Source organism: Thermosynechococcus sp. M98_K2018_005 (assembly GCF_015295825.1).
Classification (GTDB): domain Bacteria; phylum Cyanobacteriota; class Cyanobacteriia; order Thermosynechococcales; family Thermosynechococcaceae; genus Thermosynechococcus.
In genome coordinates this window covers 1-56,994 of sequence record NZ_DVEH01000010.1, presented here as the reverse complement: position 1 = coordinate 56,994, position 56,994 = coordinate 1, and the positions used below count along the sequence as shown (strand labels likewise).

General features: G+C 53.7%; 53 protein-coding genes and 3 pseudogenes (1 of these 56 only partly in view). 29 read left to right on the top strand and 27 right to left on the bottom strand.

Annotated elements, in window-relative coordinates:
* Together IGQ15_RS01360 and IGQ15_RS01355 are read left to right on the top strand one after the other, a co-directional pair.
* Positions 1-642 carry the 3' portion of an EI24 domain-containing protein gene (locus IGQ15_RS01360; protein ID WP_297047917.1) on the top strand. Its footprint begins 123 nt before the window's first position, so only the last 642 of its 765 coding nucleotides appear in the window; its start codon lies off the left edge, out of view; it ends in the stop codon at positions 640-642.
* 37 nt (positions 643-679) lie between these two features.
* Positions 680-1,378 (top strand): DUF429 domain-containing protein, encoded by a 699-nt coding sequence (locus tag IGQ15_RS01355; RefSeq protein ID WP_297047915.1) that lies wholly within the window; start codon positions 680-682, stop codon positions 1,376-1,378.
* Here the strand turns inward: IGQ15_RS01355 and IGQ15_RS01350 are convergent.
* Positions 1,375-1,668, bottom strand: a complete 294-nt coding sequence (locus IGQ15_RS01350; protein ID WP_297047913.1) for a DUF6825 family protein — start codon at positions 1,666-1,668, stop codon at positions 1,375-1,377. The genes IGQ15_RS01355 and IGQ15_RS01350 overlap by 4 nt on opposite strands.
* 238 nt (positions 1,669-1,906) lie before the next feature.
* Positions 1,907-2,211, bottom strand: a pseudogene (locus IGQ15_RS11970) (RNA-guided endonuclease TnpB family protein); the annotation flags it as partial.
* A 327-nt stretch (positions 2,212-2,538) separates the two neighbouring features.
* Between IGQ15_RS11970 and IGQ15_RS01345 the strand changes: the two are divergent.
* On the top strand, positions 2,539-4,230 hold the full coding sequence (locus tag IGQ15_RS01345; RefSeq protein WP_297047911.1) for a SulP family inorganic anion transporter: 1,692 nt from the start codon (positions 2,539-2,541) through the stop codon (positions 4,228-4,230).
* On the opposite strand, the gene IGQ15_RS01340 is transcribed toward IGQ15_RS01345, so the two are convergent.
* From IGQ15_RS01340 to dnaK, 4 genes are read right to left on the bottom strand one after another with little or no spacing between them, the layout of a single operon-like run.
* Positions 4,221-4,799: a DNA-3-methyladenine glycosylase gene (locus IGQ15_RS01340; RefSeq protein ID WP_297047909.1), complete on the bottom strand. Its 579-nt coding sequence runs from the start codon at positions 4,797-4,799 to the stop codon at positions 4,221-4,223. The genes IGQ15_RS01345 and IGQ15_RS01340 overlap by 10 nt on opposite strands.
* Positions 4,780-5,865, bottom strand: a complete 1,086-nt coding sequence (locus IGQ15_RS01335; RefSeq protein WP_297047908.1) for an acyl-CoA dehydrogenase family protein — start codon at positions 5,863-5,865, stop codon at positions 4,780-4,782. The genes IGQ15_RS01340 and IGQ15_RS01335 overlap by 20 nt, the downstream gene beginning before the upstream one ends.
* Positions 5,866-5,868: 3 nt before the next feature.
* Complete coding sequence (locus IGQ15_RS01330) at positions 5,869-6,849, bottom strand: J domain-containing protein (protein ID WP_297047906.1); 981 nt, start codon at positions 6,847-6,849, stop codon at positions 5,869-5,871.
* A gap of 45 nt (positions 6,850-6,894) precedes the next feature.
* Positions 6,895-8,919, bottom strand: coding sequence for a molecular chaperone DnaK (gene dnaK, locus IGQ15_RS01325; RefSeq protein WP_297047904.1), 2,025 nt, complete (start codon positions 8,917-8,919; stop codon positions 6,895-6,897).
* Positions 8,920-9,208: 289 nt separating this feature from the next.
* On the opposite strand from dnaK, the gene IGQ15_RS01320 reads away from it, so the two are divergent.
* Together IGQ15_RS01320 and ribD are read left to right on the top strand one after the other, a co-directional pair.
* Entirely contained in the window at positions 9,209-9,523 is a 315-nt protein-coding gene (locus tag IGQ15_RS01320; RefSeq protein WP_297047902.1) for a DUF6679 family protein, read from the top strand.
* Positions 9,524-9,533: 10 nt separating this feature from the next.
* Positions 9,534-10,673: a bifunctional diaminohydroxyphosphoribosylaminopyrimidine deaminase/5-amino-6-(5-phosphoribosylamino)uracil reductase RibD gene (gene ribD / locus IGQ15_RS01315; RefSeq protein WP_297047900.1), complete on the top strand. Its 1,140-nt coding sequence runs from the start codon at positions 9,534-9,536 to the stop codon at positions 10,671-10,673.
* On the opposite strand, the gene IGQ15_RS01310 is transcribed toward ribD, so the two are convergent.
* A complete protein-coding gene (locus IGQ15_RS01310) occupies positions 10,645-11,115 on the bottom strand; it encodes a hypothetical protein (RefSeq protein WP_297047898.1) in 471 nt (156 codons plus the stop codon). The genes ribD and IGQ15_RS01310 overlap by 29 nt on opposite strands.
* Positions 11,116-12,618: 1,503 nt before the next feature.
* On the opposite strand from IGQ15_RS01310, the pseudogene IGQ15_RS11965 reads away from it, so the two are divergent.
* The 3 genes and pseudogenes from IGQ15_RS11965 to IGQ15_RS01295 form a co-directional block, all read left to right on the top strand.
* A pseudogene (locus tag IGQ15_RS11965) lies at positions 12,619-13,047 on the top strand (M23 family metallopeptidase); the annotation flags it as partial.
* A 3-nt stretch (positions 13,048-13,050) separates the two neighbouring features.
* Entirely contained in the window at positions 13,051-14,571 is a 1,521-nt protein-coding gene (gene cobA, locus IGQ15_RS01300; protein WP_297047894.1) for a uroporphyrinogen-III C-methyltransferase, read from the top strand.
* A gap of 61 nt (positions 14,572-14,632) precedes the next feature.
* Entirely contained in the window at positions 14,633-15,223 is a 591-nt protein-coding gene (locus IGQ15_RS01295; protein ID WP_297047892.1) for a chromophore lyase CpcT/CpeT, read from the top strand.
* On the opposite strand, the gene lgt is transcribed toward IGQ15_RS01295, so the two are convergent.
* The 3 genes from lgt to rpmI are packed head-to-tail and all read right to left on the bottom strand — an operon-like array spanning position 15,220 to position 16,630.
* Complete coding sequence (lgt, locus tag IGQ15_RS01290; RefSeq protein ID WP_297047890.1) at positions 15,220-16,026, bottom strand: prolipoprotein diacylglyceryl transferase; 807 nt, start codon at positions 16,024-16,026, stop codon at positions 15,220-15,222. The genes IGQ15_RS01295 and lgt overlap by 4 nt on opposite strands.
* Positions 16,027-16,040: 14 nt before the next feature.
* Positions 16,041-16,391 (bottom strand): 50S ribosomal protein L20, encoded by a 351-nt coding sequence (gene rplT, locus IGQ15_RS01285; RefSeq protein WP_297047888.1) that lies wholly within the window; start codon positions 16,389-16,391, stop codon positions 16,041-16,043.
* A gap of 41 nt (positions 16,392-16,432) precedes the next feature.
* The gene (rpmI, locus tag IGQ15_RS01280) at positions 16,433-16,630 is read right to left on the bottom strand and encodes a 50S ribosomal protein L35 (protein WP_297047886.1); all 198 of its coding nucleotides are present in this window, start codon (positions 16,628-16,630) and stop codon (positions 16,433-16,435) included.
* A 65-nt stretch (positions 16,631-16,695) separates the two neighbouring features.
* Between rpmI and IGQ15_RS01275 the strand changes: the two genes are divergently transcribed.
* The 3 genes from IGQ15_RS01275 to IGQ15_RS01265 are packed head-to-tail and all read left to right on the top strand — an operon-like array spanning position 16,696 to position 18,622.
* The gene (locus IGQ15_RS01275; RefSeq protein ID WP_297047883.1) at positions 16,696-17,094 is read left to right on the top strand and encodes a hypothetical protein; all 399 of its coding nucleotides are present in this window, start codon (positions 16,696-16,698) and stop codon (positions 17,092-17,094) included.
* Positions 17,095-17,826, top strand: a complete 732-nt coding sequence (locus IGQ15_RS01270; RefSeq protein ID WP_297047881.1) for a photosystem II S4 domain protein — start codon at positions 17,095-17,097, stop codon at positions 17,824-17,826.
* A 4-nt stretch (positions 17,827-17,830) separates the two neighbouring features.
* The gene (locus tag IGQ15_RS01265; protein WP_297047879.1) at positions 17,831-18,622 is read left to right on the top strand and encodes a YdcF family protein; all 792 of its coding nucleotides are present in this window, start codon (positions 17,831-17,833) and stop codon (positions 18,620-18,622) included.
* Here IGQ15_RS01265 and IGQ15_RS01260 read toward each other — a convergent pair.
* On the bottom strand, positions 18,619-19,506 hold the full coding sequence (locus IGQ15_RS01260; protein ID WP_297047877.1) for an alpha/beta hydrolase: 888 nt from the start codon (positions 19,504-19,506) through the stop codon (positions 18,619-18,621). The two genes, IGQ15_RS01265 and IGQ15_RS01260, sit on opposite strands and share 4 nt — an antisense overlap.
* A 271-nt stretch (positions 19,507-19,777) precedes the next feature.
* On the opposite strand from IGQ15_RS01260, the gene IGQ15_RS01255 reads away from it, so the two are divergent.
* The 9 genes and pseudogenes from IGQ15_RS01255 (at position 19,778) to IGQ15_RS01215 (ending at position 31,767) form a co-directional block, all read left to right on the top strand.
* The gene (locus tag IGQ15_RS01255; RefSeq protein ID WP_297047875.1) at positions 19,778-20,785 is read left to right on the top strand and encodes a PstS family phosphate ABC transporter substrate-binding protein; all 1,008 of its coding nucleotides are present in this window, start codon (positions 19,778-19,780) and stop codon (positions 20,783-20,785) included.
* A gap of 129 nt (positions 20,786-20,914) precedes the next feature.
* Complete coding sequence (pstC, locus tag IGQ15_RS01250; protein ID WP_297047873.1) at positions 20,915-21,928, top strand: phosphate ABC transporter permease subunit PstC; 1,014 nt, start codon at positions 20,915-20,917, stop codon at positions 21,926-21,928.
* Between the two features lie 2 nt (positions 21,929-21,930).
* A complete protein-coding gene (gene pstA / locus IGQ15_RS01245) occupies positions 21,931-22,878 on the top strand; it encodes a phosphate ABC transporter permease PstA (RefSeq protein WP_297047871.1) in 948 nt (315 codons plus the stop codon).
* Positions 22,872-23,675, top strand: coding sequence for a phosphate ABC transporter ATP-binding protein PstB (gene pstB / locus IGQ15_RS01240; protein ID WP_297047870.1), 804 nt, complete (start codon positions 22,872-22,874; stop codon positions 23,673-23,675). Before pstA ends, pstB begins: the two co-directional genes overlap by 7 nt.
* A 277-nt stretch (positions 23,676-23,952) precedes the next feature.
* Positions 23,953-24,102, top strand: a pseudogene (locus IGQ15_RS01235) (polysaccharide deacetylase family protein); the annotation flags it as partial.
* A 60-nt stretch (positions 24,103-24,162) separates the two neighbouring features.
* On the top strand, positions 24,163-24,309 hold the full coding sequence (locus IGQ15_RS01230; RefSeq protein ID WP_297047866.1) for a hypothetical protein: 147 nt from the start codon (positions 24,163-24,165) through the stop codon (positions 24,307-24,309).
* Positions 24,310-24,331: 22 nt separating this feature from the next.
* Positions 24,332-25,300, top strand: coding sequence for a cyanophycinase (locus IGQ15_RS01225; protein ID WP_297047864.1), 969 nt, complete (start codon positions 24,332-24,334; stop codon positions 25,298-25,300).
* Between the two features lie 92 nt (positions 25,301-25,392).
* Positions 25,393-28,083: a cyanophycin synthetase gene (gene cphA / locus IGQ15_RS01220; protein WP_297047862.1), complete on the top strand. Its 2,691-nt coding sequence runs from the start codon at positions 25,393-25,395 to the stop codon at positions 28,081-28,083.
* A gap of 42 nt (positions 28,084-28,125) precedes the next feature.
* Positions 28,126-31,767 carry a hydantoinase B/oxoprolinase family protein gene (locus IGQ15_RS01215; protein WP_297047860.1) on the top strand — a complete coding sequence of 1,214 codons (3,642 nt, stop codon included), beginning with the start codon at positions 28,126-28,128 and terminating at the stop codon, positions 31,765-31,767.
* Between the two features lie 10 nt (positions 31,768-31,777).
* On the opposite strand, the gene IGQ15_RS01210 is transcribed toward IGQ15_RS01215, so the two are convergent.
* The 3 genes from IGQ15_RS01210 to IGQ15_RS01200 all read right to left on the bottom strand — a co-directional run bounded on the left by IGQ15_RS01210 (position 31,778) and on the right by IGQ15_RS01200 (position 33,012).
* A complete protein-coding gene (locus IGQ15_RS01210) occupies positions 31,778-32,179 on the bottom strand; it encodes an AbrB family transcriptional regulator (RefSeq protein ID WP_297047858.1) in 402 nt (133 codons plus the stop codon).
* A gap of 448 nt (positions 32,180-32,627) precedes the next feature.
* The gene (locus tag IGQ15_RS01205) at positions 32,628-32,789 is read right to left on the bottom strand and encodes a hypothetical protein (protein ID WP_297047855.1); all 162 of its coding nucleotides are present in this window, start codon (positions 32,787-32,789) and stop codon (positions 32,628-32,630) included.
* Positions 32,773-33,012 (bottom strand): Uma2 family endonuclease, encoded by a 240-nt coding sequence (locus IGQ15_RS01200; RefSeq protein WP_297047853.1) that lies wholly within the window; start codon positions 33,010-33,012, stop codon positions 32,773-32,775. The genes IGQ15_RS01205 and IGQ15_RS01200 overlap by 17 nt, the downstream gene beginning before the upstream one ends.
* A 270-nt stretch (positions 33,013-33,282) precedes the next feature.
* On the opposite strand from IGQ15_RS01200, the gene IGQ15_RS01195 reads away from it, so the two are divergent.
* Positions 33,283-36,291, top strand: a complete 3,009-nt coding sequence (locus tag IGQ15_RS01195; RefSeq protein ID WP_297047850.1) for an AAA family ATPase — start codon at positions 33,283-33,285, stop codon at positions 36,289-36,291.
* A 71-nt stretch (positions 36,292-36,362) separates the two neighbouring features.
* Positions 36,363-37,613, top strand: coding sequence for a VWA domain-containing protein (locus tag IGQ15_RS01190; RefSeq protein ID WP_297047848.1), 1,251 nt, complete (start codon positions 36,363-36,365; stop codon positions 37,611-37,613).
* Here IGQ15_RS01190 and IGQ15_RS01185 read toward each other — a convergent pair.
* The 5 genes from IGQ15_RS01185 to IGQ15_RS01165 are packed head-to-tail and all read right to left on the bottom strand — an operon-like array spanning position 37,605 to position 42,266.
* Positions 37,605-38,381 carry an SAM-dependent chlorinase/fluorinase gene (locus tag IGQ15_RS01185; RefSeq protein WP_297047846.1) on the bottom strand — a complete coding sequence of 259 codons (777 nt, stop codon included), beginning with the start codon at positions 38,379-38,381 and terminating at the stop codon, positions 37,605-37,607. The genes IGQ15_RS01190 and IGQ15_RS01185 overlap by 9 nt on opposite strands.
* 7 nt (positions 38,382-38,388) lie before the next feature.
* The gene (locus IGQ15_RS01180; protein WP_297047843.1) at positions 38,389-39,123 is read right to left on the bottom strand and encodes an SDR family oxidoreductase; all 735 of its coding nucleotides are present in this window, start codon (positions 39,121-39,123) and stop codon (positions 38,389-38,391) included.
* Entirely contained in the window at positions 39,120-40,478 is a 1,359-nt protein-coding gene (locus tag IGQ15_RS01175; RefSeq protein ID WP_297047842.1) for an FAD-binding oxidoreductase, read from the bottom strand. The genes IGQ15_RS01180 and IGQ15_RS01175 overlap by 4 nt, the downstream gene beginning before the upstream one ends.
* Positions 40,456-40,863: a GtrA family protein gene (locus tag IGQ15_RS01170; RefSeq protein ID WP_297047840.1), complete on the bottom strand. Its 408-nt coding sequence runs from the start codon at positions 40,861-40,863 to the stop codon at positions 40,456-40,458. Before IGQ15_RS01170 ends, IGQ15_RS01175 begins: the two co-directional genes overlap by 23 nt.
* The gene (locus tag IGQ15_RS01165) at positions 40,860-42,266 is read right to left on the bottom strand and encodes a UbiA family prenyltransferase (protein ID WP_297047838.1); all 1,407 of its coding nucleotides are present in this window, start codon (positions 42,264-42,266) and stop codon (positions 40,860-40,862) included. The genes IGQ15_RS01170 and IGQ15_RS01165 overlap by 4 nt, the downstream gene beginning before the upstream one ends.
* A 441-nt stretch (positions 42,267-42,707) precedes the next feature.
* Between IGQ15_RS01165 and IGQ15_RS01160 the strand changes: the two genes are divergently transcribed.
* The 5 genes from IGQ15_RS01160 to IGQ15_RS01140 are packed head-to-tail and all read left to right on the top strand — an operon-like array spanning position 42,708 to position 45,979.
* Entirely contained in the window at positions 42,708-43,667 is a 960-nt protein-coding gene (locus IGQ15_RS01160; protein WP_297047837.1) for an SPFH domain-containing protein, read from the top strand.
* Between the two features lie 3 nt (positions 43,668-43,670).
* Complete coding sequence (gene purS / locus IGQ15_RS01155) at positions 43,671-43,940, top strand: phosphoribosylformylglycinamidine synthase subunit PurS (RefSeq protein WP_297047835.1); 270 nt, start codon at positions 43,671-43,673, stop codon at positions 43,938-43,940.
* Positions 43,941-43,945: 5 nt separating this feature from the next.
* Positions 43,946-44,551 (top strand): hypothetical protein, encoded by a 606-nt coding sequence (locus IGQ15_RS01150; protein ID WP_297047833.1) that lies wholly within the window; start codon positions 43,946-43,948, stop codon positions 44,549-44,551.
* Positions 44,548-45,270 carry a phosphoribosylformylglycinamidine synthase subunit PurQ gene (gene purQ / locus IGQ15_RS01145; RefSeq protein WP_297047831.1) on the top strand — a complete coding sequence of 241 codons (723 nt, stop codon included), beginning with the start codon at positions 44,548-44,550 and terminating at the stop codon, positions 45,268-45,270. The genes IGQ15_RS01150 and purQ overlap by 4 nt, the downstream gene beginning before the upstream one ends.
* Before the next feature lie 28 nt (positions 45,271-45,298).
* Positions 45,299-45,979 (top strand): C40 family peptidase, encoded by a 681-nt coding sequence (locus IGQ15_RS01140; protein ID WP_297047830.1) that lies wholly within the window; start codon positions 45,299-45,301, stop codon positions 45,977-45,979.
* Here the strand turns inward: IGQ15_RS01140 and IGQ15_RS01135 are convergent.
* The 5 genes from IGQ15_RS01135 to IGQ15_RS01115 form a co-directional block, all read right to left on the bottom strand.
* Positions 45,976-47,139, bottom strand: coding sequence for a GuaB3 family IMP dehydrogenase-related protein (locus tag IGQ15_RS01135; protein WP_297047828.1), 1,164 nt, complete (start codon positions 47,137-47,139; stop codon positions 45,976-45,978). The genes IGQ15_RS01140 and IGQ15_RS01135 overlap by 4 nt on opposite strands.
* 114 nt (positions 47,140-47,253) lie before the next feature.
* Complete coding sequence (locus IGQ15_RS01130) at positions 47,254-48,162, bottom strand: hypothetical protein (RefSeq protein WP_297047826.1); 909 nt, start codon at positions 48,160-48,162, stop codon at positions 47,254-47,256.
* A gap of 144 nt (positions 48,163-48,306) precedes the next feature.
* Positions 48,307-50,490, bottom strand: coding sequence for a glycine--tRNA ligase subunit beta (gene glyS / locus IGQ15_RS01125; protein ID WP_297047825.1), 2,184 nt, complete (start codon positions 50,488-50,490; stop codon positions 48,307-48,309).
* A 12-nt stretch (positions 50,491-50,502) separates the two neighbouring features.
* A complete protein-coding gene (locus IGQ15_RS01120; RefSeq protein ID WP_297047823.1) occupies positions 50,503-52,650 on the bottom strand; it encodes a polyribonucleotide nucleotidyltransferase in 2,148 nt (715 codons plus the stop codon).
* Positions 52,651-52,719: 69 nt separating this feature from the next.
* Positions 52,720-53,745 carry a hypothetical protein gene (locus IGQ15_RS01115; RefSeq protein ID WP_297047821.1) on the bottom strand — a complete coding sequence of 342 codons (1,026 nt, stop codon included), beginning with the start codon at positions 53,743-53,745 and terminating at the stop codon, positions 52,720-52,722.
* Positions 53,746-53,945: 200 nt separating this feature from the next.
* On the opposite strand from IGQ15_RS01115, the gene IGQ15_RS01110 reads away from it, so the two are divergent.
* A complete protein-coding gene (locus tag IGQ15_RS01110; protein WP_297047819.1) occupies positions 53,946-54,368 on the top strand; it encodes a hypothetical protein in 423 nt (140 codons plus the stop codon).
* A 5-nt stretch (positions 54,369-54,373) separates the two neighbouring features.
* Positions 54,374-55,270, top strand: a complete 897-nt coding sequence (gene menA / locus IGQ15_RS01105) for a 2-carboxy-1,4-naphthoquinone phytyltransferase (protein ID WP_297047818.1) — start codon at positions 54,374-54,376, stop codon at positions 55,268-55,270.
* Here menA and IGQ15_RS01100 read toward each other — a convergent pair.
* From IGQ15_RS01100 to IGQ15_RS01090, 3 genes are all read right to left on the bottom strand, one after another.
* The gene (locus tag IGQ15_RS01100) at positions 55,258-55,524 is read right to left on the bottom strand and encodes a DUF5340 domain-containing protein (protein WP_297047816.1); all 267 of its coding nucleotides are present in this window, start codon (positions 55,522-55,524) and stop codon (positions 55,258-55,260) included. The genes menA and IGQ15_RS01100 overlap by 13 nt on opposite strands.
* A 44-nt stretch (positions 55,525-55,568) precedes the next feature.
* The gene (locus IGQ15_RS01095) at positions 55,569-56,075 is read right to left on the bottom strand and encodes a GNAT family N-acetyltransferase (protein WP_363315756.1); all 507 of its coding nucleotides are present in this window, start codon (positions 56,073-56,075) and stop codon (positions 55,569-55,571) included.
* A gap of 171 nt (positions 56,076-56,246) precedes the next feature.
* Positions 56,247-56,903, bottom strand: a complete 657-nt coding sequence (locus IGQ15_RS01090) for an NAD(P)H-dependent oxidoreductase (RefSeq protein ID WP_297047812.1) — start codon at positions 56,901-56,903, stop codon at positions 56,247-56,249.
* Between the last annotated feature and the right edge of the window lie 91 nt (positions 56,904-56,994).

Genomic DNA, 56,994 nt, shown 5'->3' with positions numbered 1-56,994 from the left:
AGTCTTGTTCTGGGGGTAACGCTTATCATTGCTGCTTTCTGGGCTGTTCAAGTCATTGGTGATGATTGGTTTGTGGGTGGGGAATGGCAGTGGCTCTACCAAGGATTCATTGATATTTTGGCAACCCTCATTGCTGTCTTTTTAGCTCTAATTGGCTATCAAACGCTGGCTCCCCTTGTGGTGATTCCTTTCCTTGGTCCGCTGCTGAACCGTGTTGAAAAAATTACCATGGGACAAACGATTGAGGTGGGGTGGCGGCGCGATCTATTGAACACCATCATCGGGGGTTGGTTTGCGCTGCGGGATGCGGTGTTGCAAGTGATCTTCCTGCTGCTTTCATTTCTAACGGGGCCGCTGCAACCTATCGTGATGGCGATCGTCAACAGTTTCTTCCTAGGGCGAGGCAGTTTTGATTACCTCCTTGAAAAACACAGCACTTCTTTGAGAGAGCGCAAACTTTTGACCCGTGCCTATACGCCACAAATCTATGGCCTTGGTCTGGCGCAGTTTTTGGGGTTGTTGATCCCCGTGGTGGGATTAGTGCTGGTACCGCCAGTGGGAGTTGTGGCTGCTGCTTTGCTGATTCAAGATCATCCACCACAACAACAGTTGATGGCAGCGAATGCGGTTTCTCGGCGTTGATCTAGCCTGGAAAGGAGGGGCATCAGGGTACTGCTGTTTGCAGTGGCAGGGGCAAGATTTGGTGGTGGTTGCTCGCGATCGCTCCGGTGATACGGATGAACTCTTGGCATGGATTGATCGCGATGCACCCTTTTCACAAGCAGCCATGGTGGCGGTGGATGCCCCCCTAATTATTCCCAATTCGCGGGGAATGCGCACCTGCGATCGCCAAGCCCATCAAGTGCTTGGACGGTATCATGCCGGCTGCTATCCTGCGAATCAGCAGTCCCCCTTTGCGCAGCACACCACGGGTTTTAGTCAAGCCCTCAGCCAACGGGGGTTTCACCATGGGCCGACGATCACCCCCCAAGAACGCGGGCGATTTCAAATTGAAGTCTTCCCCCATGCCACGGCGATCGCCCTCTTTCAACTTGACCAAATCATTAAGTACAAAAAAGGCCGCCTTGCAGAACGAGCCAAAGGGTTAGCCGAGCTTAGGGATTTAATGGCCACCCAGCTTCCCCACTGTGAGCCACCCTTAGCACTAGAACTAACTACCGAAATCCCCACCAACGGGCGAGACCTCAAGGCTCTTGAAGATCAACTCGATGCAGTTCTCTGTGCCTATACGGCAGCCTATTGGTGGTATTGGGGGCGCGATCGCCACTGGGTTTTGGGTGGTGAGTCTTTTTCCCCAGAGCTAGCATCAACCGATGCCTACTTAAAAACCGGCTATATTGTTGTTCCGCGTGCCTAGCTTTCGCGATTGCGGTAGCGTTGCAGTTCCGTGCGCAGAGCAGCAATTTCGGCCCGCAAATCATCAATCAACGCTTGCCAATCCACCCCACTCCGAGGCACCACCATTTCTGCCTCTTGACGGGCGCGAGCTTGCACCTCTTCCATGAATTGATGGAGCCGCTGCTGCTGTTCGGCATCAAATCGCCCCAGTTGACTCAGGAATTCTACAAATAGATGCTGCGCCTGATCACGCAGGAGCGTTGCTGTCGCTCGACCAAGGAAGAAGGCCTCCAGCGGTGATTGACTCATAGGAGTGTTGTTCCTCATACGTTGCGTCTCTCAATCCATGAGTTTGACATACTCCCCCGCCTAAAGTCGAGGAATTCTTGTGACTGGTTCAGCTCAATGCCCAGCAGTTGCAAACCCCGCTTCAGGATTTGTATCACGGCAACCGTGTCCCAACACGCCTCAAGCCCACAGGAGCAAGGGTGTGTTCTCGTGCTGAGTGACTTCTGAACACGCCGCCCACACTTAGGTCAAAGCAAGGTCTAACCCGAGGATAGCCCTTTTTCTTTTCTCTTTTTTTTTGCAACGGTTGTAAAAGCAAGAGGTAGCAGCCCATGCCCGTTCTGCACTCCCTTGGCGGGCGGTTGCCTTGAGCTCGTTAGCAAACTCAAACTCTTTAGCGAGGTCTTTAGAGAGGGTATAAAGAGCGGATTTACCGGCTCCCTAATGGTCCATCCAGTAGCGAATACACTTGTTGCGGATGAACTGTGCCGTGCGGATAGCTTCATCAAGGGCTTGGTATTGCTCTGAAGACCCGTGCAGGAGCTTTGCTTCTCTGACTAGCATGGGTTTATCACATAGAGGACTAGATAAAGCCGCCCTTTCGCGCTAGCGGGGCGGAGCCATCAGGAGCAGGGCTTTTAACCCAATGTTTTACAGGGAACAGATCTCGCTCTGTCCTCATTCTCCAGCTTTTTCCTATAGAACAGATAAGAAAATCTTTGACGTTCTACTAGACAGGTTGTCTCCACTAAACCATAGAATTATTTCAATCAAATCTTTTCTTAATCATAGCCATAAGTAAGTTATAAGGATACTCCCTCAGGGCTAGGAGGTCCTCTCGATAACGCTCTCGCTATGAAATCCTCTTCAAATTCGCCAAAAGGGGTAGAAATGCTAGCAAATTTAGTGAATCGAGTTCACTTTCGCTACTGGCGTGGCGATCTCTTTGGTGGGCTGACTGCCGCCATTGTCGCCTTGCCGATGGCCTTGGCCTTTGGGGTCACCTCTGGGGCTGGTGCAACGGCGGGACTCTACTGTGTCGTCTTTCTTGGCTTTTTTGCGGCTCTCTTTGGGGGCACACCAACACTCATTTCCAATCCCACAGGGCCGATGACTGTCCTGATTACAGCAGTGATCACCCGCCTTACCAGTGAATATCCCGAACAGGGGTTATACATGGCCTTTACGGTGGTGATGCTGGCGGGCTGTTTTCAAATTCTCTTTGGTCTGTTGCGGTTGGGTAAATACATCACCCTCATGCCCTACACCGTCATTTCTGGCTTTATGTCGGGGATTGGCTTGATCATGATCCTGCTGCAAATTGGCCCCCTGTTGGGGCACAGCAGTAAAGGGGGGATCTTGGGGGCAGTGCAAAACTTGCCAGAGTGGATTCAAACCCTGAACCCGGCTGCCCTTACTTTGGGCTTGTTCACCCTTGGACTCATTTATTTCACACCCCAAAAAATTCGGCGAATTGTGCCGCCACAGCTCCTCGCGTTGGTTTTGGGCACGATTCTGTCAATGGTCTTTTTTGCGGATGCCGGTTTGAGCCGCATTGGCACGATTCCCACGGGACTGCCAGAGTTTGTGCCGCCGACGTTTACACTGCCTGCGCTGAAAACGATGATTGTGGACGGGGCAATGCTGGGAATGCTCGGCTGTATTGATTCGCTCCTGACCTCGGTGATTGCCGATAGCATTACCCGCACCCAGCACGATTCCGATAAGGAACTGATTGGCCAAGGTATTGGTAACCTGCTGTCTGGCTTGTTTGGCGGTCTGCCCGGTGCCGGTGCCACGATGGGCACAGTGGTGAATATTCAAGCGGGGGGACGCACCTGCTTATCGGGCATGATCCACGCCGTCATTCTGCTGCTGGTGGTGCTGTGGGCTGCGCCTTTGACGGAACCGATTCCCAATGCGGTGTTGGCGGGAATTCTGATCAAGGTGGGGATTGACATCATTGACTGGAATTTTCTCAAACGTGCCCACGTCCTGTCCCTGCGGGCGGCTTTCATTATGTATGGTGTGATGCTGCTGACGGTCTTTGTGGATTTGATTGTGGCGGTGGGTGTTGGCGTCTTTATTGCCAATATGCTGACGATCAAGCGCTTGGCAGATCTGCAATCGGAGGATGTGAAGGCGATTACCCACGCTGATGACCAAACGCCCCTCACCCCTGAGGAAAAAGAACTCTTCCGCGCAGCCAAGGGTCAACTGTTGCTCCTCCACCTTGGCGGCCCGATGAGTTTTGGCTCAGCTTGGGCAATTGCGCAACGGCAGGCGATCATGTCAGACTATAAGGTGCTAATTCTGGATGTCAGTAGTGTGCCCCTGTTGGGGGTGACGGCAACGTTGGCCATTGAGTCACTGATCCAAGAGGCGCAAAAGCATCGTTTGGCGATTTTTCTGGTGAATGGTTCGGCGGATAAGGTGCAACAGCGGCTCCAACGCTTTCGCATTTTGGATCGCTTGCCTGCAGACCATGTGGTGAGCGATCGCCGACAAGCCCTCGAAAAGGCCATTCAGTTTCTCCACCAAGCGGAGGAATTGCAGGAGGTGACAACGGGCGGCTACGAATAACGGGAGACGGCAGGGTTGCCCTGCACATACCACCGCCACGGAATCTCCTGCCCTTGGGAAATGCCGATGCGAGTGGTTTGTACGACAGGATCTGTCAGGGGGTAGGGCGGCTTTTCTAACCAGAGGCCGCTCTCTTTCCCCAGCATCAAGCCCGAAAGCTGGCGATCGATCCCCAAAACTTGGCACAGTTTCCCCGGACCAGCGGCACTGCGGGGAGGCAAGGGTGGGCTGAGCATCTCAAGGGCACGAATGAGAACAGCACTGGCAAAATTTGGGCGATCGCTCGCGATATTCAGGCAGTGGTGAATGCCATAGATTTGATAGACATAGATGGTCCCTGGAGCCGCAAACATTGGGGCATTACGAGCCGTTTGGCGACGGTAGCCATGACACGCGGGGTCGCCGGCCATATAGGCCTCGGTTTCGACAATACGACCTCGGTAGAGTTGACCATTGGCCTGCTGTCGCACGAGAAGACACCCCAGTAATTCTTGGGCTACCACTGGGGCGGGGCGAGCCAACCACTCAGGAGGCAGACACTGATCTCGCTCAAGGGGACCCCTTTTCAAGCAGCAAATCCTCCATCAAGGCATGGCGCACGGGGGCATTCAAGCCAGAGACGGTGTAGAGCATTGCTTCGCGATAGAGACGCTGCACCGTGTGACTAAGCATTAAGGCACTGCCACCCGTTGTCATCAGGGCAGCTTGAGCCGCTTGGACGGCAAGGTGAATCGCTGCGGCGCGCAGTTGTGCATGGTAAGGGGGATTCAGGTTCTCTAGCTCTTCTTGAATGTGGTCGTAAAGGCGGTGCCAGCGATCGCGCAAGTGGTGATAGAGGTCTTTGGCGTCGGGACTCTCAGCGAGAATCTGCAAACTGGCACGGGCACAACCCATGGGGGCGGCACTGCCTCGCAGCAATTGCTGGCGATCGCGGACAACCATCCAATCTGCCTCACTGATACCCACCACATCTTCCGGCGGGACTAACCAATTTACCACTTCTGCTTGCACCGTTTGGGTGGAGGGCACAGCCGCTAGAGGTAAGGGCAAGGAGAGGTGCAAAATGCCGCCGCCGGCCTGTTGGGCATTGATAAAGGGCATGAGGGCAAAGAGAATGCGCCCATTCGGCAGGGGGGCTGCGGCGACAAACATCGTCATGTGCTGAAAACCACTGAGCCAAGGCAGCGTGCCCCGCAGGAGATAGCCCCCACTGGTGGGTTGAGCTTGTAGATCCACTGGGTTGTGGCGTAAGTGGGAAAAACTGACACCAATCAACATCTGCCCCTTCATTAAGTCCGCCAAGTAGGTTTGGCCAACGTTCCCTTCAGGATGTTCAAGAATTATCCCCAAGGCGGACTGATGTTGTGCCACCAAAAAGGCAAGGGCACCAGAGGTTTGCGCCAGTTGCAAGCTCAAATGCCACAGCGTACGGCGATCGCACCCCAATCCCCCCATTGCCTTGGGTACCGCCAAACGAAAAATGTCCAAGTTCCCTAGGGCTTGCAGACTTTCCGATAAAGGGGACTTTTGCTGATCAATGCGGTTGGCAATTGGCGCGACAACGGTACTGAGGTAGGTCTGAATGTCCTTCAAGAGAGGCTGCGCTGCGGGGTCAGCAAAGACCAAGGCATCCATACTTTAGGAGTACGCCAGATGGGCACGGGGGTTGTAGGACTCAATCGCCTGAAGTTGCCGATAGAGATCCCGTTCGGCATCACTCAGTTGGGGCGGCAGTGTAATGACAATTTCCACCAGTTGGTCACCGCGATCGCCATCAGGGCGAGGATAGCCTTTACCCGCCAGTCGCAAACGTTGGCCTGTGCGTACCCCTGCTGGGACCATCATTTTCACCCAACCATCGAGGGTCGGGGCTTCAATTTGGCCGCCAAGGGCAGCCTCACTGGGAGTCACGGGGAGTTCACAGACAATATCGTAGTCCTCAAGGCGAAAGAGGGGATGGGGAGTCACTTGAATTTTTAGATAGAGATCACCACCGCCCGTACCTTGACCCCGCAGCCGAATCCGCTGACCCGTAACCATCCCCGGTGGCAGCGTCACTTCTAAGGAGCGCCCATCCCCCAGGCGAATTCGCTCCCGTCCCCCTTCGTAGGCCTTCTCGAGGGGGATTTCTAGGGTGGCTTCAGCGTCGCGACGACTCACAGCGGTATGGGCGGTTTTGACGGTGCCGGGGCGAAAGTAGTCTGTCTCTATCGTAGGCGAGCGACGGGGGGGATCCGCGGCAACTGTAGAGGTGCGGGGCGATCGCCGACCCAACAGTTGATCCAAAAACTCTTGAAAATTATCTTCACTGAGGTCGGGTTCCTCCCTAACACTGGTGCCATTGCGCCGAGCCATAGTGGTGCGTTGGGAAGGGCGAGTGCGAAAGCCAGGTTGTGACCAATATTCACCGTAGCGATCGTATTGCTCACGGCGAACTGGATCACTTAGGACTTGGTAGGCTTCACTAATGTCTTTGAACTTCTCTTCAGCAGCGCGATCGCCCGGATTCATATCGGGATGATACCGCCGCGCCAGCCGCCGATAGGCGCGTTTAATTTCCTCAGTGCTCGCACCTCGATCCACGCCCAAAAGCTGGTAGTAATCTCGAAAATTACGCATCGACAGTCCTATCTACACTCACAGTTGCGGCAAACCCAGCAAGCTCTACCAGTCGTCGTCATCCCAATCATCCCATGCGGCTGAATCACTGCGCTGGGAATACCCCCGAGAACGCCGCGTCCGGGGGGGCTCATCCCACTCATCCGCATAATCGTCACGCCGCCGCTCTCGACCCCGCACCGCATCAAGGCCTTTATTTACTGCTTCCTTGAGGTTGGGCAGCTTAAAGACATCCTCATCCTCTTCCGCTTCCTCTTCGCTGAGGCGCCGTTGGCGGACAAAGTCGTAGAGCTGCTCTTCAAGGGCAGCATAGGTGAGGTCAATTTGGCGATCGTTCTCATTGCGAATGGCCTCCTGCAATTGCCGCACTAGGGCCTCAATACTACGGCGCTGGTCAGCGGCAAATTGATAGCCAAATTCCTGAGCCGCTTCCCGCAATTGACGTTCAGCGCGGTTAATCAAATCTTGGGCACGGTTGCGCTTCTCAATGCGTGCCCGCCGCTGGCGATCGCCGGCTGCATTGGACTCCGCATCCAAGAGCATCTGCTGAATTTCCTCTTCACTCAGGGTTGATGCCCCCTGAATCACCACACTTTGCTCACGACCGCTAAAGCGATCCAAGGCCACCACTTGGAGTAGGCCATTGGCATCCAAGTCAAAGGACACTTGAATTTGGGGCACCCCCCGCGGCGCTGGCGGAATTCCTGTCAACTTAAAGCGTCCCAGGGACTTGTTGTGTTCTGCCAGTTCTCGCTCCCCTTGAACGACGTGGATTTCCACTTGGCTTTGGTTATTTTCTGAGGTTGAGAAAATATCGGAGCGGCGCACCGGAATCGTTGTATTGCGGGGAATCAGTACCTTCGTCACGCCGCCAATGGTTTCCACACCTAAGGAAAGGGGGGTTACATCCAGCAGCAGGATATCCTTCATATCCCCAGCGAGAATGCCTGCTTGAATGGCGGCACCGACAGCTACCACCTCATCGGGGTTGACATTTTGGTTGGGTTCACGGCCAATCATCTGCCGCACCAGGTTCTGCACCATGGGCATCCGCGTCGCACCCCCCACCAGCACCACGGCATCAATTTGAGCGGGGGTTAAATGGGCATCCATCAGTGCCTGTTCGACCGGATAGCGCAGCCGTTGCAGCAGGTCTTGGCTGAGGTCTTCAAATTGGCGACGACTGAGGATGGTTTCAATGTGTTTTGGCCCATCCGCTGTGGCGGTGACAAAGGGCAGATCGATATGGGTTTCCAGTAGGCCTGAAAGTTCAATTTTCGCTTTTTCGGCGGCGTCGGTGAGCCGCTGTAGCGACTGGCGATCGCGCCGTAAATCAATGCCCTCCTTAGCGAGGAAGTCTTCGGCTAGCCAGTCTACAATCAACTTATCGAAGTCATTGCCCCCCAGTTGGGTATCGCCGCTGGTGGCCTTCACCTCAAACACGCCATCGCCGACATCGAGAATAGAGACATCAAAGGTGCCACCGCCAAGGTCAAAAACGAGAATCGTCTGCTCCTTCTGGCGATCGAGACCATAGGCAAGGGCGGCTGCCGTCGGTTCATTAATAATCCGCCGCACATTTAGACCCGCAATACGCCCAGCATCACGGGTGGCTTGCCGCTGTGAGTCATTAAAGTAGGCGGGTACAGTAATCACTGCATCAGTGACGGGTTCCCCTAGGTAGCGGCTGGCATCCTCCACCAGCTTGCGCAAGACCATGGCTGAAATTTCTTCGGGGGCAAATTCCCGTTGCAGCCGTGGGCACTTGATGCGCACTTTACCCGATTCATCCCGGCGAATGGTATAGGGTACCCGCTTGGACTCAGCCGTAAGTTCACTATATTCGCGGCCAATAAACCGCTTCACGGCATAGAAGGTGTTTTGGGGATTAAGCACCGCCTGTCGCCGCGCCAACTGACCCACAAGGCGCTCACCATCTTTGCCAAAGGCTACCACAGAGGGGGTGGTGCGGGAGCCTTCTGCATTGGCAATCACAACGGGTTTTCCCCCTTCCAACACAGCAATGACGGAATTGGTTGTCCCCAGATCAATGCCAACAATTTTGCCCATGCCGTTTGAACGACTCCGCACTGGTTAGAATAAATGAATAGCGTTATCGTAACGGATTATTTATCCTTTGTTACGCTTATTCGATTGTACGAGATCTGCCCCAGACCGTCAGAGAATCACTCTTTCCCCTGTGCTGCGCGATCGCTACAACGATAGGGACAACCTCAGTGCCCCCACCTCCCATTCACCGCTGCTCATCTGTGGAGTCTAGCGGTAAGATCACAGGCAAGAGGTTGCAGCACAGCTTATCAACTGTTGCTACGCCCAATTCCGAGAAGGAGACCGTTCTATGTTACACCGCAAGCTTTATCAACTTTATACCGACGGCCAAGAAGTCTGGATTTACTTGCGGGATCAACAACGCCTGATTGACCGGGCACGCATTGTGGACATCGAAGGGAATGTTGTTACCATCCGCTACGAAACGGAGGAAGACGACGAAGTGTGTGCTTGGGAAGAGATCGTCAATATCGAAAGCATTGGCTCGATTTCACGGCGGCTCGCAGCAGTCCCCCGAGGCCATGCGGAGTTACCCATTGCGGATGAGTGTCCAGAGGCGGAGCAGCTGCCGAAGCATTCCTCGGAAACCGAACACGAACGTTGATTCTTAACCCATGCGCTCAGCCCCCGTTGTGGCGGAGATAGCCACGATTGATGCCCAGTATATGGGGCGCTGCCTTGAGTTAGCGGCTCGGGCCAAAGGCTGTACGGCTCCGAATCCCCTCGTGGGCTGTGTGATTGTGGCAGAGGGACGGGTGATTGGGGAGGGGTTTCATCCCAAGGCAGGGGAACCCCATGCCGAGGTTTTTGCCCTGCGCAACGTCAGCGAGAGCGATCGCCCCCTCCTCAGCAAGGCCACCCTCTACGTCAATCTTGAACCCTGCAACCACTATGGCCGCACGCCCCCCTGTACCGAAGCAATTATTGCGGCGGGCATCCCCAGGGTAGTGGTGGGCATGATTGATCCCAATCCTCAAGTAGCGGGGGCGGGGGTAGAACGGCTGCGCTCAGCGGGCATAGAAGTCACCGTGGGCGTACGGGAAGCGGAATGTCAACGCCTGAACGAAGCGTTTGTGCATCGGGTGCGCTACCAGCGTCCCTTTGGCATTTTGAAATACGCCATGACCCTCGATGGCAAAATTGCCTCCAGTGCCGGCCACAGTCTCTGGGTCAGTGGCGAAGCAGCACGAGCCATGGTGCATCAACTGCGCTCTGAATGCGATGCCGTAATTGTGGGGGGCAATACCGTGCGTCTGGATAATCCCCTCTTGACCTCGCGCCATGAGCGCAACCCCCTACGGGTGGTGATGAGTCGTACCCTTGATCTACCGCCGGCTGCCTCTTTGTGGGAAACGACCACAGCTCCAACATTGGTGGTTACCTCTGCTTCACCCCAACATCCCCTCATTCCCCAATTGCAGGCACGGGGTGTGGAGGTGGTGCACCAAGAGCCATTAACACCGACCACCGTCATGGCAGAGCTTCATCAACGGGGCATTATGACGGTGCTCTGGGAGTGCGGCGGTTCCCTTGCAGCGGCAGCGATCGCCGAAGGCATGGTACAAAAAGTGTGGGCGTTTATTGCGCCAAAAATTATTGGTGGCTCTGATGCCCCCGCCCCAGTGGCTGATTTAGGCTTAACCAAAATGAATGAGGCCTTGTGCCTCGAGGACGTCAGTTGGCAAACCGTGGGCGAGGACATTCTCCTGGTGGGCTATCTACCCTCTAGGCCTCCGGTTCCGTTACTTCAATAATGGTACAGCCCGTTTCTGTGGGGGGTGTATCCGCCTGCTCATAGAGCAAATCAATCCACAGTGACTCCGGGTAGGGCTTGCGACTAGAGACATAAAAAAGCCAGTGTTGGCTGACATTGAGGGACTCCCGCCGCAGCTTAGCCATTGCAGGGGTGGTAATCAGGCGCAGAGCAGCGTTGGCATTGCGCCACTGCTCAATAATCCCAGCCGCCACCCGCAGGGTTTTCCCCTCGCTATTTTCTAATTCTAAAATGCCGTCAATGTGGATACTCTCCCACCAGTGCTGTGGATCCCGGAGATCCAATCCTTGGCCATCCATATAGTCAATGAGGTTGGGGAGATATTCGCGAATAAAGTTTTGGACAACACTAAAGGGGGGAAAAGGACGCAAGACTTTGAGGCGGCTTGCTGTTTGTTGAAACCACAGCTTGTGGTAAGTCATGGGGACAAAGCTCCGTCAAAAAGGCGATCGCCAAAAATCGTTATAAACTCGTTTATTTTACCAAGCAAGCTTGCTCTGATCGCTCCTAAGAGTGAAGATGAATATGTGCCACTTTTGGTGCAATTTGGTACAAGTGTTATAGGACAATTTTGATGTAACGACCAACAACGAGAAGAATGTTAAGTGAATTACATTATTTAAAAAAGCTATACACACTGATTAGCTAAGTTTACTTTACTTATTTATTTATTCGAAATAACAATTTTTCTTTTATGGTCAGTAATTGAGCTCCAGTCGTGATGAACTCAGGTTTTTTGATTATTAGCCAGTAGGTAGAAAATTCTTATTTTCATTTTGCAACAAGTAATTCACCCCCCTAGAGATAGCAGGACGAGGCAAGGGGGAGGCTTGTCATTTGGTTGTGGATTGGGTAAAGTCACCTAGAAGTTTCGTCGTGGTGCCAAAACACCCTTTGCATAAACAACAGATTGGGACAGTTTTAGGCATAGATGCGGCGAGTGGCCTCTGGCTACCTTGGAGGATGGCTCATGATGTGTGTTCTCAGTTCACCGCTTTGTCGAATCACTGTCAATTTTGTGTGCGAGGAGGATTACCTTGAGCAACGATAGTCGTACCCCTACCGCCTCTCAGGATGCACCTCTTGCGTCTGCTTCTATGCTTGGTCGTTCGCTGCGCTCCCTTTGTTCCTGTCTGCCCCTGCTGGGTACCTTTGCTCTGATTCAGCCTAGCCAAGCCCTTGATTTGAGGACTTCTGATCTGGGTTCAAAGGACATTCGCCCCGAATCCCTCAACCTCTCCTCCCCCTTCAGCACTGAAACCCAAGACCCGCTTGCTGAATTTGAAAATCTCTTATCTGGCGACAAAACTGAGTTACTCTTGGGCGTCACCCAAGGGGCATGGCAACGCACTATCCAGACCCAAGTCAGTTTTGCCCCCCTCACCCTCAGAAAACCAGCGCCAACCCTCTCTGCCTTTGCTTCCTTTGACCGTCTCAGCCGTCCTTCTGAACCGACCTTCAAAGTGGTGGATCGTCGGGTTCGCACCGATAGCTTGGCAGATCTGGTGACTCAAGCCACCACCTCTGTTGTTACCTCATTGGCCATTGATACCCCCTTTGCAATGGGTGGCTCTTTGGAGCAAACCACGACAGAAGTTGAACCACAATTCGCCGAGGGGGAAACCACGCAACTCTCGCAGCGGGTGGCATTTGTAAACTCGCCAGCAGCATCGACTTCAACCCCAACCCTAGGACCTGTTCCCTTTGGGCGTGCTTCTGAGCGGCAGCGTCCCCCGACCCCTGCCCTCGTTTCAGTCCAACAAACCCCTGCCCGCCCAGCTCTACCTCAACCCACCATCGCGAGTCGCCCCCAAACAACCACCGTAACGGCACCGACACCTGCCGCCATACAGCCCATTGCCCCCCCTGTGCCTGTCAAGGTGGCACGCTCAATTGTGGCTCCCCCCTTACCCAGTAATCTCGACCTGCCCCCTCTGCCCAACGCCGATCGCTTCCTACCCAGCCTAACCACCAACTTTATCTGGCCAGCGCGTGGTGTGTTGACCTCTGGCTTTGGCCCTCGCTGGGGACGGATGCACCGCGGGATTGATATTGCTGCTCCCATTGGCACGCCCATCTATGCTGCTGCCGCCGGTGTCGTTACCTACTCCCAATGGAATTCTGGTGGTTTCGGCAACTTGGTGGAAATTCGCCACGCCGATGGGACGCTGACACTCTATGCCCATAACCATCGCAACTTGGTGCACGTGGGACAATACGTTCAGCAGGGTCAGCAGATTGCCGAAATGGGCAGTACGGGGCGCAGCACAGGCCCCCACGTCCACTTTGAAGTGCATCCCCAAGGGCGGGGGGCTGTCAACCCAATCATCTTTCTGCAACGCAGTCAAGGCTAGTCGTTGACGGTCTATTTTGTGGGTGCGGGGTTAGGTACCCCTCGCTCTCTCACACTCGAAGCATGGATTTGCCTGCAGCAGGCGCAGGTGGTGCTTTACGATGCCCTGCTTTCCCCTCGCCTCCTCGAACTCACACCCTCTGATTGCTTGCGGGTAGCGGTGGGCAAACGAGCGGGAGCCGAGGCAGTTCCCCAAGCGGAAATCAACCGCCTTTTAGTGGACTACGGCCAGCAGTATCGGCGGGTTGTCCGCCTCAAAAGTGGCGATCCGGGGCTGTTTGGCCGCTTACATCAGGAACTGGAGGCTGTCTTGGGGGCAGGTTTAGAGGCGGTGGTGATTGCGGGGGTGTCCTCAGCGCTAGCGGCACCTTTATTGGCGGGTCTCTGTGTTACTGCCAAGGACGTGAGTCAGTCGCTAGTGATTCTGTCGGGGCATGCCCCGGAGATGCTTCCTTGGTCAGCGATCGCCCAAATGGAGACGCTGATTTTTTTGATGGCCACGCGTTCTCTGCGATATATTGCTGAGCAATTGCTGAGGCAGGGGCGATCGCCCACTGAGGGATTGGCCATTCTACAATGGGCCGGGCAACCCCAGCAACAATTTTGGTTTGGCACCCTAGAGAGTTACTTGAAGACGCCTCACTTTCCAGACATGGCTCCTGCGGTCATTGTCATTGGCGCGATCGCCCAAAAACGCTACCCTTTGGCTAGTCTAGATCTGGTCTTCCCTGAATTTTTGAAGATTTCCCCATCATCCATGTCTCCGCTCCATGGCAAAACCATTCTCGTCACCCGAGCAGCAGCGCAAGCGAGTGACTTTACGCAGCAACTCACAGCAGCCGGTGCCACCGTTTTAGAAATGCCGACACTGGAAATTGTTCCCCCCAGTTCTTGGCAGCCCCTCGATGAGGCCTTGGCGCAACTCGATACCTTTGACTGGCTGATTCTCACATCCCACAATGCCGTTACCTTTTTTATGGAACGGTTACAAAGTCATGGCAAGGACAGCCGTGCCCTTGCGGGTCTCAAAATTGCGGTCGTTGGTGAAAAAACTGCCCAAACCCTCAGCAGTTACGGCCTAGTGGCTGACTTTACCCCCAGTGAATTTGTTGCTGATGCCTTAGTGGTAGAATTCCCAGAACCTGTTGCGGGGTTGCGTTTTCTTTTTCCACGGGTTGAAAAGGGCGGACGACCCGTTCTAGTGGAGACCTTTACAGCGGCGGGAGGTGAGGTTGTTGAGGTGCCCGCCTACGATTCGCGCTGTCCCCAAACCGTTGATGCCCAAGTCTTAGGGGCGCTGCAAGCGGGTCAAGTGGATATGGTCACGTTTACCAGTTCTAAGACGGTGAAACATTTTTGCCAGTTAGTGGGTGCTCAGGCAGCAGAGTTACTTCAGAATGTGCAGATTGCCAGTATTGGGCCGCAAACCTCGCAAACTTGCCGCGAACTCCTGGGACGGGTGGATACTGAAGCCACAGAGCATACCCTTGAGGGACTCCTGCAGGCATTATTACGGATAACTTAGTGCTTTGGGTACACCAATCAGCTAGTGTGAAAAAAGGACTGTTGTAAGGCAATTGTGGAGCATGACACACGCAACCGATGTGTTGACTCTTGGCCGTTGGATGGCGGCGGATTTTAGTAACCAAGCCCAAGCGTTTGAAAATCCCCCTTTCTATGCCCATATTCGGGTGTGTATGCGCCCCCTGCCCAGTGGTCTTCTGGAGGGCATTGCCCTTTATGTGGAACAGGCCTATGATTATCTCCTAGGCGTCCCCTACCGCACACGGGTTTTAGAACTGGTGCCCGCCACTGATCACATTGTGATTAAAAATTACGTGCTCAAGGATGAAAAACGCTTCTTTGGGGCAGCTCGCGATCGCCAGCGGCTACAGGCGATGACAGCCGCTGATTTGGAACTCCTCTGTGGCTGCAATATGCTCACCTACTGGACAGGGCACAGCTTTCGCGGTGAAGTGGAGCCGGGCAAAGCCTGTAAAGTGGTGCGTAAGGGACGGGAAACCTATCTCGATAGCACGTTTGAAATTGATGGCGATCGCTTCATTAGTCACGATCGCGGACGGGATCCCGAAACCGATGAGCACGTTTGGGGATCCGTAGCAGGTCCCTTTCACTTTGTGCGCTGGCAGAGTTTTGCCGATGAAATTATTGCCTAGGCGGTTTGCCAATCTGGTAAGGGTTTGCCTTGGTAATAAAGGCGAAAGAGTCCCCAAGCGCCTAAGGCGATCGCAACCAAGCTAACCACTTGGGCAATTCGCAGCGGCCCCAACATTAGGCTGTCCATGCGCAGTCCTTCAATCCAGAAGCGACCCAAGCTGTAGGCAACGGCGTAGACCATCAGGAGCGTCCCCGGTTTTTGATAGCGAGGTTGACGAAAGAGCCACAGCAGGAGCACAAAAACCCCCAAATTCCAAAGGGACTCATAGAGAAATGTGGGATGGTAATAGGCTTCGTTGATGAGCGCCGGGGGACGCTGCGGCGCGGGGATATAGAGTTTCCACGGCAAATCCGTAGGGGCACCAAAGGCCTCAGAGTTAAAGAAATTGCCCCAGCGACCAATGGCCTGTCCCAAAATTAATGAAGGGGCAATGACATCCGCCACTTGCCAAAAGGACAGCCGCTGCACATAGGTAAAGAGCGCCATCGCTAGCATACCGCCAAGGATGGCACCGTGAATGGCAATGCCACCTTTCCAAATTTGCACCACCTGATCTAAGTGCTTTTGGTAAAAACCCCAGTTAAAGGCGACGTAATAGAGCCGGGCAGCGGGAATCGCGGCAACCACAAGCCAAATCGACAGATCCGCAATCAGATCAGGATCAATCTGCCGCTGGCGTGCCAACCGTTGACTCAGCCAAATGCCAATAAAGACGGCGGTAGCAATGAGTAGCCCGTACCACCGTAGGGTGATGAACCCTAGCTCAAGGGTGGCACCAGGGGATTGGAAAGTGGCGATCATGCCTAGGATAGGTTCTAAACGGTGCGAGCAGTCTGAATGACAGTGGCAAAGGCGTCCGTATCCAACACAGCCAATTGAGCCAGCATCTTGCGATTGAGCTGAATATCGGCTTTTTTCAGGGCGCCCATGAGTTGACTGTAGCTCATGCCGTGCTGACGTGCAGCAGCATTAATCCGCGCAATCCAGAGTCGCCGAAAGTCCCGTTTGCGCCGCCGGCGATCGCGATAGGCATTGCACAGTGCCTTCATGACCACCTGATTGGCGGTGCGGAAAAGCTTAGAGTGCCCGGCACGATAGCCCTTGGCGAGCTTGAGAATTTTTTTACGCCGTTTGCGGGCAACGTTACCCCGTTTGACCCTTGCCATAGTTCAATTTCACCCTTGATCAAAAACTGAAAATTTATCAATTAAGCGTAGGGCAGCATCAGCGATACTCGCTCAAAATCCCGTGGATCGACGAGGGCTTTGTGGGAAAGACGATTCTTGCGATCGCTCCCCTTATGTTCGAGTAAGTGATTTTTGTTGGCCTTGCGGCGGACAAACTTACCACTGCCCGTCCTCCGAAATCGTTTGGCAGCAGCACGACGTGTTTTTAGCTTTGGCATAGCCTTGCCCTATTTTAGACACAGCTTACTAGTGTACTATTTTGAAGAGAGTCTTGGCAAGCTGCATGGAACTGGAGTTCATTCCTGTCGAAGAATTTTATTTTGCCCTTACCTTGGCCATGCGCACCCTCGCAGATTTAGGGGATGCGGCATTTGTGGAGCGGGTGCGATCGCGCTTGCAGGAGCGGTTTGGTCAAGCTTCAACGGTTGCTGCTGGCAAGCAAAACACCTTTAACTATGTCTTTCGCGTCAAGGGGGTGGACAATAGCCCCGCCCCACAGCTTATGCTATCCATCGCCGACTGGCAGGGGAAAATCCGCCTCAGCAGTGACTATGGCTGGACATTGGATGCACAGCGCAAAACAATCCGCACTGAGAAATTTGGCGATCGCCCCCAATTTTGCCAACAGGTGAAAGCCCACTTAGCCCAATGGCTGGAACTGCCGGAATTTCCTGAGGCCTAAATGTTTGATCTAGGGACAGCCCTTGACACAGCCATTAAAACTTGGTCGGTGGTGCATACCCCCTTTTTGTCCCCCGATCAGGCGGTGCAGGCACTCAGCACCCTTGAGCAACGAGCCGATGTTCATGGTCTCGCCTGGGGGGGGTACCCTCAAGCGGAACGCTGTCGGCTGGCGATCGCCCCCACTGAACTTAGTCTTGAGCAGCAACAACCTCCCCTTGCTTTGGTGCGGATAACGGGCAACTTTCTCTTTGATCCCGCCACCTACAGTGATTTTGAGCGAGCGATCGCCAATGCCGGTCTTGATGACGGGGATTATGGGGATGTGATTCTCCTTGGGGAACGGGGGGCACAGGTCATTCTCATCCCTGAAAAAGTCCCTACTTTACAAGAACACTTAAAACAAGTGCGGACCGTAGCGGTGACTGTCGATCTCTGTGACTGGTCAGAACTGGCCGTAGCGCCCCCCCAACGGAAATCCCTCAGTACTGTTGAGGCATCGTTGCGCTTGGATGCTGTGGCCTCAGCCGGGTTTGGCGTTTCCCGCAGTAAAATGAGTGAGTGGATTAGCCAAGGGCTAGTGCGGGTGAATTGGCACATCGTGCAGCAACCTCGGCATCTCCTTAAGGTCAATGACCTCATTGCCATTCGCGGCAAAGGGCGATTGCAGATTCAAGACATTCAAGTTACGAAGAAAGAGCGCTACCGCATCCAGATGGAGCGCATTCGCTAAGACTATGGATCTGCTGCTGTCGAAATTACTGCCGCCATTGCTGTATCCATTGCCCTTAGCCTGTTGGGCATTGATTTTTAGCATTGTTCGCTTTTGGCGTGCCCCCAAACAGGCCGCGATCGCCCTTGTGATTGCCCTGAGCATTTTACTCCTGAGCGGTAATGACTATGTGGCAACGGCTCTCATTGCTTCCCTAGAGCGGCAGTATTTACCCTCTGATCCCATGCCCAAAGCGGCTGCGATCGTTGTTCTCGGTGGGGCTGTTGTCCCGCAAACGGCACCGAGGCCCTGGGTAGAAGTCAGGGAAGCGGGCGATCGCATCCTCTACGGTGCCCACCTCTTTCGCCAAGGCTATGCCCCCTATCTCATCCTCAGTGGTGGTCGCATTGACTGGTTGGGCGAAACCTTTCAGCGGGGGGAGGCGGCAGATATGGCGGAAATTGCCACCACCTGCGGCGTGCCGACGGACAAGATTCTGCTGGACACCACCTCACCGAATACCTATGAAAATGCCCTGAATGTCAAAGCGCTTCTTGAGAAGCATCAAATTCAGGGGGATCTGCTGCTGGTGACATCCGCCTACCACATGCCCCGCTCCGTCGCCATTTTTCGCCGTTTGGGAATGAAGGTCATTCCAGCACCGACGGACTATCGGTACCTCTCGATCGCGCGATCGCCCACGTGGCAAAACCTACTGCTCAGTCTGATCCCCGATCCCTACAACGTGGACATCACCACCATTGCCCTACGGGAATACCAAGGTCTCGTTGTTTATAAACTACGCGGCTGGCTCTAGAGGGCTTGGGCGCGCAGAAACCCTTGACAGGCCTCCACAAAAGTAGGGGTTGACTCATAGGGCAGGACATTGCGCCCCGGAATCACAACTCCCTCAGCATTGGGAAATGTCTTGGTATAGAACTGCAACCGTTCTTCAGGCGATTCAGCCCTACCATCGCGACTGATACTAGAGGCTTGGTTCCCCATCACCACAAGCACTGACTGCTCAGTTTGCCGCATTTTCTGACGATAGTCCCGCCGCCAAAAGCCCGACAGAAATGAATACACCGCATGGCGACTCTCAAGGTCAGCACAACCAGCAGCCAGCATTTTTAGCCACTCATCATCCACATCCTCAAGCTGGGCAAAAAGCTGATTGATTGAAAACTGCCGCAGGAAACTTTCTTGGCGGGCATAGAGATAAAAGCCCCAACCCAACGGGGAATCAAAGAGATTCCAACGCACCTTTTGCCATGTGAGGTCAGTGTTTTCAGACACTAAAGCGGCGGCAGGGGGGCCACTGAGAATCATTGCCCTGACTACTTGGGGATCAAGGTGCACTAGCTCCATTGCCACGGGAAACAATGCCCCTTGGACAACAAGAATCACCACTTGGCGAATCTCAGATGTGATGAAGAAATGTAACTGAGCCGCCCAATCTTCCGGATAGTAGGCCAAATGAGGCAGGGCACTCTGGCCACAGCCCAGCAAGTCAGGGACGTAAAATGAGTAACCTTCCCCTTGAGATTGCCAGTAGGTGACACAGCGATCCCAAAACTGCCCAGAGAGGCCAACCCCCACTGGATGGATAAAAAGAATCGGTGTTTGCCCTTCTTCCGAACTCAAGCGATAGGCGCAGGAAAGACCCTGCCACTGATAAGTTTTAGAGGTCAACGACGGCATTCCTGACACTCCTGACAAATTGCCTGAAAAAACTCTTGTAACGCGATCAACGGCAAACCTGTTACCCCTCTCAACAATATGACTGAACCCTAACATTCGGTAGCAATTTTAACCAAATTTTTCCCTTGTCTTAACCTAATCCCTTGGTTCTGTTGCTTATTCTGGCGGAAGGGAAGCTTGATCGGTTTGCCTTTTTGCAATGTGCGGGCAACCATCACCCCGAAGGTACTTTACTTGCAAAACGTTGTTTACTCCGCTAGGAAACATCACCATGATTACATCTGCAAAAAGCTATGCCCGCCTAGGGGTAGTTGCAGCCGTCGCAGCTTTGTCGGGTAGCCTGATTCCTGCTGCTTTTTCCCAAGGGACACCCACGATTCGCATTGATGGCTCCAGCACCGTTTTCCCCATTACCGAAGCTATCGCTGAAGCCTTCCAAAAAGCCGAAGGGGGAAAAGTTCGTGTAACTGTCGGTGTGTCTGGTACAGGCGGTGGCTTCAAGAAGTTCTGCCGGGGTGAAACGGATATTTCCAATGCGTCTCGCCCAATTTTGGCTAAAGAAATCGCAGATTGTAGAGCCGCTGGCATCACCTTCATCGAGCTACCGGTGGCCTATGACGCCATAACTGTGGTCGTGAATCCCCAAAACAATTGGGCAAGAAATCTAACTGTGGCCGAACTGAAAAATATCTGGGGGCCAGACTCCAAAATCAACAACTGGAGCCAAGTGCGCGAAGGTTTCCCCAACATTCCTCTGAAGCTCTTTGGCCCTGGTGCTGACTCTGGCACCTATGACTACTTCACGGAAGCGATTAACGGTAAAGCCAAAGTGAGCCGCAGAGACTTCACGGCGAGTGAAGATGACAACGTGCTGGTGCAAGGGGTATCTCGCGATCGCGGTGCCCTAGGGTACTTTGGGTTTGCCTACTTCATGGAAAACCGCAATCGGGTCAGAGCTGTCGCCATTGACAACGGCAAAGGCCCTGTCCAACCCTCTGAGCAAAACGTGCTGAATGGGACATACCAGCCCCTCTCCCGTCCCATCTTTATCTATGTCAACGCGAAGTCAGCGCAGCGGCCTGAAGTACGGCGGTTTGTCACCTACTATCTGAACAATGCCCCTGCAACAGTGAAAAAGGTGAAGTACGTAGCTCTGCCCGCCAGGGCCTACCGTACAATTCTGGCTAACTTCAACCGCAACCGTGTGGGTACGGTCTTTGGGGGCAAAGAGGCCATTGGCTTGACGATTAATGAACTGCTGAAAATGCAACCCCAATAGGTTGATATTTTGCTGTAATGATAGGGTGTGAGGTATCAGCCCTCCACCCTTTTTTCCCATTTTGTCAACGTTTGGTCGTTGATGCTGCTATATCAATCTTAAAGCTTTTCTCTCGCTGGAATAATACCCATGCTAGAACAGCCCCTACCCTACTCGACAAAGCTACCCGTTGCTCTGCCATCCCGTCAGGTGAGGGTTTGGCGTGAGCGAATCATTGCGGGCATTCTCTTTTTGGCGGCGATCTCATCGGTCGTGACCACGCTTGTTATTATCTATATCTTGTTTGCTGAAACAGTGATTTTCTTTGAAAAGGTGATGGAGATACATCAAGAGTCTCTTTTTGAGGCCTTGGTGGAATTCTTTACTAGCACCGACTGGTCACCGCTTATTGAGCCTATCAGTATTGGTATCTTGCCCTTGCTCTCTGGGACATTCACGACCTGCTTTGTGGCTAGTTGTGTAGCGATTCCCCTTGGTACGATTGCGGCCATTTATCTCAGTGAGTTCGCACCCGCTAAAGCACGGGAACTTCTTAAGCCGATTCTGGAGATTCTGGCAGGGATTCCCACTGTGGTTTATGGATACTTTGCCCTTTTGGTGGTCACCCCCTTCCTCCAGAAAATCATTCTCGGCGTACAACAGTTTTTCAGCCCCGGCAAGGAACCTTGGGAATACTACGAACTGCCGGGCTTCAACATGCTGGGGGCAGGGATTGTGGTTGGCCTGATGGTGCTACCCTATGTTACTAGCTTGACAGAGGATGCATTGCAGGCAGTTCCCGTTCAACTGCGGGAGGGTTCCTATGCCATGGGGGCGACTCGTTTGCAAACGGCGATCAAGGTCCTGATGCCTGCTGCGGCCTCTGGGATTGTGGCGGCCTATATTTTGGGTCTGTCACGGGCCATTGGGGAAACGATGATTGTGTCGGTGGCAGCTGGATTACAGCCTAAGTTTACCTTTAATCCCTTGGAGGGCGCTTCAACCACAACCGCCTTCATTGTCTCCGTGAGTTTGGGGGACTTGCCCCACGGATCACTGGAGTATCAGTCGATTTTTGCCGCAGGGATCATGCTGTTTTTTGCGACGCTGATCCTGAATGTGGCGGGCTACTTCTTTAGTCGCCGTTATCGTGAGGTGTACTAGCGATGCCTAGCCAACAAAAGATTCTTAATACTCTCCGCAACCCAATCGCGATCGCCGCCTCAATTCAAAATCGCAAGCGTTGGGAACAATTTTTTATCGTCCTAGGGTGGTTTTCTCTCCTTGTTGCCCTATTGACCCTTGTTTTTCTCGTGTCTGACCTCTTCCTACGGGGTCTGCCGATGCTGAACTGGAAATTTTTCACTTCGCCTCCCAGTAGCGATCCAGAGGAGGCAGGAATTCTCACGGCATGGGTCGGCAGTCTGTTGGTGATTTTTGTAACGGCCGTGGTGGCGATTCCCTTGGGTATTGCAGCGGGCATTTACCTCGAAGAATACGCCCCCAAAAACTGGCTACTTGATTTTATCGAGGTCAATATCACGAATCTGGCGGGTGTACCCTCAATTATCTATGGTCTGCTGGCGCTGGGTTTCTTTGTCTATATCCTCAAGTGGGGTGAAAGTATTCTCACAGCAGGGTTCACGCTGGCATTGCTGATTTTACCTGTGGTGATTGTGACCACCCGCGAGTCATTGCGAGCCATTCCCCAAGGGATTCGGGAAGCCGCCTATGCCGTTGGCTCAAGTCGCTGGCAGATGATTGCTGATCATGTGCTGCCCTACTCAATGGGGGGGATCCTCACGGGGATTATTGTTGGTATTTCCCGTGCGATTGGTGAGACAGCGCCCCTAATCACGATTGGTGCTTTGACGTTTATCACGTTCTTGCCTGAGCCACCGATTCAAAGCGAGTTTCCCTACATTTCGTTTAAGTGGATTTGGGCTCCGTTTACAGTGCTGCCGATTCAGATGTTTAACTGGGTCTCCCGTCCCCAAGAGGCCTTTCAAGTGAATGCAGCAGCAGCGGGGATTATTCTGCTGGTGTTGACGCTGGCGGTGAATGGTACGGCTATCTATCTTCGTTATCGTTTTAGGAAGAGCATCAAATGGTAAAGCCTACGGATTCGGTGGTGGCTACCGAGAACGAGCCACTCAAAAAGATGGCACAAGTTCGGAACTTGAACTTTTACTACAGTGGCAAGCTCGCCCTCAAAAATATCAATTTGCCGGTCTATGAGAAGAAAGTAACGGCACTGATTGGACCATCGGGTTGCGGGAAGACAACGTTACTGCGCTCCTTTAACCGCATGCATGATCTCTACCCTGGCAACCGCTATGAAGGGGAAATCTGGCTGGGGGATGAAAACCCCCGTAACCTCTTGCAGATGGATCCCATTGAGGTGCGGATGCAGATTGGCATGGTGTTCCAAAAGCCCAACCCCTTCCCGAAGTCGATTTACGAAAACATTGCCTATGGGTTGCGGGTGCGCGGCATTAATAACCGTGCCATTCTTGATGAGGTAGTGGAGCGATCGCTCCGTAGTGCAGCACTGTGGGATGAGGTCAAAGACCGCCTCAAAGAACCGGGAACGGCTCTGTCGGGGGGTCAGCAACAGCGCCTGTGTATTGCCCGTGCCCTTGCCACGGATCCGGCGATTATTCTCTTTGACGAGCCAACATCGGCATTGGATCCTATTGCCACGGTGAGCATTGAGAACCTGATTGTGGAACTGAAGGATCAAGTGACCATTCTAATTGTGACCCACAACATGCAGCAGGCGATTCGTATTTCCCAGTTCACAGCCTTTATGTATTTGGGCGAAATCGTTGAGTACAACGACACCATGTCCATCTTCACGAAGCCTGTAGAACAGAAGACCGCCGATTACGTCAGTGGTCGCTTTGGTTGATTGCTACTTCAAGTCCGCTTGAGAATGTGGTCTAAGGGGTAAGGTGTGGCTGTGAATCATCGCTACCGTAGGGCTAATAGTTATTTGTTTTAGCTCTAGGAGCGCAGTTAGGGTGGGATCGCTGAAGTCAACGGTCAGGGAGATTCCACCTCAGGCGATCGCCTGTGAATTAGTGCTCCGCCTTGCTCCGTAGGCCAGCTATGTGCGTGTTGCTCACTCCGCTGAAGGCTGGACAATTCTCCTAGAGGCAGAGCAAATTCCCGATCAACGCATCTGCGATGATGGCCCTGATCCGACCTACACGCCCCAAGTTCTCGACATGCTTGCTCAAGAAAAGGTCAAAGGGACATTTTTTGCCATTGCTAGAGCCGTTGCAGCGCGTCCAGAATGCACCAACTACAATGTCTGGTGTACCTACGATCGCTAGATTCATTGGTTCTCACTTGAAGCAGGGGAATACCAACCACTTGCTGCCGATGCTCAGGAGATGATTCGCAGTCGCCAATTCCTCGGCCTTTGGCTCGCCCCTGAGGCATTACTCGCCCATGATCTGGGTAGTGTCTTGCGAGTGCTCCAACAGGGAATTGCCGCCCCCGAACATCAAGCGTTTGTGCAAATCTTGACCAAAACTTAAAAAATTTCCCTAATCTGGCATTATGCTGTATAGAATCCCCGTGTCAATAGGGGGGTATTGGCATCGCCCTTGCCAAATGCATCGATTCTGTCTGCCGATTGAACGTTTCATTCACCGTAGCCCTATGTTGCAGTTAGACCCCATTTCCAAAACGACCAATCAACATTCTGGTCACAAAGGTTTAGTGATGGCGATCGGGGGAGCGGAAGACAAAGTACGTGGGCGACAAATTCTCACCACCTTCTGCCAACGTGCTGGCGGCGTGGATGCCGTCATTGGCGTCATTCCCTCTGCTTCCCGTGAACCCGATGCCATGGGGCGGCTCTACCACGATATTTTCCGCGAAATTGGCGTGCGCGAAGTGGACGTTCTGTTGGTGGGCGATCGCGCCGATGCCGAACAGGAAGAGATGCTAGCTCGCTTGAGTCGCTGTACTGGCATTTTTATGTCCGGGGGCGATCAACTGCGTTTGTCGGCGCTGCTGGATGAAACCCCTCTCCTATACCAATTGCGCCATCAAGTCTGGGAAGGCACATCAATTCTTGGGGGGACAAGTGCCGGTGCTGCTGTCATGGGTGAGTGCATGATTGCCAGTGGGGGCAGCAATGAAGCCCCAAACCGCTCCCTAGTAGATTTGGCCACAGGCTTGGGTATTCTTCCCGATGTTTTAGTGGATCAGCACTTCCACAATCGCAATCGCCTCGCGCGCCTGATCAGCGCCATTTCTGCTCACCCAGACAAGCTAGGGGTCGGCATTGATGAAGATACCTGTGCCATGTTTGAAGCCGATGGCATGCTGCGGGTTCTTGGTCGTGGCTCTGTCACCATTGTTGATCCTCGGGATGTCAGCTACACGAACTATGCCCACGTGGATGTTAACGAACCCTTGAGTATCTACAACTTGCGCTTACATATCCTCAGCGATGGTGACTGCTACAACCTCCGCACCCATCAGGTACAGCACAAATGTATTTTGCCTCCCCTAAATTAAGTTTTCAGGAAAGTGTTGCTTAAGATACAGTTTATTGCGTCACTCACCTCAAAACTAAAAATGGTAAGTTGTCCTTAAAAAGCCACTCTTCTATGAAGATTCTCAAATTGCAAACGCTGCGGGGTCCCAATTACTGGAGCATTCGGCGTCATAAGCTGATTGTCATGCGTTTAGATCTAGAAGAGGTGGCTAACACCCCCTCCAATCAGATTCCCGGCTTTGTGGATGGGTTGGTGCGGGTTTTACCCAGTCTCTACAATCATTTCTGTTCCCTTGGCCACGAAGGGGGCTTTCTCACTCGCCTTCGCGAAGGCACCTACCTTGGTCATGTGGTTGAGCATATCGCCCTCGAACTGCAAGAACTAGCAGGCATGCCCGTTGGTTTTGGCCGCACCCGCGAGACCTCAACGCCGGGGGTGTATCAAGTGGTCTATGAATACCAAGTGGAAGAAGCCGGTCGCTATGCCGGCCGCGCAGCGGTACGACTGTGCCAGAGCATTATTGATACGGGCACCTATCCCCAGCGCGAGCTAGATCAGGATCTCGCCGATCTCCGCGAGTTGAAAGCCAAAGCCTCCCTAGGCCCGAGTACGGAAGCGATTGTCCGCGAGGCAGAAGCCCGTAATATTCCCTGGTTTGAGTTGAGCAGTCGCTCAATTATTCAATTGGGTTATGGTGCCCGCAGTCATCGCATGCAGGCCACCTTGAGTGATCGCAGTGGCATCCTAGCCGTTGAGCTGGCAGGGGACAAAGAAGGGGCAAAGCGACTCCTTCAGGATGCGGGCATTCCCGTACCCAAGGGAACTGTTGTCCGCTACATTGAAGACCTCCCCGAAGCCATTGAGGACATCGGTGGCTACCCGATTGTCATTAAGCCCCTTAACGGCAACCACGGTCGGGGGATTACGATTGACATCAATAGTTTAGAAGAAGCTGAAGAAGCCTTTGAAATTGCCAGCAGTGTCTCCAAATCAGTGATTGTGGAACGCTACCATGCGGGTCGCGACTTTCGGGTTCTAGTGGTCAATGGCAAAGTGGTCGCTGTTGCTGAACGGGTACCCGCCCATGTCATTGGCGATGGCCGCTCCACTATCGAAGAACTCATTGAGAAAACCAACCAAGACCCGCAGCGGGGGGAGGGTCACGATAATATCCTCACCCGCATTGAGGTGAATCACGACACTTGGACACTCTTGGAAAAACAGGGCTATACCCTAAATACGGTCTTGCAACCGGGGGAAATTTGTTATCTACGCGCCACGGCGAACCTGAGCACCGGCGGCATTGCCGTTGATCGCACCGATGAAATTCATCCCGAAAATGTTTGGATTTGCCAGCGGGCAGCTCGGATCATTGGCCTCGATATCGCAGGGATTGACGTTGTCAGCCCCGATATTAGCCAGCCCCTGTCTAAAGTTGGCGGTGTGATTGTCGAGGTCAATGCTGCTCCCGGCTTTCGCATGCACACGAACCCCAGCCAAGGGATTGCCCGCAATGTCGCCGAACCGGTGTTGAATATGCTCTTTCCACCGGGAACGCCTTGCCGCATCCCGATCTTTGCGATTACGGGCACGAATGGTAAAACCACCACCACCCGCCTCATTGCCCATATCTGCAAACAAACGGGGCAAACCGTTGGCTACACCACCACAGACGGCATCTACATAGGTGACTATCTGGTGGAAAAAGGGGATACCACGGGGCCTCAAAGTGCCCAACTGATCCTGCAAGACCCCACGGTTGAAATTGCTGTCCTAGAAACGGCGCGCGGTGGTATTCTCCGCTCCGGCTTGGGCTTTGACCACTGTGATGTCGGGGTGGTGCTCAATGTACAGGCTGACCACCTCGGCCTTGGCGATATTGACACCGTTGAACAGTTGGCGGACTTGAAGGCAGTGGTGGTGGAATCCGCTTGGCCGAATGGCTATGCTGTCTTGAATGCCGATGACCCCCTAGTGGCGGGAATGGCGCGCCAAGTCAAAGCCCAAGTGGCCTATTTCTCGATGAATCCCCACAATCCGATTATTCGACAGCACATTCAGCAGGGGGGCCTCGCCGCCGTTTATGAGAATGGCTATCTCTCAATTTTGAAAGGGGACTGGACGCTACGGATTGAGCAGGCAGAAAATGTGCCCATTACCTTGGGCGGTCGAGCTAGCTTTATGATTGCCAATGCCCTCGCTGCCAGTCTAGCCGCCTTTGCCCAAGGCATCAGTATTGAGCATATTCGCGCCGCCTTGACCACCTTCCGAACCTCGGTGGAACAAACCCCCGGACGGATGAACCTCTTTGATTTGGGGCAATTTAGTGTCTTAGTGGACTACGCCCACAATCCAGCAGGGTATGAGGCTATTGGTGAATTTGTCCAAAAATGGCCGGGGCAGCGCATTGGTGTCGTTGGCGGACCGGGCGATCGCCGTGATCAAGACTTAGAACAACTGGGTGAACTCTCGGCGAAAATCTTTGATTGGATCATCATTAAAGAAGATGATGATACTCGGGGCCGACCTCGCGGCGACGCTGCCCATTGGATTGAACGGGGCGTACATCACCACAGTGTCCAACGGCAATACGACATCATCCATGACGAGGTGGCGGCCATTCAATTTGCCCTTGATCGCGCTCCCCAAGGCTCCCTAGTGGTGATTTTTCCAGCGGAAGTCAGCCGTACCATTCAACTGATTCACCAGCATCATCAACGGCTCCAAGGGGAAACGGCTAATGGCTTTCACGGTCAGGGAATTCCCACCAGTGGTGATCTCAACCCCTCTATCTCCCATTAAGCAGGTGCTCGACTACTGGCAACGCTGATAGCATCATCCTCAATGAGCAGTGGGAGCCAAGGTCAATGGCAATTTTGGATCGATCGCGGGGGCACATTTACGGATATTGTTGCCCGCCGTCCCGATGGTCAAATAGTGGTGCACAAGCTGCTCTCAGAGAATCCAGAGCAGTATCGTGATGCGGCAGTAGCGGGAATTCGTACCCTCATGGGGCTAGCACCCAATGCCCCCATTCCCAGTGCAGCCGTTGAAATTGTGAAACTAGGGACAACGGTAGCCACCAATGCCCTTTTGGAACGCAAAGGTGAGCCAACGGTGCTCCTGATTACCCATGGCTTTGGGGATGCTCTGGCCATTGGCTACCAAAACCGTCTGGATCTGTTTGCCTTAGGGATTCAGCAACCGCCGCCCCTCTACAGCCATGTCATTGAAGTTAAAGAACGGGTGAGTGCCCAAGGGGAAATTCTCATCCCCCTTGATTTAGAAGCCCTGAAGCCACAATTGGCAGCGGTGTATGACCAAGGCATCCGCAGTTGCGCCATTGTGTTCGTGCATGGCTACCGCTACCCTGACCATGAACAACAGGTGGCAGCCTTGGCAAAGGAGATGGGTTTTAGCCAAGTGTCGGTGTCCCACGAGGTGAGTGGCCTGATCAAGCTGGTGAGCCGGGGCGATACGACCGTTGTGGATGCCTATTTATCGCCAGTGCTGCATCGCTATCTACAGGGGGTGCAGGGGGAACTGGGGGAGATTCCCCTCTACTGTATGCAGTCCAATGGCGGTGTGGTGGCGGCCGACTGCTTTCGCGGTAAGGATAGTCTGCTTTCAGGCCCCGCCGGGGGGATGGTGGGGGTGGTGCGCACTGCTTTAGCCGCAGGGATTGAGCGGCTGATTGGTTTAGATATGGGGGGCACCTCCACGGATGTCTGCCACTATCGTCACAATCCTGAGGCCCCTTGGCCAGAGTATGAGCGGTGGCAAGAAACAACGATTGCCGGTGTGCGGTTGCGATCGCCCCTCCTAGCCGTGCATACGGTCGCTGCCGGCGGCGGCTCCATTTTGCGATTTGATAAGGGGTGCTACCAAGTGGGGCCAGACTCTGCAGGCGCTAATCCCGGACCTGCCGCCTATCGTCGTGGCGGACCTCTCACGGTGACCGATGCCAATATCCTCTTGGGGAAAATTCAGCCCGCCTATTTCCCTGCTGTTTTTGGCGCCAATGGTCAACAGCCCTTGGATCGCGAGACAGTGGAACGGCAATTTGCTCGACTGCGCCAAGAGATCTACGAGCGCACCGGGGATGCCCGCAGTGTTGCCGATGTGGCTGCTGGCTTCATTGAAGTGGCCGTAAATACAATGGCACAGGCAATTAAGAAAATTTCCCTAGAGCAGGGGCACGATGTGCGCGATTATACCCTCTGCTGTTTTGGCGGTGCTGGCGGCCAACACGCCTGTTTGATTGCCGAGGTGTTGGGCATGCCCCAGGTGTATCTCCATCCCTATGCGGGAGTGCTCTCGGCCTACGGCATTGGTCAGGCGGAGCTGCGGGTCCTCAAGGAGCAAACGATTGAACAACCTCTAACCCCCGCTGTTCTGGCGGAGCTGCAAGGCCAAATTGAACAGCTAAAAGAGCAAGCGATGGCTGAACTTGTTGCCCAAGGGGTCGATCGTCCGCAGATTCAAAGTCAAGTGCGCATTGGCTTAGGTTATGTGGGGACAGATACGGTCCTCTGGGTGCCCTGGGCAGATTTGGAAAGGATGGCAGCAGCATTTGCCCAAGCCCATCGCGATCGCTATGGGTTTAACGTGCGGGGGCGATCGCTCCGCATCGGTCAAATTGCGGTTGAAGCCGTTGCTGTTCAATCAGTTCCAGCGGTCACGATGCCCCATGCCGCCACAGAACTCACGCCCCTTGCCCATGTCTCGGTTTATAGCAAAGGCCAATGGCACAAAGCACCGGTCTATGAGCGAGATCGCCTTCCTGCCCATCAGGTCATTGAAGGGGTGGCCTTGATCTTAGATGCTACGGGCACCAATGTGGTTGAGGCGGGCTGGCAGGCAGAGGTGGATGATCAAGGGGGGCTGTGGCTGCATCCCCTTCAGGAATCGCCGGCACCATCAAAGCAGCTGGCCGCCACCGTTGCCGATCCAGTGCAGCTTGCGATTTTTCAGCAGTTATTTCGCGCCATTGCTGAGCAGATGGGGGTAACGCTCCAGCAGACCAGTGCCTCGGTCAATATTAAGGAACGGTTGGATTTTTCCTGTGCTCTGTTTGATGCCGCCGGCAACCTAGTGGCCAATGCCCCCCATATCCCGGTTCATTTGGGGTCAATGAGCGAAAGTGTCAAGGCACTGCTGGCCGAGAAAGGTCACACCCTCCGAGCGGGGCAAGTTTTTGCCACGAATAACCCCTATCGTGGTGGCACCCACCTGCCGGATATTACTGTGATTACCCCCGTGTTTCTCAAGGGGGAAGCGCAACCCGCCTTCTTTGTTGCCTCACGGGGGCACCATGCTGACATTGGGGGGATAAGTCCCGGATCAATGCCGGCCCATAGTACGGATGTCCGTCAAGAGGGAATCCTCTTCGATAATGTGCTGCTGGTGGATGGGGGGGAGTTTCAAGAGGCGGCCATTTACCAACTGTTGACCCAAGCCCCTTGGCCGGCTCGCTATCCTGAGCAGAATCTGGCGGATCTGCAAGCCCAAATAGCCGCCAATCAGCGGGGGGTACAAGAACTGATCACGCTGTGCGATCGCTATGGTCGCGAGGTTGTTGCTGCCTACATGGAATTTAGCCAAGCCAATGCCGCTGAGTGTGTGCGCCAATGCCTGCGATCGCTCCACGGGGGTCGCTTTTGCGTGGCGATGGACAACGGCAGCCAAATTCAGGTGCAAATCACCATTGATAGCAACAAAGGCACCGCCTGCCTCGACTTTGAGGGCACCTCCCAGCAAACCAATGACAATTTTAATGCTCCCCTTGCCATTACCAAGGCGGCTGTGCTGTACGTCTTCCGAACCCTCGTGCAAGAGGACATTCCCCTGAATGCGGGCTGTTTGCGTCCCATTGAACTGCGGGTGCCGGAAGGCTCACTGTTGAACCCCCGGTTTCCGGCGGCGGTTGTTGCTGGCAATGTCGAAACCTCGCAAACCCTCACCAATGCCCTCTACGGTGCCCTCGGCATTATGGCGGCGGCTCAGGGAACGATGAACAACCTTAGCTTTGGCAGCGATCGCTATCAATACTACGAAACCATCTGTGGCGGCGCTGGGGCAGGAGCCACCTTTGCCGGAGCCAGTACCGTCCAAACCCACATGACCAACTCTCGGCTCACTGATGTCGAAGTGCTCGAAAACCGCTACCCTGTGATTGTTTGGCAGTTTTGCCGTCGCCGGGGCAGCGGGGGCAAGGGACGGCAACCGGGGGGAGATGGGGCAATTCGTGTCCTTGAGTTTCGGGAACCCATGACCGTCAGCCTCCTCAGCCAGTCGCGGAAAATCCCTCCTTTTGGCCTTGCGGGTGGTGAGTGCGGTGCAGTTGGTGAAAATCAATGGCTGAAACTCGGCCAAATCCCCCATCCCTTAGCAGGAACCGCCACAATCAATGTCCAAGCGGGCGATCGCCTGCGCATTTGTACCCCTGGTGGTGGTGGCTTTGGGGTACCTCATCTCTCAGATTAGAGATATCAAATTAATCTTCATCGTCGGTGGGTTGACCGTTGCTGCTCACTTGTTTGAGGTGAATGTGCTTACGGCCAAGGGTAATTTCAAATTCATCCCCCGGCTTGAGATTCATTTGCTTGGTATAGGCTGAACCAATGAGCAAATTGCCATTGGCTTGTACCTTAATTCGATAACTCGCACTGCGACCGCCTCGGCTGCCACCACGTCCTGACTTAGTATCAAGATTCATACCCAAGGCTTCAAGAAGCGCCTTGTTAAACTTCAGTTTGCTGATGCGCTCCTTACCACTTTGGGTGACGGTGTAGTAGCCACAGGCTTTTGCTTTTTCCTCGTGGCTGAGATGTTGCAATTGTTTGTACTTCTCTAATAAAGCAGCACCTGTCAAGGGTTCTACTTGTTTGCGTCCCATTTTAACCTACCTTTTCAAGGATCAAATACTGTCTATTCATTGGCGATTCAATCAAAGAGTACCAAAGCCTGACAGCGAACTCGTAATGAATGAGTGTCTATCTTTAGCAAACCATAATTTTTTTCAGAATTCAAGTTGCGATCGTCCTTGAGTCAGGATTTTAGATTTCCTTTAGACAAGTTACATTGACCCCCCTTTTCACAGGGACGGAAATGGAAGAGGTTTCTATCAGTGTTTATGCATCCCCTATTTAAGACAAGGGCGGGAGATGCTCCATCCTTCAAAAAATGACTCTTATCAGACTTACGGCGCTTTTGGCAAGAATTGAATATGCTCACAACAGTCGCTTCAGTGTGAGGTGGAAAAGCTCAAGAGTGCCCAACCCTAGCTGACCTGATGATCATTTATTTGGGAAAATAGAAGCAAGCTCAAGCACTTGTTCGGAGAACTACGGCAATTGCACAACGCCATTGGTTGGACTAATTTTTTTGCTGAGGCAGCCAAACTGCCCCGGTGTAATTTCAGCAGGTTCGCTATAGACTTCCAGCGTGCAATCGCTGACATTGAACAGCCAGTAATGGGGAATCTTGGCTTCAACATGCTTCAACATAAAGAGAGAGTTTCACTGGGCGATCGTACTCTAGGGATGAATCCGCCACTGCTATTACAAGGAGCGTGTCCGCAGGCGTGGGATGGGCTGAGGCATAGTCATCTTCTCGAGTTTTGACGATCGCCACATCGGGTTCTGGCTCACCATCAAAGGCAATAGTAAGAGGCGACTGGCACTGAAGCGTGGGGCGATCGCCCACAATCTTCGGTAAAGTTCGCAACAATCACCGCCGACAGCTTTCGTGCGCTGTTCCCTTGGCCGCCATTCGCACCAGTTCCCTGCGACGGAGCTCAATGTGGTCATCTTCCCTCAGAAACCCAAGTTCCAGTAAGCGGTGATAGTCCTGTACCGCAAAATCGCACTGGTTGGGGGGTTAGAGTGGGTTGGCAAGTGGTCGTGATCCTGATCTTCATTTTAGGCAGAGGCTCACGAGTGGCGTATTCTTCGCTAGAGAATGCCCTAAACTGTGGAAACATCAAGGGTGTGGTGCCCTATGATTCCACGTCAACTGGTATTGCGCAATTTCCTCAGCTATCGCCAAGCCACTCTTCCCTTTGCGGGGTTACATCTGGCCTGTATTTGTGGTGCCAATGGGGCGGGCAAGTCCTCGCTCCTTGAGGCGATCGCTTGGGCACTATGGGGGCAAAGCCGCGCTAGCCGTGAGGATGATGTCATCTACTACGGCGAAATGGAAGCCCAAGTGACCTTTGAGTTCAGCGTTCAGGGGCAGACCTATCGGGTGGTGCGGTTGCGGCGCCGCGAGCAACATACGGTTTTGGAGCTACAGATTCAAACAGGGGCGGGCTACACCTCGCTAACGGGGCGATCGCTACGAGCGACACAGGAAAAAATCATTCAAATTCTTCGCCTTGACTACGCCACGTTCGTCAACAGTGCCTATCTACGCCAAGGCCGTGCCGATGAATTTATGGCCAAACGCCCCAGTGAGCGCAAGCAACTCTTAGCGACCCTTTTAGGCTTAGATCAGTACGAGACCCTCGCGGAAGCGGCTCGCGATCGCGCCCGTGACTACAAAGCCCAGATCAGCGTTCTGGAACAACGTCTCCAGGCCCTAGGGAAGCAACTCGCCCAAGAGCCCCACCTACGCGCCCAACAGGCAGCGGTGAGCCAGCAGATTCAACACCAGCGGCAGCAAATCGAGCAGTGTCAACAACGGCTCCAAGAGCAACAGGCGGCCTACCACGTCCATCAACTGCAACAGCGGGACTATGAACACCTACAACAGCAGCGAGACACCCTAGGGACAACGATCGCCCATCTGGAGCAGCAGTGCCAGACACTCCGCCAAGAAGAAGCCGCCATTGCAGCTCTAGAAGCCCGTGCCCCCCTCTTGGAAGCCGCCCTTAGCCAATGGCAGCGCCTGAAAACCACTGAAGCACAATTGCAGCAGTGTTTTGCTGACTATCAACGGCTGCGCCAAGAGCGCGATCGCCACCAGCAGAACCTCAACCAACAGCGCCAAGACCTTCTGCGCACCCTGCATGGATTGGAGAGCCAGCAGCAATTCCTTTTGGAACAATGCCAGCAGTTGGAAAAGCTCCTCAAGCAAGAAAATCAGATTGTCGCTGCCCTTGAACAGTTACAGCGATCGCGCGCTCAGCTACAGGCACAGGAAGAGCTTCAGCAGAAAGTTTTTCCCCTCCTGCAAGCCAAACAGCGCCTCGAACTGGAACGGCAACAGCAGGAGCAACGTCTCCGCAGCCGGCGCGATGAATTGCAGCAGTTGTGGCGGCATCTCCATCAACAGGTGGAACGGCAACCCGCTCTCCAAGAAGCAGTGACACTGATTACCGCCCAGATTGAAACCCTTGAAAAACAGCGCATCTATCAAGACCATGTGCGGGAAAAGGGACTAGAGCGCCGCCGCTTCCTAGAGCAACTGCAAGCCCGCCAGCGGGAGTATGAGCGGCAAATTAATCAACTGGAGCAGCGCTTAGAACTGCTGAATCAGCCGGGAGCGATTTGCCCCCTGTGTCAACGTCCCCTCGATGCCCAGCACCATGAGGCTGTTCTGCGCCGCAATGCCGCTGAAAAGGAAGAACTCCTGAATCAGGTGTGGGTGATTCGCGAGCAACTGGCAGTCACCGAGCGAGAAATTCAAGTCCTGCGGCGGGAATATCTAACGGTGGGCTATGAAATCTCGCAACTGACGCAACTTTTTGAGCAGCGGGGACAACTTCAGCAACAACTCCAAAGCACCCAAGATTTAGAACCCCAACTGGATCGCTTGGCCGGGGAAATCCAGCAGATTGAGGGACAGCTGAGGAACGGCCCTCAGGAGACCCTTGGGGAGCTGCAAGCAATTGAGGCCGAACTGGCACGCCTGAACTATGACGAGAAAAATCTGGCGATCGCCCGCGGGCAAGTGGAAAAATGGCGTTGGGCCGAAGCTAAGGAACAGGAACTCCGCCAAGCCCAGCGGCAATACCGCCAAATTCAGCAACAACTGCCTACCCTAGTGGCACAACAGGAAGAACTGCAACGCCAACTCAATGCCCTCGAAACCCTCTCCCCTTTGGCACAAACGCTGGCCACCCTTGATCAGCAGTTGGCGGCCTTAGCCTACGATCCTGAGCAGCATGCCCAAATTCAAGCACAACTAGCTGCACTAGAACCGGACTATGAGGCCTATCAGACCCTGCAACGGGGGCGATCGCGCCAACCCCAACTCCGCCAAGACCTCCAGCACCTAGAGGAAACACTTCAGCAACAACAGGGGCAACTGCAACGCATTACCGATGAACTCGCCACCCTTGAGGACACTGCTCGCGCTGCCAGCCGCCTTGCCGCCGAGCTGAACCAACGTCAACAGGAACTCCTAAGACAGCAGCAGACCCTTGAGGCCAACCTAGCCCAGCATGGCAAACTCACCGCTGAATTAGAGCAACTCCATCGCCTCGCCCAGGAATACGAACAGGGACAGCAAACCCTTACCCACCTCCGCCACCAATATCGCCTCTACTGCGAGCTAGCCCAAGCCCTCGGCAACAATGGCATTCCCGCCATGCTCATCGAAACGGTCTTGCCCCATCTAGAGGCAGAAACCAACCATATCCTTGGTCGCCTCAGCAACCATCAACTCCATGTGCAGTTCATTACCCAGCGCCGCCGCCGCAGTGGAGCTGACACCAAGCCCATTGAAACCCTCGATATTCTCATTGCCGATTGCCAAGGCACCCGTCCCTACGAAAGTTATTCGGGGGGTGAAGCCTTTCGGATCAATTTTGCGTTGCGCTTAGCCTTGGCGCGACTGTTGGCACAGCGATCGGGGAGTGATGTCCAGTTTCTGATTATTGATGAGGGATTCGGCACCCAAGATGCCCAGGGCTGTGAACAGCTGATTGCCGCCTTGAACGCGATCGCCCCGGAATTTCACTGCATTTTGGCCATTACCCACGTCCCTGCCCTCAAGGAAGCCTTTCAAACTCGCATTGAAGTCACTAAAACAGGGGGGGCCTCCCAACTCAGCATCATTACCTAGGACAAGCGTGGCAGTTTTCGGCACAATATCGGCAAAATAGTAAGGTGAGGTCAGCAGCACACCTTGCCACGATGACGGTTGAACTTATTGCCAAACTCAGCGATCCCATTGTCAGTGCCGGACAGGGGGCACAGCGCCAACTGGAACTGACGTTAGCGGCACAGCGACAACAACAGCAGCGCGCTCCTCTCAATCTTTGCCTGATTTTAGATCACAGTGGCTCAATGGCAGGTGTTCCCTTAGCAACGGTCAAGCGAGCTGCACAGTCATTAGTGGATCGATTACAGCCGAGCGATCGCCTGAGTGTCGTGGCCTTTGATCATAACGCTAAGGTGTTAGTGCCCAATCAATTTGTGCAGGATAAAGCCACCATCAAAGCCCAAATCGCAACTCTTGAGGCGAGCGGGGGCACCGCCATTGATTTAGGCATGAAACTGGCACTGACGGAGTTGGCCAAAGCCAAACAGGGAACCATCTCCCAAGCCTTTTTGCTCACCGATGGCGAAAATGAGCACGGCAATAACCAGCGCTGCCTTGAATTGGCCAAACTGGCAGCAGAGTACAACATTACGTTTAATACCTTGGGGTTTGGCATTCACTGGAACCAGGATGTCCTCGAGCAAATTGCCGATGCAGGTGGCGGGCGGCTGATGTTCATTGAGTATGCTGAGCAGGCGATCGCCTGTTTTCAGTCCCTCTTTAGCCACATCAGCAGCGTGGACTACACCAATGCCCATGTCCTACTGACCCTGAGTGAGGCGGCACAACTAGGGAACTTCAAACCGGTGAACCAAGTGGCTCCCGATACGATTGAACTCACCTACGAAAGCCCCAACCCCCATGAGTATGTGATTCGCGTTGGCGATATTTCCGCTACCCTCAAACGGACACTCCTGATCACCCTCAGCACCCAACCCTTGCCGCCGGGCTCTCACCTCATTGGTTTTGTGCAAGTCCGCTACGATGACCCCGTGCAGCAAGCCACTGGCCTTTTCTGCGAGAGGATTCCCCTGACGCTCACAGCAGAACCAGAGCACATCCCCCAAGTGAATCCAGAGGTACAGCAGAGCATTCTCACCCTCGAAAAATACCGCAAAACCAAACTGGCGGAAACGAAACTGCAATCGGGGGACACTGCTGGTGCTATCACCTTTCTTCAGAGTGCAGCTAAAACTGCTCTCCAACTGGGGGATACGGAAGCAGCAAAAGTCTTTGAAGCCTCGGCTCAAGAGCTACAGCAACACTCCACCCTCAGTGAATCAGCCCTCAAGCACGCGCGCATTGCCTCAAAAACCGTCCTGAGCAATCCCCCCTCAAACTAGCCACAGGGCATCGCCATTCTGGCAGCCTAAAACTGATTGGGCACTGCCGCCATGCACCGCTAGCTCAATAAACCCATGACTACCTACCAATGCAATCAGGTGTTGAGGTGGGGCATCGCCATAGGTGTGGACGAGGGGAATCTGCTGCCCCTGAATCTGGATCTGGTGGTAGCCCTTGGCTAAGAGAGCCGCAGGGAGCGTAGTAATGACATTACCAAAGTGATCAATCGCTTGAACCCAGCCTTGAACGCCTTGGGGGGTAATCTCATAGGTGAGATCGGGCAAGCGCACCAAACTGTCTGGGTCAATGGCAGAACCAAGGCGCGCGAGATCTGTTCCTGCGGCTAAATGGGCGGCCACGGGGGCAAAAATATCCCGGCCATGGAAGGTGGCACTGGGGTTAGGGGTACGCCAAAACTGCGGCTGGGTGAGTTCAACCACTCGCCGGGGGGGGTAGCGATCGCACACCTGACTAAAGACCCCATTATCGGGCCCCACACAATACCCGATCCCCAGATCGAGGGCGATCGCCCGCCGACTCGTCCCCACCCCCGGATCCACCACCACGAGATGCACCGTTTGCGGGGGAAAATAGGGTAACGCTTGCAGCAGTTGAAAACTGGCCGTGCGACAATCCTGCGGTGGAATTTCATGGCACAGATCAATCACCTGTGCTTGGGGATAAAGGCTGAAGATTACCCCCTTCATCACACCGACATAAACATCCTGATGACCAAAATCCGTCAGCAGGGTAATGCAGCAAGCCATGGGCGGTTCACAGAGACAGTCGCTTAAACAAGGGTTCAGGAATCCAACGAATCAGCACCATGATCCAGCGCCAAATGGGGCGCACATAGATCACATTCTTCTTTTTTTCTATGGCGGTGAAGATTGCATTGGCCACTTCCTTTGGCTCCGCTGTGAGTCGGGAGGGCAATTTCATACCTTCAGTCATCCGTGTCTTCACATAGCCCGGCAGAACGGTTAAGACCTGTACTCCTGATTTGGCAAGGCGATGCCGCAATCCTGACAAAAATGCTGTGAACCCAGCTTTCGCAGAGCCATAGAAGTAATTACTCGCCCGCCCCCGTTCCCCGGCCACAGAGGAAATCCCCACTAACGTCCCAAACCCCCGCTGCTCAAACACATTGGCAAACAGACTCAAAATAACGGCCGGGCCCTCATAATTGGTGCGCATCCCTTCAAGGGCAAGGGACAACTCCTGCTCACATGCTTTTTGGTCTGGCATGCAGCCGACAACGCAGATCACGATCGCCGGTTGCTCCGGGAGTTGCTGGATAAAACTTGCATGGGTCTCCACCGCTAAAACATCAAATTCATGGACACTGACGGGCACACCGTAGCGTATTTCCAGATCCGCCTTATCTGGCTCTAGGCGGCTCACCTGCCGTGCGGCCAATTGAATTGGATAGCCCTCAGCCGCAAACCGCTGGGCGATCGCCCGCCCCATATCGGAAGTCGCCCCCAAAATCAGCACAGGAGCCCTCATAGACATAACCTCTTCGACTGTTCCGAAGCAAAGTTCACCGTCCACTGCTGGGCATTCCTGACCTTGACAAACGTTTCTACGCGAGCATCGGACTGGCGCAGACGCATCGGACTTAAATGGCTATCCTTGGCGAGGTAAAAGCGACCTCCATACTGTAGAGTGATCTCCTCCAGTTGATCCAAAACCTTGAGGGTGCGTTGAGACATCGGAAAGTCCAAGGCCAAGGTATAACCCGCCATCGGAAATGAAAAATAGCCCTGCTGATCCCCCAACTTCTTCAAGACCGCCAGAAAGGAGCCCGCTCCTGCGGCTGAGGTGCAATGCAGTAACGCCAATAAACCTTCGCGGGCAGTGCTCAGGGGCAAGACGCATTGGAACTGGACAAAGCCACGGCGCCCATAGATGCGATTCCATCCCAACAAACTATCAAGGGGATAGAAGAAAGTATCCCAATCCACAAAGGACTGGCCCGCTTTGCGCTGACTATTGAGGAAATACAGTTGATTAAAGGCACGCACAGTCAATGCATTCAAGGCACCATTGGGAAAATCCACGGGAATCGAGATTTTGCGTCGTCGCGGAGTCCACAGTGGCCTTTGGCGATATTTGGCTGGCAACTCCTCCCTTGTTGCGTGTTCGCCCAGCATGAGCACAGACCGTCCTAACCGAGAACCAGTCGCCAGACAATCAATCCAAGCCACGGAGTAGGTCACGTCCTGAGCTGCCTCAAAGAGATCAATCACCTCGTCCAAATGCTTAGCGATACGGGTCGTTTGGCGAATCCAAGCAGTTTTAATGGGGCGCAATCGAAAGGCTGCCCTGAGGATCACCCCTGTCAAGCCCATTCCCCCCACCGTCCAGTAAAACAAATCCTGATTTTCGGAAGGGGAGCAGCGATAAATTTGCCCCTCACTGGTTAGGAGATCCAGCCAGTCCAAACTATGAACGAAACTGCCCTCTTTGTGGTGATTCTTGCCATGAACATCAGCCGCAATCATACCCCCCACAGTCACGAACTTTGTACCGGGAGTAATCAAGGGAAACCAACCGCGAGGCACAAAAATCTCTAGAATCTCCGCCAGCAGCACCCCCGCCTCAGCAATCAATTGACCAGTTCGCGGATTAAACCCCAATAGGCGATTGAAGTGGTGCATTTGCAGCGTTGCTTCCCGATTGAGGGCGCTATCTCCGTAGGCACGGCCATTTCCTCGGGCAATAAGCAGCAAACCACTCTTGAGAAGCTGGATAATTTCGGATTCTGAGCGCGGGCAATAAACATGACAGGTCTGCACAGGATACCGCCCCCAGCCGCAGAGCGTTTTGAGAGAACCCCTAGGCGTCATGGGAGAAGACATATCGTTTATCCAAGTGATACTTGACCACATAGCCAATGGCTAGACCAATAATGGCGCCAATTTCGCGCATGAAATGGCTTTGCCAAATCAACCAAAATACGGTTTCAAATCCCCAAAAGATGGTCGTTGTGAAAATCCCCATCGAAGCATACAGACTAAATTGGCGACTATAGTGATGCACACCCTTTTTATGATCAAAGAAAATCCAACGCTTATCCAGATAGTATTTCACCAGCAAACCCACGAGTGTACCCATTGCCACTGCGGTTATAAAGTAAGGCAAGCTATTATCAATGAGTAATATCACCCTCTGAGAAAATAAATTCATAAAGGTAGCAATAACCGCAAAGGCTGTATAGCGAATAATTAGAGTTTGTAAAGTCATAAAATTCCACCAAGAATAAATAAAACTAGGCAGATCAAGAAACAGATTTGACTTTGGCGATCTTTAATTGCATAAACAATTGGATCATAGTGCATCAACCCGCGATGGGTCAGCAGGATGGTTCGCGTAATCCAATATAGAAGCACACAGCAAATGCCCCAGAGCACCTGTGGCCTTGTGTAAAGAAGTTGCACTTGGGGAGAGTTGATATAGAGCGCCAGCACCAAAATCGAGACATAACCCGCTCCAATGGCCATCATGCTAATAATCGGCAAATCGTCAATGTGGTAGCCCCGACCACTGGCCTTGAGTTGCTTGCGGTGACGATGATCCACCAGTTCGGCTTGCCGCTTGACCGTTGCTAGGCAAAAGAAGAAAAAGATAGAGAAGGCTAAAAGCCAGACACTTAGGGAAATTCCCGTGGCAACCGCACCCGCAAAGATGCGAATGGTGTAAAGACCAGCCAGCGTGCAAATGTCAATAATAATCCGTCGCTTTAGGTAAAAGGAGTAGGCAGTTGTGAGACCATAATACGCCAGCAAAATGCCCACAAATGGCCAACTAAGGGTGGTGGCGATCGCCATGCCAACACCAAGGAGAATCAAAATCAGCCATATCCCATGGGAGAGGGGAATATCCCCAGCGGCAAAGGGGCGATGACGCTTCCGAGGATGGGCGCGATCGGCCTGCAAATCCAAAAGGTCATTCAACACATAGACACTCGACGCCGTCAGACTAAAAGCAACCGCTGCCACCAGCGAAATTCCAAAAGTGGGCAAATTAAACTGATGCCCCGCGAGCATAGGCAAAAAAACCAAAACATTTTTTACCCACTGATGGGGGCGAATTTCCTTTAAGTAAGGCTTAATGCTCTGTTTGGCACTCCCTAAGTGTTCTACATTGGGGTTGATTTGCTCGACTTTTTTGCGTAGGTGAGGAGGCGCATTGACCGTAATTGCTTTAGCCGCAACTGCCCATACAGGTAAATCAGCCTCAGAATCCCCCATGTAGATAAAATTTTTCTCACCCAAACGCTCTACGATAAACCTTGCCTTGTTTTCCCCCTTCAAATTAACTTGACCATCAGACCCATAAACTTCATCAAACAGCCCCAAATGGGCAGCAATCTTCTCAGCGATAAGCTGATCAGTGGCAGTGACGAGGGCAACCTTACCTCCCTTTGCTCTCCAATTTTGGATACACTGAAGAACTTCTGAGTTATAGGGTAATACTGTAACGTCCAACTCGGCAAAGCTAGCTAATTTTCTTTTGATCTGCCCACGATTAAAGCTTCTTGTTTTGAGGAATTGAATTAGAGACTGACTAAAAGACGACCAGATTAATTCCAGCAGAACATCTGTTTTCAATAATGTGTTATCTAAATCAACCGCGAGGTAAATCATCTATTCGTGCCAGATGGTTTAAGACACATATTTTTTAACTCATTAATTAGGTAGTTTAGGAGTAATTTGATAAATAATTCTTCTTTCTCAAGTTGATACTTTTCCAGAAGTGTTGCATCCTGCAAAAACCTTAACATTCTAAGCCACACGTAGCTCTGGCTTCCCATCAAAGCTCCAGTGCACTATCGAACACCGCCGACTCAGTTCTAGCGGCACATATCGTAACTGAACCAACCGCTTCCGCGCAAAGGATTCCAGTATATCCTCTAACATGAAATATGCCATCAATACCATGTATACATGTATTAGGGGACCTCAGTCACACATACTCTACAAGTTCTAAAAAAACTTGGTAACGGATTATAAAGTCGTTGCGGTTGAGCATAACGTTCAAGCTGTGAGCCACTATAGTAGTAGTCAACGGGTTTGGGAACGAAAACTATGGGTGAACTCTTTGGCCTCCTGTTTCTACTGGGGTTTGGGGGCTGGGGTGTCGCTAGCTCTGTGCGGATTGTCAGTCAGGGTAATATGGCCTTGGTGGAGCGGTTAGGCAGCTATAGCCGTCGCTTGGAACCGGGGTTAAATTTTACAGTGCCGATCCTTGATCGCGTGGTCTTTAAGGAAACGATTCGGGAAAAGGTTCTGGATATTCCGCCGCAGCAGTGTATCACTCGGGACAATGTGACGATTACCGTGGATGCCGTCGTCTATTGGCGGATTATTGATATGGAGCGCGCCTACTACAAGGTGGAAAACCTGAAGATGGCGATGGTGAATCTGGTGCAAACGCAGATTCGGGCAGAAATGGGGAAGCTAGAGCTGGATGAAACCTTTACCGCTCGTACTCAGGTGAATGAGAATCTCCTGCGGGACCTCGATATTGCCACAGATCCGTGGGGCGTGAAAGTGACCCGTGTGGAACTGCGGGATATTGCCCCCTCGAAAGCGGTTCAAGACTCGATGGAACTGCAAATGTCTGCGGAGCGCAAAAAACGCGCTGCGATTCTCACCTCTGAAGGGGAACGGGAAGCAGCGATCAACTCTGCCCGAGGTAAAGCGGAAGCCCAAGTGTTAGCCGCCGAGGCGCAACAAAAAGCCGCGATTCTGGCAGCAGAAGCGGAACAAAAAGTGGTGGTGTTGCGTGCCCAAGCTGAGCGCCAAGATCAGATTTTGCGTGCCCAAGGAACCGCAGAAGCGATGAAGATTATTGCGGCAGCACTGCGCGAAGATCCCAATGCGAAGGAAGCGCTCCAGTTTCTCCTTGCCCAGGGCTATTTGGATATGGGACGCACCATTGGCCGCAGTGATAGCAGTAAAGTACTATTCATGGATCCCAGCACTATCCCAGCAACGATTGAGGGTGTGAAGTCCCTCATCGAGCAGTCTCCCCGTGAGGTATAGTCCATGACACAATTTCAGGCACAAGTTTTTGTTACACTGCGACCATCGGTGTTAGATCCCGCAGGCGTCGCGGTACAGGCGGGGATTCATCATCTGGGCTATACAAATGTGCAATCGGTGCGCATTGGCAAACTGGTGGAACTGACTTTAGAGGCCAGCGATCGCGCCACGGCCGAGGCACAACTCACCCACATTGCCGATCAACTGTTGGCCAATCCCGTGATTGAAACCTTTCGCATTGAATTGCAGGAGCTGGCAACTGCCGCAGGATAGGCCCGATGTTCAACTGGTGGGATAATCTATTAGCCAGTATCGAGGCGGGCATCAAGGCCGGGATTGAAGCGGGATTACAGTCCTTGACGGAGACGCTTGCCCCCTTGCTTCAGGTGCCGGAACCCGCAGCTCCCTTCCAGCGCATTGCCCTTTTTCGGGCGGGTGTAGATCAACCGATCGCGGGTTCGGGCATTAGGGTCGAAGGTGCCGCTTGGTGTCTGGAGTCCCACTGGCCGCAGACGATTCCCCTCTTTGAACTCCCGGAAGCTCGCCTGTGGTTGGAAGTGCCCTCTGCCCAAGGGGGAGAGCAACTGCTCCTGTGCCGTGCCTTAGTCAAAACGGGGGCATTGCCTGAGGGGGGACAACTCTTCCTCAGCCGCAGTCAACCCTTTGGTTGGACATTTTCCCGCACCGTTTCCCTCGTGGGCGATCGCGACTGGCACCTGTGCGAAGTGCCCTTTCACTTCAAACCAGAACCCCAAACCCCCGGCTGGATTAAAATTGGGGTGGAATTCATGGGACGCGGTGTGGTCTGGCTACGGGATATTGAGCTACTCCATGCCCCTGCCAAATTAAAGCCGATGACTGACGTGATGGATGGATTGCTGTGAGTCATGCCCTAAACGTGGGGATTGTTGTTTTTCCCGGATCCAATTGCGATCGCGATGTGGCCTACGTCACGAGTGAACTTCTCCAGTGGCCGACGCAACTGCTATGGCACGAAGAGACTAATCTGAGCGACTATGATTTGATTGTGCTGCCGGGGGGCTTTAGTTTTGGTGATTATTTGCGCTGTGGGGCGATCGCCCGCTTCTCACCAATTATGGCTGCTGTCAAAGACCATGCCGCCGCTGGCAAATGGGTGCTAGGCATTTGTAATGGGTTTCAAATCCTGACCGAGGCAAAACTGCTCCCCGGTGCCCTAGTGCGCAATCGGGACTTGCATTTTATTTGCGATCGCGTGCATTTGCGCTTAGAAGCCAAGGAGCGTCCGTGGCTACAGGCCTATGGCGATAAAACGGTGATTCGCTTGCCCATTGCCCACGGTGAAGGCTGCTACTATGCCGATCCTGCCACCCTCGCTGAACTGGAAACCAACCGCCAAGTCCTCTTTCGCTATGCCGATGCCCAAGGGAATGTCACCCCCGAAAGTAATCCCAATGGGTCGCTCAACAATATCGCCGGTATTTGCAATGCTGCCGGCAATGTCTTGGGAATGATGCCCCACCCTGAGCGCGCCGCGGACCCTGTCTTGAGCCACTCCCCCAGTGACCACACCTTAGACGGCTTGCAGTTATTTAAGTCCCTGTTGGATGCTGCCGTTGGCTAGTGATTGTTGCCTGAACAAGTAGGCGGGCATGCAGCTTTATCAACTCACGGCAACAGTGAATCTCTACGATGCACCGACAGGCAATCGCCTCGCCACCCAAGGCGCAGCAGGGCGGTTTCTTTGGGCACCTCCTTTGGGTACTGAACGGACCTACGTAGAACTCGCAGAGGATGAATACTGGGGCTGGTTAGATCCAAGGGATTACCGCCATCTCACACCCGCAACTCAGCCCTATCAGCCCATTGCCCGCGATCGCCCCTACATCGAGGCTGTCCTTGAAGAGGTTATTGCCTTTTGCTACGCGGCACAGCAGGTTCCCCATGAATATCTCTGGGGCGGAACCGTCGCCCCCAACTACGACTGTTCTGGCTTGATACAGGCCAGTTTTGCCAGTCAAGGCATTTGGCTGCCCCGTGATGCCTATCAGCAGGAGGCCTTTGCGACGCCCCTAGGGAGCAACTCCATTGTGGAAACCTTACCCCAACTGCAGCGGGGTGATCTGGTCTTTTTCGGTACCCGTGAAAAGGCGACCCATGTGGGCCTCTATCTGGGGCAGGGACAGTATATTCATAGCTCTGGCAAAGAGTATGGCCGCAATGGCATTGGCATTGATACCCTCTACCCCAGTGAGGATCCCGTAAGCATCGCCTATCAGCAGCAGTTTCGCGGTGGTGGCCGCATTGACTATAGCTATCTGCCTCTTGGCTAGCGACCCATCCCCAGTTTTTGGGCTTTTTGATAGACTTTGCCTTCCGTGAGGAGGGAAGGGGCAATGACGATCTCCACCTGCTGCATTTCCCGCAGATCCTTGGCGCCAAGGGTGCCCATGCTGGTTTGCAATGCCCCAAGGAAGTTGTGGGTACCATCGTCCAACTGGGCGGGTCCCCGCAGAATTTGCTCAAGGGTACCAGTGGTGCCCACATGAATGCGGGTCCCCCGAGGCAGCACCGGACTGGGCGTGGCCATACCCCAGTGATAACCGCGACCGGGGGCTTCTTTGGCGCGGGCAAAGGGGGATCCCATCATCACCGCATCTGCACCGCAGGCAATACACTTGCAGACATCGCCACCCGTGACAAGCCCCCCATCGGCAATCACAGGCACATAGCGTTGGGTCTCTTCAAAATAGGCATCCCGTGCCGCTGCACAGTCGGCGATCGCCGTGACTTGAGGCACCCCCACCCCAAGCACCCCACGGGAGGTACAGGCTGCCCCCGGACCAATCCCCACCAGAATTGCTGCCGCACCACAGTGCATGAGACTGAGAGCCACCTCATAGGTGACGCAGTTCCCCAAAATGACGGGCATTGGCATCCGTTCACAGAAAGCAGCAAGGTCTAGGGAGGCTGTTCCCTCAGGGGCAAGGTGAGCCGGTGACACCACCGTGGCTTGGACAAAGAGCAAATCGGCCCCCGCCGCTGCCACAACATCGCCAAAACGACTAGCCCCCGCTGGGGTTAAACTGACGGCAGCAATCCCCCCTTGGGATTTGATTTCTTGAATGCGTTTTTCAATCAGGTGGGGTTGAATGGGCTGGGCATACAATTGCTGCATCAGGGGCACAAATTCATCGACACTGACGCTGGCAATGCGTTCGAGAATCGGTGCTGGATCTTCGTAGCGGGTTTGAATCCCCTCAAGGTTGAGGACACCCAGTGCCCCCATTTGGCTGAGTTTGACGGCCATCGTGACATCCACAACGCCATCCATGGCACTGGCAATAATCGGAATTTCCCGTTCAATGGTACCAATGCGCCAGCGAGTATCCGCCAGTTGGGGATCAAGGGTGCGGTTGCCGGGGACAAGGGCAATTTCATCAATACCGTAGGCGCGACGGGCGGTGCGATGTCCCCCTAGTTGAATCGTCATGGTGTTCCTCGCAGTAGGTGGGCTAAATAATGATCAAGTACGGTGTCTACGTCGTTGTGGCAGTGCAACAAATTTACAAAAATTTACAACACCTCGACAAGCCATGCCTTGGCGCTAGTTGAATGGTGGGTTGGGCGATCGCCGAACCGGGCGAAAGGAGGTCGGGCGCGGCGATGTGGGCGGTGAACCGGGACGCTGCGGCTGCGGTCTTTGGGGACGGGCTGGCCGTGCCTTCTTGACTTTCTTGGACTTCTTGATTTTGCGGGGGGGCAGGATACCGACGGTGGTTGCCTCCTGAACCACTAGACTTGTCCCCTGTCGCTGCACCTGAAAGTCCCAAAAGTACCCTGGTGACTTCATGGGCACGGTGCCGGTTAGTTTCAGTTTGAAAGCTTTGGGTTTCTCGCCCTGCCGACGCGGCAACTGTTGGATTTTAACGACGACAAAGTTCTTTTCTTGGGAGTTGAAGATCACTTCTCCACGTACAGAAAAGTAGCCGTCATTGACGCCGGGATCCGCTGCTGCGGCATTGGCCTGTTGCAGACGCTCTGGTTCCCATACGCCCACAATTTGCAGGTGCAGTTTCACCTCTTCTTTGTCAACGTCGCGGGTGCGGGGATAGACCACCCAGAGGTGGGGTTCATTCAGGTCAAGATATTTTTTAATCAGGTTTATCACCTGCCCCAAGAGGACGGTTTCAATTTCCACGCCATCCTCGGTCATCATCACCCCTCGGTTGAACTCCTCCTCCGAAGCGGGCACATAGCGACCGCGCACAACCCCGATTGCCCGATATTGCATCCGTTCACTGGGGGGTGGGATCGGCTGGGGACGGGAAGGACTCTCTTCTTGCTCAGGAAGCGGTTCTTCAGGAGCAGTATTGACCTTGGGCGGTGAGCTACCCGCTGCCGCAACACCGAGAATTTCTGGGCAAGATTTGGTTTCTAACTCAGGGGAAGGCGTTGGCGGAGTCGCTGGGGTCTTCTTGGCGCGGGTGCGCTTGGCCGGGGGTTCAGCAGTCATGGCAATTCTCGCAAACAGTCTAAATACCAATTGAGCGACTGTTCAGATGAACAGGCCACGGCAATTCTCAATTGGGGTACTCTCAATTATGCGTTGCCACTGTGAGCTAAGCAACACTTTGGTTCCTGCCAAAAGTTGTGAGAACTATGAGCTGGATGCAACGCTCTCCGTTTGGACGATCGCCCCAAAATCGCCGATAATTGCTGCACAATTGCGCAACAGACCAAGGAGCGCTAAGCGATTAGCACGCACGGTTGCATCCTCTGCCATCACCAGTACACTTTCGTCTCCATCGAAGAAGCGACTGACAATCGGGGCAAGGGAGACTAACGCAGCCACAATTTCCCCATAGGCACGCTGCCCCTGCGCCTGTTGCACCCTTGGCAAGATGTCCTTGAGGGCGGCATAGAATTCCTTTTCAATGGGGGCTTCGAGGTGCTTGGCCTTGACAGCGCGGATATTCAGGCAGTCTGTCCCTAGGGTGCCTTGGCGTGCCAGGCGAGCAGCACGGTTCACGGTGGGGTAAATCGTCATCAGTTCACCGGATTGGCGCAGTTTTTGCAGAAATTGGGCGCGATCGCGGGCATCAACCACATCCTTGAGGGCACGAGTCTGCAACTCCGCCTGATCCTCTGGAATGACGGCATTCACCAAGTCATACTCAATGCCGAGTTCTTCTTGCAGTAAGGTTCGCAGCCGTTGGCTAAAAAACTGCCGCAGTTGCTGCTCTAAGTCAGCGGCACTGAGTTTGGCGGCAAATTGGCGACAAAAGGCTTGGGCGTATTCATGCAGGAGAGCGAGGAGATCCAAGTGATGTGCTCCCTGCCAGAGAATGGTGATCACAGCATTGGCGGCCCGCCGTAGGGCAAAGGGATCTGATGAACCCGTGGGACACAGGCCGATGCCAAAGAGGCAGACTAGAGTGTCCAAGCGATCAGCCAATCCCACCACCTGACCCGTGAGACTTTGGGGCGGGCGATCGCCAGCAAAACGAGGCAGATAATGTTCAAAAATCCCCGTGGCCACCGCTGGCGGCTCCCCAGAGACCGTGGCATACACTTGCCCCATGTAGCCCTGAAGTTCAGGAAATTCCCCCACCATCTGCGTCACCAGATCCGCTTTGCACAGGCAGGCTGTGCGTTCAATGGCAGCAACGTCGGCAGCCACACAATTTAAGGCGGTGGCAATTTGGCGAGCCAGTGCGGTCAGCCGCTCCACTTTGTCGGCCATGGATCCCAATTCATCTTGGAAGGTAACCGTGGCTAGTTTGTCACGATAGTGCTCTAGGGGCTGTGCCGTATCCGCCTTGTAGAAGAACTCGGCATCCGCTAGGCGGGCACGAATCACTCGCTCATTCCCAGCACGAATCAAGGGGGTAGCTGCAGGATCGCCATTGCTAATTGTGATGAACACTGGGAGCAGCGCTTGGCGAGTGGCATCGGTATACACGGGAAAATACCGCTGATGGGACACCAATACGGTAGTAATCACCTCAAGGGGCAGGGCAAGAAACCGCGCTTCAAAACTCCCCAAGAGCGCCGTTGGCCATTCCACGAGGTGGGTGACCTCTTCCAAAAGGGGCACCTCTAAATCCACCCATCCCGCCACTTCCGCAGCAAGGGCAGCAATTTGCTCGCGAATCCGTTGCTGGCGGACTTCTGGATCCACCAAAACCCCCGCCGTTTCAAGGGCAGCTTCATAGTCTTGGGCATGCTTGAGGACAATGGCCCCTTGAGAAAGGACGCGATGGCCATAGGTGGTGCGATCGCTGGCAAGGCGCACGGAATGGCTCTCCAAGACCAAGGGCAGTACTTGATCTTCCCACAGCAGCACCAGCCAACGAATGGGACGCGAAAACCGCAAATCCCCATCCCCCCAGCGCATGAAGCGGGCCCCCTCAAGGGCAGTAATCCACTGCTGTGCCAACTCGGTCAATAGTTGGGGGGTCGGTTGGCCGGGACGGACTTGCTTGAGATAGACGACCTCCCCTTTTTCCGTGGGACGGATTTCAATTTCCTCAAGACTACCTTGGCGCGATCGCAGGAAGCCCAATAGGGCCGGGGTGGGTTCCCCCTCGCGAAAGGCCACACTGGCCGCTGGCCCCTTGATCTCAATCGCTTGATCTGGCTGCTGGGGCGGCAACCTCTCAATCAGTACCGCTAAGCGGCGCGGGGTTGCCCAGACTTTGACTTCCCCCACCAATCCCTGTTCCTTGAGGGTTTGGGGAATCAGGGTGTGCCACTGGCGCAGGGCACTACTGACAAAGCGGGCGGGGAGATCCTCGGTTCCCACCTCCAAAAGGAACGTCTGCAGTGATGAGTTGGGCATGGTGACCATGGGCTAGACAACGGAGCTACTGCGGGCGGCTTCGGCCTCGTCAGGATGAATACCAAGGCGGGTCAGGTTAATGCGGCCTTTGCTGTCCACCTCACGGATTTTGACCACAATTTCATCGCCAATTTTTACTTCGTCTTCGACTTTGCCGACGCGATACTCCGCCAATTGGGAAATGTGGATCATCCCCTCTTTGCCGGGGAGAAACTCAACAAAAGCACCGATGGGAATAATCCGCGTCACTTTGCCCAGATAGACATCACCGGCGTTGAGCTTTCGCGTCAGACCCTCAATGGCTGCCCGTGCTTGCTTCGCGTTGGTTTCATTGGGGGCAGTAATGGTAACCAGCCCCTCTTCACTAATGTCCACCTTGACGTTGTATTGCTCGGAGATACCGCGCACGGTTTTGCCCCCTGGACCAATGACAAGGCCAATCATATCGGGGGGAATTTGCAACGTCAGCAGTCGTGGCGCACTCGGCGGCAGTTGTGGACGGGGTTTGTCGAGCACCGTCAGCATTTTCTCAAGGATATGGAGCCGGGCCGAGCGCGCCTGTTCGATCGCCTGCTTGATCACGGCAATGGACAAGCCGGTAATTTTCATATCCATTTGCAGGGCGGTGATGCCGCTATCGGTGCCAGCCACCTTGAAGTCCATGTCGCCAAGGAAGTCTTCAATGCCCTGAATGTCGGTGAGGATCCGCACCTCATCACCCTCCTTGATCAGCCCCATGGCCGCACCACTGACGGGCTTGCGGATCGGTACCCCGGCATCCATCAAGGAGAGGGTGGAACCACAAACGGATGCCATGGACGTAGAACCATCGGAAGAGAGCACCTCCGACACGACGCGAATCACATAGGGAAACTCCTCTTGGGGAGGAATGACCGGTTCAAGGGCACGTTCTGCAAGGGCACCATGGCCAATTTCTCGCCGCCCGGGCGATCGCAGGGGTTTGACTTCACCCACAGAATAGGGGGGAAAGTTGTAGTGGTGCAGATAACGTTTGCTGTCTTCAGGATGCAGATCATCAAGGGCTTGGGCATCGGCAGGAGAACCGAGGGTGGTCACAGACATCACCTGGGTTAAGCCGCGATTAAAGAGGGCACTGCCGTGAACCCGCTCTGGCAGAACCCCCACCTCACACCAAATGGGACGCACTTCATCGAGACGGCGGCCATCCACTCGCACCCCTTCTTCAATAATTTGCTGCCGCATGAGTTTTTTTGTCACGGCCTTAAAGAGGGTGGGTAGGGCTTTGGGGTTTTCCGCCGCCGCCACAGCCACTGGGTGATCCTCGGGCAGAGCCGCAATGTCTTGGGCGATCGCCCCTTGCACCTCATCGAGGGCAGCATCGCGAACATTTTTGTCCTTTTCAAAGCGTTTGAGAATGGCTTTGACCGGTTCAACGGCGCGATCGTAGATGAAGTTTTCCAATGTGGGGTCGATCGCCGGCGGTTCAGCGTGGACAATGTCAATGCCCAATTCCTTGAGGAGATTCCGCTGCGCTTGAATCAGGTCTTGGATCACCTCATAGCCAAAGTCAATGGCTTCAATCATGTCGGCTTCCGGCAGTTCATTGGCACCGGCCTCCACCATCACCACGCCATCGGGAGAGCCGGCCACGACCAGATCTAAGCCACCGCGCTCAATTTCTGTGTAAGTGGGGTTGATAATAAACTCATCCCCCACAAGCCCCACCCGCACCGCTGCCATTGGACCATTAAAGGGAATTTGCGCCAGGAGAACGGCGATCGAGGCTCCCGTTACCGCCAATACATCGGGGGGAACATTTTGATCTAAGGAAACTGTTGTTGCTACTACTTGCAGATCATCCCGCAACCATTGGGGAAAGAGGGGGCGCAGCGGCCGGTCAATCAGACGACCAATAAGGATCGCCTTTTCAGGGGGGCGACCCTCACGCCGTAAAAAACCGCCGGGAATCCGCCCAGCAGCATAAAGGCGTTCTTCGTAATCCACCACAAGGGGTAAAAAATCAATGCCTTCGCGAGCGGCGGCACGATTCGCCGTCACTAGGACAGCCGTTTCTCCCGAACTAATGAGAATGGAACCGGCGGCTTGGGGGGCAAATTTTTGCAACACTACCTTAATATCCCGTCCATCTAGGGGGATAATCTTTTCTAGACCCTTCATTTGCCTTCTATTTTTCCTTCTTCCTATTTCTTTCTCTTTACTAGGATAGCCGCTTCTGCTACTCATCCGCTAAAGTTCAAGGATGAGCCGTGTGCCCCTAAGGACGGAAAGACTAGGGCTAGCCGTCCAGCTTTGGTTTAATAAAATTTGTATCAGTTCTGCCGATCGCCGGCTGCTGGGGCTGTCCTGTAACCCCAAATAGAAACTGGCGGAGTGATGGCTATCTTGACCGAGCACCTGCAGCAGCTCATCGGCGGAGTGAATAGCTTTTTCCATCTGGGTTTGCAAGTTAGTCCACAGATCCACATTGCGGAGATTGCTCAGGATTTCGGCCACCACGTCTTGACGGTGTTGAATTAAGATGGTTCGCGGCTGTAGCTCTGGCGGTAAATCCGCAAAGAAAATGGCTGGGCCATAGCCAATCAGATGAACCATCTCCATCCATTTCGTTTGCGGCAGCAGCAATTGGCGGACAATGTGACAGGCAAGGGCAGTAATAATTAACCCTTGGCTATGGGCGACAAGATACAATTCAGCCCCCGCTTGTAACCCCTTGACAATTTCATAGGCCAACCGCAGGGTGGGGCGCGGCGCGCCGGCTGGAAAGGCACCGTAGAGATACTGGACAAAATCCCCCCAGCCTAATTTTTGTAGGAACGATAGGTTAAGGAGTTTCGTTAAGTCAGCGGTGCTATTGATATCGAGGGGGCGCTGTTGTAGTTGGCTCGGTTGGGCGATCGCAAGAATATCCGCATCGTCGGCAAGGTCTTTGCTCACCAGTTGGCCAAGGAGTTTGGCATACTCATAGCGGCGATCTTTACTAGGGTCTGGAGCTGGCGTCTGGGGCCAAAAACGGTAGAGTTCTGCCTTACCGAGGAAACTTTCCAAGAGATCCGCTTGGAAGCCATGGGTCTGATTGTGAATGCCCCGAATCTCTAAAGGATAAGTCGCTGTGAGTTCGGCCAGGCGGTTCAAATCCCGCCGCTGCTTGGCAGCATCGCTCCCTATCCCATTTATATGGAGTAAACGCCGTCGCACAGGAGCACTGAGAGGTTTCTGCGGCAAAAGAATCGTGCCATCTAGGGTAGAGGTCATAGGGAATTTAGGAATTCTAATGAGAGACTTTGGTGAAACGCAATCAAAGGCGGCTAAGTTGTGATCAGCGTCACAGTCATTCTATCGGGGGATAGGTCATACTAAATAGTGACTCAGTACTATCCGAGTCATCAACAGGGAACACACAACGAGCCGACAGACTGAACGTAAGTTTGTCGGTTTTTTTTAGAATTTCAGGCATGCCCCACAAAAAGATCACGGTTCGTTTAGATGCTGAACTCTATGGCCAACTCCAACGCTGGCAAGTGCAGCAGGGATGCAGTTCCCTCAGTGAGACAGTTCGTAAAATTTTGCAACAATCTCTTCAGCCGACGGCGATGGCCTGTCCCACAGTTTTGCAGCGCCTGAGTGCCCTAGAACAGCAAGTGGCAGCCCTTGAACGCCGACTGTGCCCGCCTCAACCCACTATCGAAACGCTGACGATCGCGGAGCTAGAGCGGCTGACTCGCCCCCAACTGGTGGCCCTAGCGCGGGACTTGGGCGTTTATAGCTACAAGCTGAATAATCCAGCGTTGCGGCAAGCCATTTGGGCAGCGAAACAAGACAAGCGATTTATGGGCAGGAGCGGCAATGATATGCTGACGAAGGTGAGTCAAGTATAGGTGAGATGGCTAGTCCGTCAGAATCGATAGATCGCTCCCGTTTGTGGTGGGCGGCGATTAAACTTCCCATGTACAGTGTGGCGGTGATGCCCATTTGGTTGGGCACGGCGGTGGCGATCGCCGAGACAGGAAGGGTGCGCTGGTGGCCTTTTGGTCTGTTTCTGACAGCGGCAGTGCTGATTTTGGTCTGGCTGAATCTCAGTAATGATGTATTTGATGCCGAGACGGGGATTGATCGCCACAAGTACCATTCGGTTGTCAATCTCACGGGCAAAAAGCAATTAATCTTTTGGCTGAGCAACCTCTGCTTACTCTTGGGGCTACTGGAGGTTGCGGCCATTAGTTGGCTGCAACAGGATGCAACGGTTTTAGGGTTAGTATTGCTCTGCTGTGCCCTAGGCTATAGCTACCAAGGCCCGCCCTTTCGTTTGGGCTATTTGGGCTTGGGGGAGCCGATTTGTTTTATCTGCTTTGGACCGTTGGCGATCGCTGCTGCCTCCTATAGCCAAGGACAAACCTTTAGCCCCAGTATTTGGCCGGTAGCCATCCTCAATGGTCTGACGACAACGCTGATTCTTTTTTGCTCCCACTTTCACCAAGTGGCCGATGATCTAGCCGCTGGCAAACGTTCGCCGGTCGTGCGCCTAGGGACGGCTCGCAGTGCTCAACTGGTCTATGGTGCCTGTGGTCTTTTTTATGGGGTGTTGCTGGCCAGTGTTGCGTGGGAAATCCTGCCGTGGCCGACACTGCTGGCTTTGAGTTCACTGCCCTGGGCGATTTATTTGTGCCAGCGGATGGCGCAATTTCACAGTGTCCCTGAGCAGATCAAGAACTCGAAATTTATTGCGGTGCAACTGCATTTTTGGAGTAGCTTGCTCTTGGGACTGGGCTATTTACTTTGAGCTTGGGGGCGATCGCGATTTAATGACCACTGGTACTCGACACTGCCGCCGCCCAATTGCCATTCCTCCTCAAACTGTTTTTGCAGCCGCAGCGCCTTGCGCAGATGAATGACAGCGCTGTGGAGCTGTTGATACCCACTGGAGTTGGGGGGGAGGGCGGGCAACGAGGCCCGTTCCAAAATTTGCAGCACTAGCTCGTAATGAATGTGGGCAGGAACGGGAACCTCATCTGAGGAGCCAGAAGAAAGAGTCACCAGAGCAGACACCTCCAAGGAACGACTATCTAGATTGCAGCTTTCTAGCGGCGGCGGGGACGGCGATAGGTGAGCCGCTCGGAGCGATCGCGCTCGTAGGCAATCAGCCGGCCATAAATTTCATGCTTGGTTAAGTTTAACGAAAAAAAGACATGCCGCCGAGGATTACCAAAGCCCTTACGGGTAAAAAACTTCACTGCGGGGGTATTCGCAGGGTCGGTGTCCACCAGCATAAACCGTGCCCCTTCTTCAATCATGCGTTCGATCAGCTTATCTACGAGCTTGTCGGCAATCCCCCGCCGTTGATACTGCGGATGTACCCCCAGCCAGTTAATGTAGCCATAGACCCAGGGGGCTTTGCTAATAATTGTGCCCAAGATAAACCCCACCACTTGTGAGTCGGCTTCAGCCACCAGACAGTATTCTGGATCAGTGTTGTAGAAGCCAATGACCTCCCACTCATCCCAGATGCGATAAAGCGAGGGATACAGATCACTGGTGAAGAGTTCCTCGCCAAGGTGAAAGACAGGGGCAATGTCGTCAATGCCCATCTCGCGAATAATAATGTTGGTGGGTTCAGAGCGCTCTTCTTCTTTGGCAGGAACGATTTCTAAATCAACTAAATTGTGGTCAATGGGATCATCAGTGTGCAAAGACATACAAACGTTTGTAGCGAGCTATTTCTAGCTTAGCCCATGTCCCACTGGGTCAATTAGTGACCCTTAGCGCACTTCCACAACTGCTTCTAGGGGATAGCGTACCTTGGGCAAAGTTGCATAGTTGTCATCAGCCGCACGATAGCCCGCTGCACACAGAACGACTGCATGATAGCCTTGGGCAGGTAGATCGAGAAGGCGATCATATTCCTGCGGCAGAAAGCCCTCCATCGGGCAGGTGTCAATGCCCAGCAGAGCCGCCGTCACCATAAACTGCCCCAAAGCAATATAGACTTGGCGGGTTGACCATTCATCAACATTGAGGGGATAGGGGGGTGACTGCAAAAAGCCCTTGACCAAATCCCCATACTTTTGCAGATTTTCCACTGCGGTATGGTGGACTTCCGCTTGCCGCGCAAGGTAGCGATCGACATCCGTAGCATTGAGATTGGTTTTAATGGCAAATACCACTAAGTGGGAGGCATCCACCACCTGCCGTTGATTCCAAGTGTGGGGGAGCAGGGCTTGGCGCAGCTCTGGCGTCTCAATGATGTAAAACTTCCACGGTTGCAAGCCAAAGGAAGAAGGAGCTAGTACCAGACTCTGTAGAAGTGTTTGCCACAGATCCGCAGGAATTTTGCGGTCGGGGTCAAATTTCTTCGTGGCGTAGCGCCATTGCAGTTGTTGCAAAACCGTTGTCGCTGAAATAGGTGCCTCAGTCATTCTGTTCACTAGAGAATTTACGAGAGCGATTATCCGAAGGGTACGCTACGCGATCGCCAGAACCATTCGCCGCTTATTTTGACAAACTATT

Coding starts and splice junctions, on each gene's coding strand:
- IGQ15_RS01150 (WP_297047833.1), top strand. CDS start 43,946: ATGTTCAACTGGTGGGATAATCTATTAGCCAGTATCGAGGCGGGCATC.
- IGQ15_RS01320 (WP_297047902.1), top strand. CDS start 9,209: ATGTTACACCGCAAGCTTTATCAACTTTATACCGACGGCCAAGAAGTC.
- rpmI (WP_297047886.1), bottom strand. CDS start 16,630: ATGCCAAAGCTAAAAACACGTCGTGCTGCTGCCAAACGATTTCGGAGG.
- IGQ15_RS01160 (WP_297047837.1), top strand. CDS start 42,708: ATGGGTGAACTCTTTGGCCTCCTGTTTCTACTGGGGTTTGGGGGCTGG.
- IGQ15_RS01225 (WP_297047864.1), top strand. CDS start 24,332: ATGCTGTATAGAATCCCCGTGTCAATAGGGGGGTATTGGCATCGCCCT.
- pstB (WP_297047870.1), top strand. CDS start 22,872: ATGGTAAAGCCTACGGATTCGGTGGTGGCTACCGAGAACGAGCCACTC.
- IGQ15_RS01090 (WP_297047812.1), bottom strand. CDS start 56,903: ATGACTGAGGCACCTATTTCAGCGACAACGGTTTTGCAACAACTGCAA.
- cphA (WP_297047862.1), top strand. CDS start 25,393: ATGAAGATTCTCAAATTGCAAACGCTGCGGGGTCCCAATTACTGGAGC.
- IGQ15_RS01135 (WP_297047828.1), bottom strand. CDS start 47,139: ATGACGATTCAACTAGGGGGACATCGCACCGCCCGTCGCGCCTACGGT.
- IGQ15_RS01120 (WP_297047823.1), bottom strand. CDS start 52,650: ATGAAGGGTCTAGAAAAGATTATCCCCCTAGATGGACGGGATATTAAG.
- rplT (WP_297047888.1), bottom strand. CDS start 16,391: ATGGCAAGGGTCAAACGGGGTAACGTTGCCCGCAAACGGCGTAAAAAA.
- IGQ15_RS01140 (WP_297047830.1), top strand. CDS start 45,299: ATGCAGCTTTATCAACTCACGGCAACAGTGAATCTCTACGATGCACCG.
- lgt (WP_297047890.1), bottom strand. CDS start 16,026: ATGATCGCCACTTTCCAATCCCCTGGTGCCACCCTTGAGCTAGGGTTC.
- IGQ15_RS01270 (WP_297047881.1), top strand. CDS start 17,095: ATGTTTGATCTAGGGACAGCCCTTGACACAGCCATTAAAACTTGGTCG.
- IGQ15_RS01265 (WP_297047879.1), top strand. CDS start 17,831: ATGGATCTGCTGCTGTCGAAATTACTGCCGCCATTGCTGTATCCATTG.
- IGQ15_RS01345 (WP_297047911.1), top strand. CDS start 2,539: ATGCTAGCAAATTTAGTGAATCGAGTTCACTTTCGCTACTGGCGTGGC.
- IGQ15_RS01180 (WP_297047843.1), bottom strand. CDS start 39,123: ATGAGGGCTCCTGTGCTGATTTTGGGGGCGACTTCCGATATGGGGCGG.
- IGQ15_RS01260 (WP_297047877.1), bottom strand. CDS start 19,506: ATGCCGTCGTTGACCTCTAAAACTTATCAGTGGCAGGGTCTTTCCTGC.
- menA (WP_297047818.1), top strand. CDS start 54,374: ATGGCTAGTCCGTCAGAATCGATAGATCGCTCCCGTTTGTGGTGGGCG.
- glyS (WP_297047825.1), bottom strand. CDS start 50,490: ATGCCCAACTCATCACTGCAGACGTTCCTTTTGGAGGTGGGAACCGAG.
- IGQ15_RS01115 (WP_297047821.1), bottom strand. CDS start 53,745: ATGACCTCTACCCTAGATGGCACGATTCTTTTGCCGCAGAAACCTCTC.
- IGQ15_RS01210 (WP_297047858.1), bottom strand. CDS start 32,179: ATGGGACGCAAACAAGTAGAACCCTTGACAGGTGCTGCTTTATTAGAG.
- IGQ15_RS01335 (WP_297047908.1), bottom strand. CDS start 5,865: ATGGATGCCTTGGTCTTTGCTGACCCCGCAGCGCAGCCTCTCTTGAAG.
- IGQ15_RS01205 (WP_297047855.1), bottom strand. CDS start 32,789: ATGTTGAAGCATGTTGAAGCCAAGATTCCCCATTACTGGCTGTTCAAT.
- IGQ15_RS01185 (WP_297047846.1), bottom strand. CDS start 38,381: ATGGCTTGCTGCATTACCCTGCTGACGGATTTTGGTCATCAGGATGTT.
- IGQ15_RS01295 (WP_297047892.1), top strand. CDS start 14,633: ATGACACACGCAACCGATGTGTTGACTCTTGGCCGTTGGATGGCGGCG.
- IGQ15_RS01230 (WP_297047866.1), top strand. CDS start 24,163: ATGATTCGCAGTCGCCAATTCCTCGGCCTTTGGCTCGCCCCTGAGGCA.
- IGQ15_RS01350 (WP_297047913.1), bottom strand. CDS start 1,668: ATGAGTCAATCACCGCTGGAGGCCTTCTTCCTTGGTCGAGCGACAGCA.
- dnaK (WP_297047904.1), bottom strand. CDS start 8,919: ATGGGCAAAATTGTTGGCATTGATCTGGGGACAACCAATTCCGTCATT.
- IGQ15_RS01165 (WP_297047838.1), bottom strand. CDS start 42,266: ATGATTTACCTCGCGGTTGATTTAGATAACACATTATTGAAAACAGAT.
- IGQ15_RS01175 (WP_297047842.1), bottom strand. CDS start 40,478: ATGTCTTCTCCCATGACGCCTAGGGGTTCTCTCAAAACGCTCTGCGGC.
- pstC (WP_297047873.1), top strand. CDS start 20,915: ATGCTAGAACAGCCCCTACCCTACTCGACAAAGCTACCCGTTGCTCTG.
- pstA (WP_297047871.1), top strand. CDS start 21,931: ATGCCTAGCCAACAAAAGATTCTTAATACTCTCCGCAACCCAATCGCG.
- IGQ15_RS01215 (WP_297047860.1), top strand. CDS start 28,126: ATGAGCAGTGGGAGCCAAGGTCAATGGCAATTTTGGATCGATCGCGGG.
- IGQ15_RS01130 (WP_297047826.1), bottom strand. CDS start 48,162: ATGACTGCTGAACCCCCGGCCAAGCGCACCCGCGCCAAGAAGACCCCA.
- IGQ15_RS01310 (WP_297047898.1), bottom strand. CDS start 11,115: ATGACTTACCACAAGCTGTGGTTTCAACAAACAGCAAGCCGCCTCAAA.
- purS (WP_297047835.1), top strand. CDS start 43,671: ATGACACAATTTCAGGCACAAGTTTTTGTTACACTGCGACCATCGGTG.
- IGQ15_RS01195 (WP_297047850.1), top strand. CDS start 33,283: ATGATTCCACGTCAACTGGTATTGCGCAATTTCCTCAGCTATCGCCAA.
- ribD (WP_297047900.1), top strand. CDS start 9,534: ATGCGCTCAGCCCCCGTTGTGGCGGAGATAGCCACGATTGATGCCCAG.
- IGQ15_RS01110 (WP_297047819.1), top strand. CDS start 53,946: ATGCCCCACAAAAAGATCACGGTTCGTTTAGATGCTGAACTCTATGGC.
- IGQ15_RS01275 (WP_297047883.1), top strand. CDS start 16,696: ATGGAACTGGAGTTCATTCCTGTCGAAGAATTTTATTTTGCCCTTACC.
- IGQ15_RS01095 (WP_363315756.1), bottom strand. CDS start 56,075: ATGGGCATTGACGACATTGCCCCTGTCTTTCACCTTGGCGAGGAACTC.
- IGQ15_RS01330 (WP_297047906.1), bottom strand. CDS start 6,849: ATGCGTAATTTTCGAGATTACTACCAGCTTTTGGGCGTGGATCGAGGT.
- IGQ15_RS01255 (WP_297047875.1), top strand. CDS start 19,778: ATGATTACATCTGCAAAAAGCTATGCCCGCCTAGGGGTAGTTGCAGCC.
- IGQ15_RS01190 (WP_297047848.1), top strand. CDS start 36,363: ATGACGGTTGAACTTATTGCCAAACTCAGCGATCCCATTGTCAGTGCC.
- IGQ15_RS01170 (WP_297047840.1), bottom strand. CDS start 40,863: ATGACTTTACAAACTCTAATTATTCGCTATACAGCCTTTGCGGTTATT.